56 protein-coding genes (2 of these 56 running past the window's edge) are annotated in these 55,159 nt (G+C 70.6%); 37 read left to right on the top strand and 19 right to left on the bottom strand.

Going from position 1 to position 55,159, the window contains the following annotated elements; all coding sequences use genetic code 11:
• The 4 genes from glpX to ACTIF1_RS13730 all read left to right on the top strand — a co-directional run.
• Positions 1–999 carry the 3' portion of a class II fructose-bisphosphatase gene (gene glpX, locus ACTIF1_RS13745; protein WP_439597004.1) on the top strand. 18 nt of this gene lie to the left of the window's left edge, so 999 of the gene's 1,017 nt are visible here — the last part of the coding sequence; the start codon falls outside the window, past its left edge; it ends in the stop codon at positions 997–999.
• Positions 996–2,798, top strand: a complete 1,803-nt coding sequence (gene recJ, locus ACTIF1_RS13740) for a single-stranded-DNA-specific exonuclease RecJ (RefSeq protein ID WP_439597003.1) — start codon at positions 996–998, stop codon at positions 2,796–2,798. Before glpX ends, recJ begins: the two co-directional genes overlap by 4 nt.
• Before the next feature lie 65 nt (positions 2,799–2,863).
• A complete protein-coding gene (locus ACTIF1_RS13735) occupies positions 2,864–3,163 on the top strand; it encodes a hypothetical protein (protein ID WP_439597002.1) in 300 nt (99 codons plus the stop codon).
• Positions 3,103–3,492: a hypothetical protein gene (locus ACTIF1_RS13730; RefSeq protein ID WP_439597001.1), complete on the top strand. Its 390-nt coding sequence runs from the start codon at positions 3,103–3,105 to the stop codon at positions 3,490–3,492. The genes ACTIF1_RS13735 and ACTIF1_RS13730 overlap by 61 nt, the downstream gene beginning before the upstream one ends.
• Here ACTIF1_RS13730 and ACTIF1_RS13725 read toward each other — a convergent pair whose 3' ends face one another.
• The gene (locus ACTIF1_RS13725; protein ID WP_439597000.1) at positions 3,493–4,530 is read right to left on the bottom strand and encodes an LLM class flavin-dependent oxidoreductase; all 1,038 of its coding nucleotides are present in this window, start codon (positions 4,528–4,530) and stop codon (positions 3,493–3,495) included.
• Between the two features lie 55 nt (positions 4,531–4,585).
• On the opposite strand from ACTIF1_RS13725, the gene ACTIF1_RS13720 reads away from it, so the two are divergent.
• Positions 4,586–5,056 carry a nucleoside deaminase gene (locus ACTIF1_RS13720; protein ID WP_439596999.1) on the top strand — a complete coding sequence of 157 codons (471 nt, stop codon included), beginning with the start codon at positions 4,586–4,588 and terminating at the stop codon, positions 5,054–5,056.
• Between the two features lie 229 nt (positions 5,057–5,285).
• On the opposite strand, the gene ACTIF1_RS13715 is transcribed toward ACTIF1_RS13720, so the two are convergent.
• A complete protein-coding gene (locus tag ACTIF1_RS13715; RefSeq protein WP_439596998.1) occupies positions 5,286–6,608 on the bottom strand; it encodes a DUF445 domain-containing protein in 1,323 nt (440 codons plus the stop codon).
• Between the two features lie 82 nt (positions 6,609–6,690).
• On the opposite strand from ACTIF1_RS13715, the gene ACTIF1_RS13710 reads away from it, so the two are divergent.
• Genes ACTIF1_RS13710 through ACTIF1_RS13700 form a run of 3 tightly spaced genes read left to right on the top strand, consistent with a single transcriptional unit; the run spans position 6,691 to position 8,445 of the window.
• The gene (locus ACTIF1_RS13710) at positions 6,691–6,825 is read left to right on the top strand and encodes a hypothetical protein (RefSeq protein ID WP_439596997.1); all 135 of its coding nucleotides are present in this window, start codon (positions 6,691–6,693) and stop codon (positions 6,823–6,825) included.
• Complete coding sequence (locus ACTIF1_RS13705) at positions 6,822–7,577, top strand: metal ABC transporter ATP-binding protein (protein ID WP_439596996.1); 756 nt, start codon at positions 6,822–6,824, stop codon at positions 7,575–7,577. The genes ACTIF1_RS13710 and ACTIF1_RS13705 overlap by 4 nt, the downstream gene beginning before the upstream one ends.
• 4 nt (positions 7,578–7,581) lie before the next feature.
• Complete coding sequence (locus ACTIF1_RS13700; RefSeq protein WP_439596995.1) at positions 7,582–8,445, top strand: metal ABC transporter permease; 864 nt, start codon at positions 7,582–7,584, stop codon at positions 8,443–8,445.
• Positions 8,446–8,449: 4 nt separating this feature from the next.
• On the opposite strand, the gene ACTIF1_RS13695 is transcribed toward ACTIF1_RS13700, so the two are convergent.
• Positions 8,450–8,659 carry a hypothetical protein gene (locus ACTIF1_RS13695; RefSeq protein WP_439596994.1) on the bottom strand — a complete coding sequence of 70 codons (210 nt, stop codon included), beginning with the start codon at positions 8,657–8,659 and terminating at the stop codon, positions 8,450–8,452.
• Positions 8,660–8,701: 42 nt separating this feature from the next.
• A complete protein-coding gene (locus ACTIF1_RS13690) occupies positions 8,702–9,202 on the bottom strand; it encodes a YqhA family protein (RefSeq protein WP_439596993.1) in 501 nt (166 codons plus the stop codon).
• Between the two features lie 51 nt (positions 9,203–9,253).
• Between ACTIF1_RS13690 and ACTIF1_RS13685 the strand changes: the two genes are divergently transcribed.
• The 6 genes from ACTIF1_RS13685 to ACTIF1_RS13660 all read left to right on the top strand — a co-directional run bounded on the left by ACTIF1_RS13685 (position 9,254) and on the right by ACTIF1_RS13660 (position 17,524).
• Positions 9,254–9,607: a RidA family protein gene (locus ACTIF1_RS13685; RefSeq protein ID WP_439596992.1), complete on the top strand. Its 354-nt coding sequence runs from the start codon at positions 9,254–9,256 to the stop codon at positions 9,605–9,607.
• Positions 9,608–9,725: 118 nt separating this feature from the next.
• Positions 9,726–10,787, top strand: coding sequence for a dTDP-glucose 4,6-dehydratase (rfbB, locus tag ACTIF1_RS13680; RefSeq protein WP_439596991.1), 1,062 nt, complete (start codon positions 9,726–9,728; stop codon positions 10,785–10,787).
• A gap of 67 nt (positions 10,788–10,854) precedes the next feature.
• The gene (locus ACTIF1_RS13675; protein WP_439596990.1) at positions 10,855–11,841 is read left to right on the top strand and encodes an NAD-dependent epimerase/dehydratase family protein; all 987 of its coding nucleotides are present in this window, start codon (positions 10,855–10,857) and stop codon (positions 11,839–11,841) included.
• 24 nt (positions 11,842–11,865) lie between these two features.
• The gene (locus ACTIF1_RS13670; RefSeq protein WP_439596989.1) at positions 11,866–12,996 is read left to right on the top strand and encodes a DegT/DnrJ/EryC1/StrS family aminotransferase; all 1,131 of its coding nucleotides are present in this window, start codon (positions 11,866–11,868) and stop codon (positions 12,994–12,996) included.
• A gap of 291 nt (positions 12,997–13,287) precedes the next feature.
• Positions 13,288–16,119, top strand: a complete 2,832-nt coding sequence (locus ACTIF1_RS13665) for a phosphoenolpyruvate carboxylase (protein ID WP_439596988.1) — start codon at positions 13,288–13,290, stop codon at positions 16,117–16,119.
• Between the two features lie 232 nt (positions 16,120–16,351).
• Positions 16,352–17,524 carry a hypothetical protein gene (locus ACTIF1_RS13660; protein ID WP_439596987.1) on the top strand — a complete coding sequence of 391 codons (1,173 nt, stop codon included), beginning with the start codon at positions 16,352–16,354 and terminating at the stop codon, positions 17,522–17,524.
• Between the two features lie 6 nt (positions 17,525–17,530).
• Here the strand turns inward: ACTIF1_RS13660 and ACTIF1_RS13655 are convergent, their stop codons facing one another.
• The 6 genes from ACTIF1_RS13655 to ACTIF1_RS13630 are packed head-to-tail and all read right to left on the bottom strand — an operon-like array spanning position 17,531 to position 21,617.
• Positions 17,531–17,911, bottom strand: coding sequence for a rhodanese-like domain-containing protein (locus ACTIF1_RS13655; RefSeq protein ID WP_439596986.1), 381 nt, complete (start codon positions 17,909–17,911; stop codon positions 17,531–17,533).
• 25 nt (positions 17,912–17,936) lie between these two features.
• Positions 17,937–18,335, bottom strand: a complete 399-nt coding sequence (locus ACTIF1_RS13650; RefSeq protein ID WP_439596985.1) for a DUF3574 domain-containing protein — start codon at positions 18,333–18,335, stop codon at positions 17,937–17,939.
• A gap of 10 nt (positions 18,336–18,345) precedes the next feature.
• Complete coding sequence (locus ACTIF1_RS13645) at positions 18,346–19,491, bottom strand: MFS transporter (RefSeq protein ID WP_439596984.1); 1,146 nt, start codon at positions 19,489–19,491, stop codon at positions 18,346–18,348.
• Between the two features lie 2 nt (positions 19,492–19,493).
• Positions 19,494–19,844: a DMT family transporter gene (locus ACTIF1_RS13640; protein WP_439596983.1), complete on the bottom strand. Its 351-nt coding sequence runs from the start codon at positions 19,842–19,844 to the stop codon at positions 19,494–19,496.
• Positions 19,841–20,866, bottom strand: coding sequence for a glycosyltransferase family 2 protein (locus ACTIF1_RS13635; RefSeq protein ID WP_439596982.1), 1,026 nt, complete (start codon positions 20,864–20,866; stop codon positions 19,841–19,843). The genes ACTIF1_RS13640 and ACTIF1_RS13635 overlap by 4 nt, the downstream gene beginning before the upstream one ends.
• Before the next feature lie 13 nt (positions 20,867–20,879).
• Positions 20,880–21,617 carry a class I SAM-dependent methyltransferase gene (locus tag ACTIF1_RS13630; protein ID WP_439596981.1) on the bottom strand — a complete coding sequence of 246 codons (738 nt, stop codon included), beginning with the start codon at positions 21,615–21,617 and terminating at the stop codon, positions 20,880–20,882.
• 124 nt (positions 21,618–21,741) lie between these two features.
• Between ACTIF1_RS13630 and ACTIF1_RS13625 the strand changes: the two genes are divergently transcribed.
• The 5 genes from ACTIF1_RS13625 (at position 21,742) to ACTIF1_RS13605 (ending at position 26,899) form a co-directional block, all read left to right on the top strand.
• Entirely contained in the window at positions 21,742–23,358 is a 1,617-nt protein-coding gene (locus tag ACTIF1_RS13625) for a hypothetical protein (protein WP_439596980.1), read from the top strand.
• A 71-nt stretch (positions 23,359–23,429) separates the two neighbouring features.
• Positions 23,430–24,191 carry an FAS1-like dehydratase domain-containing protein gene (locus tag ACTIF1_RS13620; RefSeq protein WP_439596979.1) on the top strand — a complete coding sequence of 254 codons (762 nt, stop codon included), beginning with the start codon at positions 23,430–23,432 and terminating at the stop codon, positions 24,189–24,191.
• The gene (locus tag ACTIF1_RS13615) at positions 24,184–25,119 is read left to right on the top strand and encodes a DMT family transporter (RefSeq protein WP_439596978.1); all 936 of its coding nucleotides are present in this window, start codon (positions 24,184–24,186) and stop codon (positions 25,117–25,119) included. Before ACTIF1_RS13620 ends, ACTIF1_RS13615 begins: the two co-directional genes overlap by 8 nt.
• Positions 25,119–26,030: a DMT family transporter gene (locus tag ACTIF1_RS13610; protein ID WP_439596977.1), complete on the top strand. Its 912-nt coding sequence runs from the start codon at positions 25,119–25,121 to the stop codon at positions 26,028–26,030. Before ACTIF1_RS13615 ends, ACTIF1_RS13610 begins: the two co-directional genes overlap by 1 nt.
• Entirely contained in the window at positions 26,027–26,899 is an 873-nt protein-coding gene (locus ACTIF1_RS13605; RefSeq protein WP_439596976.1) for an MBL fold metallo-hydrolase, read from the top strand. Before ACTIF1_RS13610 ends, ACTIF1_RS13605 begins: the two co-directional genes overlap by 4 nt.
• A 3-nt stretch (positions 26,900–26,902) precedes the next feature.
• Here ACTIF1_RS13605 and ACTIF1_RS13600 read toward each other — a convergent pair whose 3' ends face one another.
• The 7 genes from ACTIF1_RS13600 to ACTIF1_RS13570 all read right to left on the bottom strand — a co-directional run bounded on the left by ACTIF1_RS13600 (position 26,903) and on the right by ACTIF1_RS13570 (position 33,953).
• Positions 26,903–27,694 carry a hypothetical protein gene (locus tag ACTIF1_RS13600; RefSeq protein WP_439596975.1) on the bottom strand — a complete coding sequence of 264 codons (792 nt, stop codon included), beginning with the start codon at positions 27,692–27,694 and terminating at the stop codon, positions 26,903–26,905.
• Positions 27,695–27,745: 51 nt separating this feature from the next.
• Positions 27,746–28,273 carry a hypothetical protein gene (locus ACTIF1_RS13595; RefSeq protein ID WP_439596974.1) on the bottom strand — a complete coding sequence of 176 codons (528 nt, stop codon included), beginning with the start codon at positions 28,271–28,273 and terminating at the stop codon, positions 27,746–27,748.
• 73 nt (positions 28,274–28,346) lie between these two features.
• Entirely contained in the window at positions 28,347–29,024 is a 678-nt protein-coding gene (locus tag ACTIF1_RS13590) for an NUDIX hydrolase (RefSeq protein ID WP_439596973.1), read from the bottom strand.
• Entirely contained in the window at positions 29,017–29,829 is an 813-nt protein-coding gene (locus ACTIF1_RS13585; RefSeq protein WP_439596972.1) for a nitroreductase family protein, read from the bottom strand. The genes ACTIF1_RS13590 and ACTIF1_RS13585 overlap by 8 nt, the downstream gene beginning before the upstream one ends.
• 22 nt (positions 29,830–29,851) lie before the next feature.
• Positions 29,852–31,894, bottom strand: coding sequence for an acetate--CoA ligase family protein (locus ACTIF1_RS13580; protein ID WP_439596971.1), 2,043 nt, complete (start codon positions 31,892–31,894; stop codon positions 29,852–29,854).
• Positions 31,891–33,042: an acyl-CoA dehydrogenase family protein gene (locus tag ACTIF1_RS13575; RefSeq protein WP_439596970.1), complete on the bottom strand. Its 1,152-nt coding sequence runs from the start codon at positions 33,040–33,042 to the stop codon at positions 31,891–31,893. Before ACTIF1_RS13575 ends, ACTIF1_RS13580 begins: the two co-directional genes overlap by 4 nt.
• A complete protein-coding gene (locus ACTIF1_RS13570) occupies positions 33,042–33,953 on the bottom strand; it encodes an SDR family NAD(P)-dependent oxidoreductase (protein WP_439596969.1) in 912 nt (303 codons plus the stop codon). Before ACTIF1_RS13570 ends, ACTIF1_RS13575 begins: the two co-directional genes overlap by 1 nt.
• Before the next feature lie 113 nt (positions 33,954–34,066).
• Between ACTIF1_RS13570 and ACTIF1_RS13565 the strand changes: the two genes are divergently transcribed.
• From ACTIF1_RS13565 to ACTIF1_RS13555, 3 genes are read left to right on the top strand one after another with little or no spacing between them, the layout of a single operon-like run.
• Positions 34,067–34,837 carry an ABC transporter ATP-binding protein gene (locus ACTIF1_RS13565; protein ID WP_439596968.1) on the top strand — a complete coding sequence of 257 codons (771 nt, stop codon included), beginning with the start codon at positions 34,067–34,069 and terminating at the stop codon, positions 34,835–34,837.
• Complete coding sequence (locus ACTIF1_RS13560; protein ID WP_439596967.1) at positions 34,830–35,591, top strand: ABC transporter permease; 762 nt, start codon at positions 34,830–34,832, stop codon at positions 35,589–35,591. Before ACTIF1_RS13565 ends, ACTIF1_RS13560 begins: the two co-directional genes overlap by 8 nt.
• 20 nt (positions 35,592–35,611) lie before the next feature.
• Entirely contained in the window at positions 35,612–36,565 is a 954-nt protein-coding gene (locus ACTIF1_RS13555; RefSeq protein ID WP_439596966.1) for an ABC transporter substrate-binding protein, read from the top strand.
• Between the two features lie 6 nt (positions 36,566–36,571).
• Here ACTIF1_RS13555 and ACTIF1_RS13550 read toward each other — a convergent pair whose 3' ends face one another.
• Positions 36,572–38,524: a PAS domain-containing protein gene (locus tag ACTIF1_RS13550; protein ID WP_439596965.1), complete on the bottom strand. Its 1,953-nt coding sequence runs from the start codon at positions 38,522–38,524 to the stop codon at positions 36,572–36,574.
• A gap of 117 nt (positions 38,525–38,641) precedes the next feature.
• On the opposite strand from ACTIF1_RS13550, the gene ACTIF1_RS13545 reads away from it, so the two are divergent.
• Together ACTIF1_RS13545 and ACTIF1_RS13540 are read left to right on the top strand one after the other, a co-directional pair.
• A complete protein-coding gene (locus ACTIF1_RS13545) occupies positions 38,642–39,403 on the top strand; it encodes a histidine phosphatase family protein (protein WP_439596964.1) in 762 nt (253 codons plus the stop codon).
• Complete coding sequence (locus tag ACTIF1_RS13540; RefSeq protein WP_439596963.1) at positions 39,400–40,299, top strand: NAD(P)H-hydrate dehydratase; 900 nt, start codon at positions 39,400–39,402, stop codon at positions 40,297–40,299. Before ACTIF1_RS13545 ends, ACTIF1_RS13540 begins: the two co-directional genes overlap by 4 nt.
• Here the strand turns inward: ACTIF1_RS13540 and ACTIF1_RS13535 are convergent.
• On the bottom strand, positions 40,274–41,275 hold the full coding sequence (locus ACTIF1_RS13535) for a LysR family transcriptional regulator (RefSeq protein ID WP_439596962.1): 1,002 nt from the start codon (positions 41,273–41,275) through the stop codon (positions 40,274–40,276). The genes ACTIF1_RS13540 and ACTIF1_RS13535 overlap by 26 nt on opposite strands.
• Before the next feature lie 152 nt (positions 41,276–41,427).
• On the opposite strand from ACTIF1_RS13535, the gene ACTIF1_RS13530 reads away from it, so the two are divergent.
• The 13 genes from ACTIF1_RS13530 to ACTIF1_RS13470 all read left to right on the top strand — a co-directional run.
• Entirely contained in the window at positions 41,428–42,402 is a 975-nt protein-coding gene (locus tag ACTIF1_RS13530; RefSeq protein WP_439596961.1) for a LysR family transcriptional regulator, read from the top strand.
• A gap of 85 nt (positions 42,403–42,487) precedes the next feature.
• Positions 42,488–43,660, top strand: coding sequence for a ring-opening amidohydrolase (locus ACTIF1_RS13525; protein WP_439596960.1), 1,173 nt, complete (start codon positions 42,488–42,490; stop codon positions 43,658–43,660).
• Positions 43,657–44,427: an ABC transporter permease gene (locus ACTIF1_RS13520; protein ID WP_439596959.1), complete on the top strand. Its 771-nt coding sequence runs from the start codon at positions 43,657–43,659 to the stop codon at positions 44,425–44,427. The genes ACTIF1_RS13525 and ACTIF1_RS13520 overlap by 4 nt, the downstream gene beginning before the upstream one ends.
• Positions 44,428–44,486: 59 nt before the next feature.
• Positions 44,487–45,530 carry an ABC transporter substrate-binding protein gene (locus tag ACTIF1_RS13515; protein WP_439596958.1) on the top strand — a complete coding sequence of 348 codons (1,044 nt, stop codon included), beginning with the start codon at positions 44,487–44,489 and terminating at the stop codon, positions 45,528–45,530.
• A 3-nt stretch (positions 45,531–45,533) separates the two neighbouring features.
• Positions 45,534–46,346, top strand: a complete 813-nt coding sequence (locus tag ACTIF1_RS13510; protein WP_439596957.1) for an ABC transporter ATP-binding protein — start codon at positions 45,534–45,536, stop codon at positions 46,344–46,346.
• Positions 46,343–47,170, top strand: a complete 828-nt coding sequence (locus ACTIF1_RS13505) for an ABC transporter permease (RefSeq protein WP_439596956.1) — start codon at positions 46,343–46,345, stop codon at positions 47,168–47,170. Before ACTIF1_RS13510 ends, ACTIF1_RS13505 begins: the two co-directional genes overlap by 4 nt.
• A gap of 18 nt (positions 47,171–47,188) precedes the next feature.
• Positions 47,189–48,670 (top strand): amidase, encoded by a 1,482-nt coding sequence (locus ACTIF1_RS13500; protein ID WP_439596955.1) that lies wholly within the window; start codon positions 47,189–47,191, stop codon positions 48,668–48,670.
• A gap of 31 nt (positions 48,671–48,701) precedes the next feature.
• Positions 48,702–50,063 carry an LLM class flavin-dependent oxidoreductase gene (locus ACTIF1_RS13495; RefSeq protein ID WP_439596954.1) on the top strand — a complete coding sequence of 454 codons (1,362 nt, stop codon included), beginning with the start codon at positions 48,702–48,704 and terminating at the stop codon, positions 50,061–50,063.
• Positions 50,064–50,070: 7 nt separating this feature from the next.
• Positions 50,071–50,772, top strand: coding sequence for a biuret amidohydrolase (biuH, locus tag ACTIF1_RS13490; RefSeq protein WP_439596953.1), 702 nt, complete (start codon positions 50,071–50,073; stop codon positions 50,770–50,772).
• Positions 50,769–52,106 (top strand): NtaA/DmoA family FMN-dependent monooxygenase, encoded by a 1,338-nt coding sequence (locus ACTIF1_RS13485; protein ID WP_439596952.1) that lies wholly within the window; start codon positions 50,769–50,771, stop codon positions 52,104–52,106. Before biuH ends, ACTIF1_RS13485 begins: the two co-directional genes overlap by 4 nt.
• Before the next feature lie 20 nt (positions 52,107–52,126).
• A complete protein-coding gene (locus tag ACTIF1_RS13480; RefSeq protein WP_439596951.1) occupies positions 52,127–53,716 on the top strand; it encodes an ABC transporter substrate-binding protein in 1,590 nt (529 codons plus the stop codon).
• Complete coding sequence (locus tag ACTIF1_RS13475; protein ID WP_439596950.1) at positions 53,717–54,694, top strand: ABC transporter permease; 978 nt, start codon at positions 53,717–53,719, stop codon at positions 54,692–54,694.
• A gap of 3 nt (positions 54,695–54,697) precedes the next feature.
• Positions 54,698–55,159, top strand: the 5' portion of a protein-coding gene (locus tag ACTIF1_RS13470) for an ABC transporter permease (protein WP_439596949.1). The gene runs 372 nt beyond the window's last position; 462 of the gene's 834 nt are visible here — the first part of the coding sequence; its start codon is at positions 54,698–54,700; the stop codon falls past the right edge of the window.

Raw genomic sequence — 55,159 nt, 5'->3', positions numbered from 1 at the left:
CATCTGGAACGCCAGGTGCATGTCGACCGCAACCTGGCCCTTGAACTGGTCCGGGTGACGGAGGCCGCGGGCCTGGCCGCCAGCCGCTGGATGGGCCGCGGCGACAAGAACGCCGCCGATGGCGCCGCCGTGGAAGCCATGCGCCGCGCCTTCGACACCGTCGCCATCTCCGGCACCGTGGTGATCGGCGAGGGCGAGATGGACGAGGCGCCGATGCTCTATATCGGCGAGAAGGTCGGCCTCTATGCCAAGGCCGGTGGCGGGCCCGAGGTCGATATCGCGGTCGATCCGCTGGAAGGCACCACCATCACGGCGAAGGGCGGGCCCAACGCCATGGCCTGCGTGGCGCTGGCCCAGAAGGGCGGCTTCCTGCACGCGCCGGACGTCTACATGGACAAGATCGCGGTCGGCCCCGGCCTGCCTGCCGGCGTGGTCCACCTGGATGCCTCGGTGGAGGAGAACCTGGCGAACCTGGCCAAGGCCAAGGGCCGCAGCATCAACGACCTGGTCGTCTGCCTGCTGGACCGCGACCGGCACAAGGAGATCGTCAAGCGCTGCCGCGCCGCCGGCGCCCGCATCATGATGATCCCGGATGGCGACGTCTCCGGCGTGGTGGCGGTGTCGCAGCTCGACACGGGCGTGGACATCTACCTCGGCAGCGGCGGGGCGCCGGAAGGCGTGCTGGCGGCCGCCGCGCTGCGCTGCATCGGCGGCCAGATGCAGGGGCGCCTGATCTTCGAGAGCGAGGACCAGATCCTGCGCGCCAAGGAGATGGGCATCACCGATGCCAACCGCGTCTATTCCATGGAGGATATGGCGCGCGGCGACGTGATGTTCGCCGCCACCGGCGTCACCACCGGCCCGATGCTGCGCGGCGTGCGCGACTTCGGGAAGGGGGCGATCACCCATTCGATCGTCATGCGCTCGAAGTCCGGCACCGTCCGCTATGTGGAGGGCCACCACAACTTCGCGCTGAAGCCCGCGGCCTTCGCCGGTTGAACGACGCGGCCGCCACGCTTCTGGGTGCGCCGGGCGCGGAGGTGGCGCTGGGCGTGGCGCGCAGCGCGCTCGGGCGGCGCTGGATCTGGCGGCAGGGCGATGCCCGCACCGGCCTCGGCATCGCCCAGCGCCTGGGCCTGCCGGAGCTGGTGGGACGGCTGCTGGCGTCCCGCAATGTGGGGGTGGAAGCGGCGGCCGACTTCCTGGAGCCGACTCTGCGCGCCCTGATGCCCGACCCCTCCACCCTGCGGGACATGGATGCGGCGGCGGCGCGCCTGGCCGATGCGGCGCAGGCCGGCGAACAGGTGGTGGTCTTCGGCGACTATGACGTGGATGGCGCCTGCTCCGGCGCGCTCACCGTCCGCTTCCTGCGCGAGCTCGGCGCGCGGGTGGTGCACTACGTGCCGGACCGGATCGCGGAGGGCTATGGGCCGAATGCCAGGGCCATCGCCAGCCTCTGCGACCGCGGCGCGACGCTGATCGTCACGGTGGATTGCGGCATCGCGGCGGAGGTGGCGCTGGAGGCGGCGCGGGGCCGCGCCGATGTGGTGATCCTGGACCACCACAAGGCGGAAGGCCCGGTGCCGCGGGTGCGGGCGGCGGTGAACCCGAACCGGCTGGACTGCACCAGCGGCCTCGGCATGCTCTGTGCCGCCGGCGTCGCCTTCCTGGCCGCGGTCGCCACGGTGCGGGAGCTGCGCCGGCGCGGCGCCTTTGCCGCGCGGCCGGAACCGAAGCTGCTCGAACTGCTGGACCTGGTGGCGCTGGCCACCGTCTGCGACGTGATGCCGCTGACCGGGCTGAACCGCGCGCTGGTCGCGCAGGGGTTGAAGGTGATGGCCCGCCGCGGCCGGGCGGGCATCGCCGCGCTGCTGGAGGTGGCGCTGGCCAAGGACATGCCCACCGCCCATACGCTGGGCTTCCTGCTCGGCCCGCGCATCAATGCCTCCGGCCGCATCGACGAAAGCGACCTCGGCCTGCGCCTGCTGCTGGAGGATGACCCGCTGGAGGCCCGCGCCATGGCGGAGCGCCTGGATGCGGTGAACAAGCGGCGGCAGGAGGTGGAGGCCGATGTGCTGGCCGCCGCCATGGCCGAGGCCGAACGCCAGGCGCAGCACGGCCATCCCGTGCTGCTGGTGGTGGGGGAGGGCTGGCATCCCGGCGTGGTGGGCATCGTCGCCGGCCGGATGAAGGAGAAATACAACCGCCCGGCCTGCGTCGCCGGCCTGTCCGATGGGCTGGCCAAGGGCTCCGGCCGGTCCGTCTCCGGGGTGGACCTTGGCGCGGCCATCATCGCCGCGCGCCAGGCCGGGCTGCTGCAGACCGGCGGTGGCCATGCCATGGCGGCCGGCTTTTCCTTCCTGGCGGCGCGGGAGGGGGAGTTTCATGCCTTCCTCGATGAGCGGCTGGCCCATGCGGCGGATCTGCCGGGGGCGGCGGACCTGCCGGTGGAGGGGTCGCTCGCCGTCTCCGGCGCCACGGTGGAGGTGGCCAGCCAGATCGCCCGCCTCGCCCCCTTCGGCGCGGGGAATGAGGAGCCGATCTTCGTGCTGTCGCGTGCCCGGGTGGTGCGCGCCGATCGCGTGGGGAAGGAGGGCGGCACGATCCGCGCCTTCCTGGAGGGGGAGGGCGGCAGCGGCCGGCTGAAGGCCATCTGCTTCCGCGCCAAGGAGGGGCCGCTGGCCAGCGCGCTGCTGGGCGGCGGCACGCTGCACCTGGCCGGGCATCTGCGGGCGGAAAGCTGGAATGACAGCGTGACGGCCAGCTTCCATGTGGTGGATGCTGCGGCCATCCCCTGAACCGTCACAGGCCGTAACAGGCCCCGCCCTTGAAGCCGGCGGCCCGGCGGGCAACATGACGGATCATGGAACCGCATCGCCCCCCGCCTGTCATCGACATGACGCCTGACGGGCAGTTCACGCAGCCGCCGACCCCGCCGCGTCCGGGCATGCTGGACCGCATCCTCGCCCGCGTCGGGGGCGTGGCCCTGCTGGTCGCGCTGGTCGCCGGCGGGCTGGTGCTGGCCTCGCTGGCCGTGCTCTTCGTCGGGCTGATCCTGCCGGTGCTGATCGTGGCCGGGCTGATCGGCGCGGGCTCCCTCTGGTGGCGCCTGCGCCGCGCGCGGCAGCAGGGGCGGCCCGTCTTCGTCGTCATGCGGCGCTGAGCCAGCCGCCCTTCCGGATCGATCCGGGAAGGCTCTACGAGGTTTCCCGCAGCGGCGCCGCCTGGACCGAGGGTGACCCGGCCGAGGCCGCGGCCCGGCTGCGCCGCATGCGCTGGCTTTTCGGCATCGGCCTGGCGGTGAATGCCGTCACCTGGACCGCCTCCGGCCTCGCCTTGGTGCTGGGCGGCGCGCGCTGGGGCGCGGGGTTCGGGCTGCTGGCAGTGCTGACCGCGCCCCTGCTGGGACTGCCCGCCCTGGCCGAGGCCGCCAGCCGGCACCGGGCACGGCGCCGGCACCGCAGCCGGTCGCAGGATTTCTCGCGCGGCTGATCAGGCGGCCGCGGGAAGGCTGACGGAGGCCACCGCCTCCGCCAGCAGCCGAAAACTGTCCTGCCGGGCCTGGGGATCGTGGCAGGGGGTCAGCACCGCCACCTCCTCCACACCATGCGCCGCAGCCAGCGCCGCCAGCCGCGCGGCCACCTGTTCCGGCGCGCCGACCAGGGCGCGGGCGCGCATCCGCTCGATCTTGGCAAGCTCCTCCGGCGCGTAGTCGTAGGCCTCGGCCTCCTCGGCGCTGGGCAAAGGCGGGTAGATGCCGCGGTCGCGGGACAGGCGCCAAAGGGCGCGGGACTGGAAGTGCCGGAAGGCCTCGGCCTCGGTCGAGGCGGTCAGGGCATAGACGGCCACCACCCCCTGCGGTCTGTCGAGGCGCCCGGGGACCCCGGGATGCGGCCGGAAGCCCTCGCGGTAGAGGCCCATTGCCTCCTCGCTGCCGCGCCCATCGGTGATGAAGTGGGCAAAGCAATAGGACAGGCCGAAATAGGCGGCGAGCTGGGCGCCGAAATCCGAACTGCCGAGGATCCACACCTCGGGCCGGGTCGGGATGGCCGGGTTGGCGGTGACCATGCGGAAGGGGTGACTCTCGGGCAGCCCGTCGCCCAGCCAGCCCATCAGGTCCTGCACCTGCTGCGGGAAGCGGTCCGCCGCGGCCGCCGCATCCGGGTTCAGCGCATAGGCGGTGCGGCCATCGGAGCCCGGGGCGCGGCCGACGCCGAGGTCGATGCGGCCGGGCGCGATCGCCTCCAGCACCCGGAACTGCTCGGCCACCTTCAGCGCCGAATAATGCGGCAGCATGATGCCGGCGGTGCCGATGCGGATGCGCTGCGTGGTGGCCGCGATGGCGGCCACCAGGATCTCCGGCGCCGTCCCGGCGTGGGAGGCGCTGTTGTGATGCTCCGCCAGCCAGTAGCGGCGATAGCCCCATTGGTCCGCCAGCCGGGCCAGCGCCAGCGTCTCCCGGATCGCCGCATCGGCGCCGCGGCCGGAGGCGATGGTCGATTGATCGAGAATGGACAGCGCAAGCGGCATCGGGGACCCTCCACCCGCAAGGTGGGGCCTGGGGCCCGCCGCGTCGAGGTGGCCGATGACGGACGAGGACTTCATGCGCCAGGCCATCGCCCTGTCGCGCCGCGGCATGGCGGAAGGCGCGGGCGGCCCCTTCGGCGCCGTGGTGGTGCTGGACGGCCGGGTGGTGGCGGAGGGGTGGAACCAGGTCACCTCCACCAACGACCCCACGGCGCATGCCGAGATCGTCGCGCTGCGCCGCGCCTGCGCCGCCCTTGGCCGCTTCGAGCTGCGCGGTGCGACGGTCTTCACCAGCTGCGAGCCCTGCCCGATGTGCCTGGCCGCGCTCTACTGGGCGCGCTGCGACCGGGTGGTCTATGCGAATGACCGGCAGCAGGCGGCGGCGATCGGCTTCGACGATGAATTCCTCTATCGCGAAGTGGCGAAGCCGATCGAGGCGCGAAGCCTGCCCATGCAGCGGCTTCTGGGGGCGGAGGCGCTGGAAGTCTTCGCGGCCTGGACGGAGAAGCCCGACCGCACCCCCTATTGACCGCTGCGCGCGCTTCAGCGGGGCGGCGACGAAAGCGCCTGCCGCGCCGCGAGGTACATGGCATCCAGCAGGGCCAGCAGCGGGTCGCGGCTGAGGATCGGGGCGGAGGCGGGGCGGCTGGCGGACATGGGGGCATTCCCTGGACTGGTTGGAAGCCCAGCCTGGGCCGCAAGACGTACCAAAAACTTAAACTGAACACGTTTTCATGAGGTGCGTCCCGCCGGGTGGCTTACCCCGCCACCCGCCCGAAGATCGCCGTCAGCAGCGCATAGAGCCCCCCGCCGACCAGGAAGCCCACCAGCGTCCCGTTCATCCGCACATATTGCAGGTCGCGCCCGACCCGCAGCTCGATCTTCTCCGTCACCGTCGCCGTGTCCCAATTCCGCACCACGCCGGCGATGAAATCCGAAAGCTGGCTGCGGGCGCGCGGCAGCAGGGCGATCAGGGCGCGCTCGGCGGCCTTGTTCAGCCGCTCCCGCGCCGCCGCATCCTCGGCCAGCATGGTGCCGAGATTGGCCAGCGCGCCCTGCAGCGCCTGCACGGTGCGGCCGTTCGGGTTGCGTGCATCGTCCTCCAGCGCCAGGCGCAGGCGGGTCCAGATATCGCCGAGCCAGGCGGCGACGGCCGGATGGGCCAGCGCCTCCCGCAGCGCGCGGCCGACCGCGGCGGCGCGCTCCGGGTCGGTCTCCAGCCGGGTGATCTCGGCGCGGATCCAGGCCTCGAAGGCGGCGCGCAGGTCGGAATCGCCGGGCTGCACGCGGTCCAGCTCCGCATTCAGGGCGGAGAGCACGCGCCGCGCGATGCCGGCGCCGGCGATCCAGCCCACCAGCGCGCCGCCCTCCGCCCGCACCCTGGCGGCGATGGCGGTCTGCAGCTGATCCTCCTTCGCCACCAGCACGGCCTTGAGCTGGCCGATGGCCAGGTCGAAGACCTCCTGGTGCCGCCCGCCCTCGATCAGCGCGGTCAGCGCCCGGGCCAGCACGCGGGCGGCGCCGGGGCCGCCTGCGATGCGCGGCAGCAGCCGGCCCAGCAGGCGCCGCGCCCGGCCATCCTCCAGGCTGGCCAGGATGCGCGGCAGGGCCTTGGACAGCGCATTGGCGGCCGGCTGCACCGCGGCGGGGTCGGAGAAGAAGTCCCCCAGCACCCGCGCCAGATCCACCTTGGAGAGAACCCGGGCGACTTCGGCTTCCGTGAAGACATGGTTCGCCACGAAGCGGCCGAGCCCGGCGCCGAGCCTTTCCTTCTGCCGCGGGATGATCGCGGTATGCGGGATGGGCAGGCCCAGCGGGTGGCGGAACAGCGCGGTGACCGCGAACCAGTCCGCGATGCCGCCGACCACGCCGGCCTTGGCGGCAGCCTGCAGCAGGTCCGTGGCATAGCTGGGGGGCATCGCATAGCTGCCGAGGAGCAGCCCGCCCATGCCGGCCAGCAGGCCGGTGGCGGCGGCGCGGTGGCGCTTGAGGCCACGGCGCAGCGCGGCCTCCGGGTCCTCGGCGGGGGGAGGAAGGGGGGCGGGGGTGGGGTTGGCGAAAGGCTGGGGTCTGTCCTGCATCGCCTGCGCAGGTAGTCCACCCGAAACCCTTTTCCCAGGCGTGGCTTGAAGGCTATAGGGGGCGCGACGTTATAAGGTAACCATGCGCCAGCGCCTGCCCAGCTTCCTCGCCGCCGATCCGCTCGCCCTCTCCTCGGGGGCCGGGGCGCGAATGCTGCTGGCGCTCGCGGTGCTGGCGGGGCTTTGGGCGGCGGTGATTTGGGCCTTGGCGGCATGAGCGGGCCGCAGGCGGCCCGGCGCGGGCCGGCGGTGGAGATCGCAAACCTCACCGCCACGCATCAGCGGCATCCGGCGGTGCATCACGTCTCCGCGCGCTTCGGCGCGGGGGCGCTGGCGGCGATCGTCGGGCCGAATGGCGCGGGCAAGACCACGCTGCTGCGGGCCATCGCCGGGTTGCACAAGGTGGATGAGGGGTGGGTGACGCTGACCGGCAACCGGCCGCGCGTGGCGCTGCTGCCGCAGCAATCCGGCATGGACCGGGCCTTTCCGATCCTCTGCCTGGATGTGGTGCTGCAGGGGCTGTGGTCGCGCCTGGGTGCCTTTCGTGGCACCAGCGCGGCGGATCGGGACCGGGCGCAGCATGCGCTGGAGGCGGTGGGCCTGGGCGGCTTCGGCCGGCGCCCGGTCGGCGCCATGTCCGCCGGCCAGTTCCAGCGGCTGCTCTTCGCCCGGCTGCTGGTGCAGGATGCCGATCTGATCCTGCTGGACGAGCCCTTCAACGCCGTCGATGCCCGCACCGCCGCGGACCTTCTGGCCGTTCTGCGCCGCTGGCATGGCGAGGGCCGCACCGTGCTGGCCGTGCTGCACGACCTCGACCTGGTCGAGCGCGAATTCCCCGACTGCCTGCTGCTGGCCCGCGAGGCCATCGCCTGCGGCCCGACGGCGGAGGTGCTGACCGCCCGCAACCGCCTGCGCGCCCGGATGATGGCCGAGGCCTGGGACGAGACCGCGCCGGCCTGCGCGGCCTAACGCCGTGGATTGGCTCTTCGGCCCCTTCCTGGAATTCGGCTTCATGCGCCGCGCGCTGGTGGGCTGCCTGGCGCTGGCCGTGGCGGCGCCGCTGCTCGGCGTGTTCCTGATGCTGCGGCGGACCTCGCTGACGGCGGAGGTGCTGGCGCATGGCGTGACGCCCGGCATCGCGGCCGGCTTCCTGATCGCGGGGCTTTCGGTGCCGGCCATGTCCCTGGGCGGGCTGGTGGCGGGGCTGCTGGTGGCGGTGGGCGCCGGGGCGCTGTCCCGCGCCACGGGGGGGCGGGAGGATGCGGCGCTGACGGCGCTGTACCTGATCGCCCTGGCGCTCGGCGTCACGCTGGTCTCGCTGCGCGGGGATACCTCGGACCTGACGCATCTTCTTTTCGGCCAGGTGCTGGGGGTGGACGACCCGGCGCTGCTGCTGATGGCGGGCGTCGCGACGCTGACCCTGCCGCTGCTGGCGCTCGCCTGGCGGCCGCTGGCGCTGGAATGCTTCGACCCGGGCTTCGCCCAGGCCGAGGGGGTGCGCGGCGGGCTGTGGCACGCGCTGTTCCTGGTGCTGGTGGTGCTGAACGTGCTGGCCGCCTTCCAGGCCATGGGCACGCTGATGGCGGTGGGGCTGATGATGCTGCCCGCCGTCGCCTCCCGCCACTGGGCGCGGGAATTGTCGGGCCTGGCCTATGCGGCGGTGGGGCTGGCGGTGCTCTCCGCCGTCTGCGGCCTGCTGGCCAGCTACCACTTGGACCTGCCCTCCGGCCCCGCCATCGTGCTGATGGCGGGCGGGCTGTGGGCCGTCTCCGTCATCGCCGGGCCGGTGGACGGGCTATGGGCGCGCTGGGTGCGGCGGCCGCATCTGGCGGGGTGAGACGTCAGTCCCCGCCCGGCGCATCGCGCAGCAGGTCCTCCCGCTGCTGCCGGAGATAGTCCTGCATCAGCTCCGCGACGGAGGGCGAGGGTCCGTAGCCGTAGCGGTCGCGCACGTCCTGCACCGGGTCATGCAGCCAGCCATAGCCGCCGGTCACGGCGGCCAGATCGGCCTCATCCAGCGGCTGGGGGGCGGAATGGGGATTTTCGGACACGTCGCTTCTCCTGAGATCCGGGCTCAGGATGCGATGTGAGGATTAAGCCTTCGTCTTCTTCCCCGCGAGCCGGTCCAGCACCCCCAGCGCCACCGCGCCGGCCACGAACATGCCGTGGATCGCCAGGCCCCACATCACCGTCCGGTCGTCGTAGCTCGCGACCTCCATGAAGATCTGCAGCAGGTGGATGGAGGAGATGGCGATGAGTGCGGAGGCCAGCTTGATCTTGAGATTGCCGGGATCGACGTTGGCCACCCAGCTCACCCCCTCCGCATCCTCATGCTTGTCCAGCCGGGAGACCAGGCTGTCGTAGGAGGAGATGATGACGGTGACGACCAGCGAGGCAACCAGCGCCGAATCCAGCAGGTGCAGCAGGTCCAGCAGCTGGCGATTGTCGGCGCCGTTCAGCGCATTGCCGGCGAATTTCCACAGCTTGGCCAGGAAGCCCAGCGCATAGATCGCCAGCGCCACGGCCAGGCCGAGCAGGAAGACCGCCAGCAGATGACGGCTGGCGAGGACGGCTTTGTCGATCAAGGCCTGCATGGCACCCTCCGGCTGATGCTGATTTGCCCCGTTACGGGGCCGGAGGGAAGCATGACGATACGCCGCATCGCGGAGGAGCAGCGCCTGTCGGGCGCCGTGGTGGGGGGCGGCCTGGTCTGGCTGGCCGGCCAGGTGGCCGATGACCCGAGCCTGGATGCGGAAGGCCAGACCAGGGACATCCTGGCGCAGATCGACGCGCTGCTGGCCGAGGCCGGCACCGACAAGCGCGCGCTGGTCAGCGTGACCATCGTGCTGGCGGATATCCGCGACGCGCCGGCGATGAACCGCGCCTGGGATGCCTGGCTCGATGCCAGCGCCAAGCCGGCCCGCATGACCATCGAGGCGGCGCTGGTCGATCCGCGCTGGAAGGTTGAGATCACCGGGGTCGCGCTCGCGCCCGCGTGAGGCCCCCTCGACCGGCGGCGCCAGGACGGGCAATTTGCATGCGGCCATGGCGCCGCCCGGGCGTGGCCGCGGCGCCGCCGCAATCCGCAGGCTTAGATGGGCCGACCGAGGAGTATCCATGAATATCCTGCTGACCGGCGGCCTGGGCTTCATCGGCTCCGCCGTCGTCCGCCGCCTGATCGCCACCACCGACCATGTGGTGGTGAATGTCGACAAGGAGACCTATGCGGCGAGCCACGAGGCGCTGGGCGCCGTCCGCGGCCATGCGCGCCATGTGCATCTTAAGCATGACATATGCGACGCCGAGGCGATGGCCGCCACCCTGGCGCAGTGGCAGCCGCAGGTGGTGATGCACCTGGCGGCCGAGAGCCATGTCGATCGCAGCATCGACGGCCCGGCCGAGTTCATCCGCACCAATGTGGTGGGCACCCAGGTGCTGCTGGAGGCGGCGCGGGCCTATTGGGCCGGGCTGGACGCCCCGCGCAAATCCGCCTTCCGCTTCCACCACATCAGCACCGACGAGGTCTTCGGCAGCCTGGAGACGCTGGATGCCAAGCCTTTCGACGAGCACACGCCCTATGATCCGCGCAGCCCCTACAGCGCATCCAAGGCGGCCTCGGACCACCTGGTGCGCGCCTGGCATCACACCTATGGGTTTCCGGCCTTCGTCTCCAATACGACGAACAACTACGGCCCCTGGCAGTTTCCGGAAAAGCTGATCCCGCTGGTCTCGCTGAACGCGCTGGAGGGGCGGCCGCTGCCGGTCTATGGCGACGGCGCCAATATCCGCGACTGGATCCATGTGGAGGACCATGCGGAGGCGCTCTGCCTGGCGGCGCTGGGCGCCGGCCAGCCCGGCGGCACCTATTGCATCGGGCCACGGCAGGAACGCAGCAACCTGGCGGTGGTGAAGACCATCTGCGCCGTGCTGGACCGGCTGCGCCCGGATCCGGTGGGGCCGCGGGAGCGGCTGATCACCTTCGTGAAGGACCGCCCGGGCCACGATTTCCGCTATGCGATGGATCCTTCGGGGGCGGAGAAGGTGCTGGGCTGGACCGCGAAATACGATTTCGAGACCGGGCTGGAGCAGACGCTGCGCTGGTATCTCGATCATGAGGCCTGGTGGCGGCCGATCCGCGCCGCCCGCTATGCCGGGCAGCGGCTGGGCCAGGCTGGTTAGGGATTGAGCCCTCTCCCCCATAAGCGGGGGAGAGGGCTTCACAGGCGACTTGAAGGGACTGGCAAACATGGACGGCTGGCGCGGCAAGCGCGTTTTGGTGACGGGCGGAGCAGGGTTTCTCGGCAGCGGGCTCTGCCATGCCCTGGCGGCCGAAGGCGCCCGCGTCGTCGCTCTCGACGCCATGGAGCCCGAGGGCGGCGCCAATCCGCTGAACCTCGAGGGCAGCAACGTCATGCTGGTGCGCGGCGACATCCGCGACGCGGAGCTGCACAGCCTCTGCAACGGCATCGACGTGCTGTTCAACATGGCCGCCCAGACGAGCCACATGGGCGGCCAGCGCGACCCGGTCTCCGACATCGCGATCAACGCCGTGGCCCAGGTGCGCCTGATCGGCGTGATGCGGGAGGCGGCGCCCAAGGCCACCGTGGTGCATGCCTCCACCCGCCAGTTCTACGGCCGCCCGCAATACCTGCCGGTGGATGAGAAGCACACGGTGAACCCGCCGGATGCCAATGGCGTCTCCAAATGGGCCGGCGAGCAGTACTGGCTGCTGGAGAACCGCGTCCACGGCCGCCCCGTGGTCTCCCTCCGCCTGACCAACTGCTACGGCCCGCGGCTCCGCATCAAGGACGCAAAGCAGACCTTCCTGGGGATCTGGATCCGCCGCGTGCTGGAAGGCGAGCCCTTCGAGGTCTGGGGCGGCGAGCAGTTGCGCGACCTGACCTATCTCGACGACGTCACCGACGCCTTCCTGCGCGCCGGCCTGCAGGCCACCAGGCCCGAGGTGAACGGCAAGGTCTTCAACATCGGCGGCCCGCCGCCACTTTCGCTGCACGAGCTGGCCGAGCGCCTGATCGCGGCCAATGGCGGCCAGGGCAGCTTCGTCACGAAAACCTTCCCGGCCGATCGGGCGCAGATCGACATCGGCAGCTACGCCGCCGACGACCGCGCCTTCCGCGCCGCCACCGGCTGGTGGCCGCGCATCGACGTGGATGAAGGGCTGCGCCGCTCGCTCGAATGGTACCGGCCGCGCCTGGCCGACTACACCGCCTGATCTCCCATTGCAGGGAACGCCACCATGAACGCCCCGCTCCTCACCGTGCCGCAGGCCGACCCCGGCGCCGGCTACCGCGCCCATAAGGCCGAGATCGACGCCGCGGCCCTCCGCGCCCTCGGCTCCGGCTGGTACATCCTCGGCGCCGAAGGCGCCGCCTTCGAGAAGGAATTCGCCGCCTGGCAGGGCGCCGCCCGCGCCGTCGGCTGCGCCAATGGCACCGACGCGCTGATGCTGACGCTGCGCGGCATGGGCATCGGGGCCGGCTGCACCGTGGTCACCGTCTCCCACACCGCGGTCGCCACCGTCGCCGCCATCGAGATGACGGGCGCCACGCCCCTCCTCGTCGACATCGACCCGGACACCTTCACCATGGACGCCGACGAACTGGTCGCCGTCCTGAACGACCCGCCGCCCGGCCTGCCGCCGATCCGCGCCATCATCCCCGTCCACCTCTACGGCCAGGCCTGCGACCTCGACCCCATGCTCGCCGCCTGCCGCGAACACGGCGTGATGGTGATCGAGGACTGCTCCCAGGCGCACGGCGCGACGCTCTCCGGCCGCAAGGTCGGCACCATGGGCGACGCCGCCTGCTTCTCCCTCTACCCCACCAAGAACCTCGGCGCCCTCGGCGACGGCGGCATCCTCTCCACCAACGACGAAGCCCTCGCCGATCGCATCGGCGCCATCCGCCAATACGGATGGAAGGAGCGCTACATCAGCGACAGCATCGGCGTGAACAGCCGGCTCGACGAAATCCAGGCCGCCATCCTGCGCACCCGCCTGCCGCACCTCGACGCCGGCAACGCCCGCCGCGCCGAAATCGCCGCGCGCTACGACGAAGCCCTGGCTAACACCCCCTATACCCCGCCCGCCCGGCGCCCCAACGCCGGCCACGTCTTCCACCAATACGTCCTCCGCGTGCCGAACCGCACCGCCCTCATGGCCCGCCTCCGCGCCGAAGGCGTCGCCACCGCCATCCACTACCCGGCCCCCGTTCACCTCCAGCCCGCCTACCGCGGCCGCACCCCCCTGGGCCCCGCCGGCTGCGCCGAAACCGCCCGCGCCGCCAGCGAAGTCATGAGCCTGCCCATGTTCCCGGAACTGACCGAGGCACAGATCGACCACGTCTGCGGGGTGTTGCGCGGGTTGTGAGGGTGCGCTTGCAGGGGGCGCTGCCCCCTGCACCCCCGCCAAAGGGACAGTGGTCCCTTTGGAAACCCGTTAAGGGGTAGGTGGAGGGAGGGGCAAGACGGGACCGCCCGTCCGGAGCGCCCTCCAGCCCCTCCCTCCACCTACCCCTCATCCCTGGGTTCGAAGGGGCCACTGCCCCTTCGTGGGGGAGCGCGAGGGGGCAAAGCCCTCTCGCAGGCCCGCCCTCCCAATCTGCGCATCACTCGCAAAACGTGCTGGCGTCCGGGGCCTTCGCAGGTGCAGCATCGGGGCATGGAGCAGAGCCCTGGGGCGCTTGTCGCCGAGCCTCGTCTGGATGGTGTGTCACCGGCCGTGGATGCGGTGGGTGAGGCCATTGGTGATTTGCTGGCCCGGTTGCGGGAGGCGCGGCAGGCGGCGGCGACGGATCCTTTCGGGGATCCGGTCTTGCTGATTGCGCTGGCGATCAGTCGGCGGTTGGATGATGGGCGGCTGGATGGGGCCGCGGTGGGCGCCTTGATTGCGCGGCTGTCGGACCAGGCGGCGGCGGAGCGGGCGCGGCGTCTGGCGGGGTATGTCGGGCTGGAGCGGGGGGCGGCGACGCTGGATGTGCTGGCGGCGCGGCTGGTGCGGCCGGATCCGGAGGACAGCCCGGTGCCCTTCGCGGCCTATCGGGAGGTGGTGGAACGGCCGCGTTTCGCGGCGGTGTTCACCGCGCATCCGACCTTCTCCTTGCCGCCCAATACGGGCGCGGCGGTGGCGGCGGCGGCGGGTGGCGGGGCGATGCCGGCGGGCCTGTCGCACCGGCCGGCGGCGCCGACGCTGACCGAGGAATTCGTGCAGGCGGTGGCGGCGATCCAGCGCGGGCGGGATGCGCTGGATGCGCTGAATGGGGCGCTGTTGCGGGCGGCGCGGGGGGTCTGGGGGGATCGGTGGCAGGCGCTGGTGCCGGCGCCGGTGCTGCTGGCCTCCTGGGTCGGCTATGACACGGATGGGCGGACCGATATCGGCTGGTGGGACACCATCGGCTTGCGCCTGACGATGAAGCGGTTGCAGCTGCAGCGCCTGGCGGCGCAATTGGCGCCGCTGGGGGCTTGCGCGGAGGGTCTTTCCGCGCGCGTGGCGATGGCGGAGGCGGCGGTTTCGCGGCAATTGGCGGCGCTGCCGCAGACCCCGGTGCCGGAGGCGGTGCAGCGGTTTGCCGCCGTGCTGATCGGGGAGCGGGAGGCGGCGCTGACCGATCCCGGTCCGCTGGTCGGCCTCTTCCCGGCGGCGCTGGCGGCCGCGCCGGATGAGGCGACGCGGCTGGCCTTGGTGGTGGCGCGGGCGGGGCTGGTCGCGCATGGGCTGGCGCTGGCGCATACCCATACGCGGCTGAATGCCAGCCAGATCCACAATGCGCTGCGCCAGCGGCTGGGGCTGACGGCCAGCCCGGACGACATGGCCAGCCGGCGCGGCCTGTTGGCGCAGGTGAATGCGGCGCTGGGCGAGGTGGAGGCGCAGCCGGTGGATTTCGGCGCGCTGATCGCGGAGCAGGCCTCCGCCGTGCGCCTGATGATGACGGTGGCGCAGATCACCAAGCATGTGGATGCGTCCCAGCCCGTGCGCTTCCTGATCGCGGAGACGGAAAGCGGCTATACGCTGCTCGGCGCGCTCTGGCTGGCCAGGCGCCTGGGCATCGAGCGGCATGTCGAGATCTCCCCGCTGTTCGAGACGGCGGAGGCGCTGGAGCGGGGCGACAAGGTGGTGGAGGAGGCGCTGCGCAGCCCCTTCTTCCGCGACTATCTGCGGGCCCATGGCCGGCTGTGCCTGCAATTCGGCTATTCGGATTCCGGCCGCTATGTCGGGCAGCTGCCGGCGAGCTATCTCGCGGAACGGCTGAAGCTGCGGCTGGCGGACCAGCTGCGCCGGCATGGCCTCTTCGAGATCGAGCTGGTCCTGTTCGACACCCATGGCGAGAGCATCGGCCGCGGCGGGCATCCGGACAGCCTAGCGGATCGGCTGGACTACCTTTCGCCGCCCCAGGCGCGGGCGGCGCTGGCCCGGGCGGGGCTGAAGCTGCGGGAGGAGAGCAGCTTCCAGGGGGGTGACGGCTATCTGCTGTTCGGCACGCCGGCCCTGGCGACGGCGACGATTGCGCGGATCGCGGAACATGCCTTCGCGCCACCGGCGGCAGAGCCCGATCCGATCTACGCCGAGAGCGACTACGGCGCGGATTTCTTCGCGACGATCCGGCGGGAGATGCAGATCCTGGTGGAGGATCCCGGCTATGCGGCGCTGCTCGGCGCCTTCGGGCCGGGGCTGCTGGACCGCACCGGGTCGCGCCCCGCGGCGCGGCAATCCGACATGGGTGGGCCGGCGCGGATCACGCATCCCTCCCAGCTTCGCGCCATTCCGAACAACGCGATCCTGCACCAGATGGGGTGGCTGGCGAATACGCTGCACGGCATGGGCGCGGCGGTCGCCGCCAATCCCGACAGCTTTGCCGATATGCTGGCGCGCAGCCCGCGTTTCGCGCGGGCGGTCGCCATGGCGGCGCGGGCGGCGGCCTGTTCGGATCTCGGCGTGCTGCGGGCGGGGGTGGATACGCTGGACCCCGGCCCCTGGCTCGACCGCGCCGGCGCCACAAGGCGGCCGGGGCGGCGGGAGGAGCTGATGCATGTGGCCGCGGCGCTGGAGCGGCTGGGCCTGTCATCCGACGTGCGGCGGATGTTTCGCCGCCTGCAGGCGGACCACCTGGCGTTGCGTGCCGCCTGGCCGGAGCTGCCGCGCATGCCGGACCGGCTGGTGCTGCTGCATGCGCTGCGCCTCGCGCTGATCCATCGCATCTGGCTGCTGGCGGTGCAGATTCCCGAATTCAGCCCGCGCCATGGCGCGACGCGGGAGGCGCTGATCCGCGGCATCCTGCAGCTGGATGTGGAACGCGCGCTGTCCCTTTTGGCGGAGGTGTTTCCCGCACGGCCCGACCCGGCCAGCAGCCTCGATTTCCATGAGAAGGCGCCGGGCCGCGGCGGGGCTTCCTATGCCGCGGAACATGCGGCGTTGTTCACGCCGATGGCGGCGCTCTTTGCCCAGGTGCGGGAATGTTCGGCGGCGATCGCGCATGAAGTGGGCGCCTTCGGCTGAGGCAGACAAGGAGGGCAATGAATTCGAGCAGTACGAAAGAATACCGCGCTTTGAAGTAACAAATATATCTTGCTGAAAAGGAACGAAATCCCGGAATCTTGATGGCCGAAACAAGCCATTCGGCCGTCCCAATTCTTGTGAGGATCGCGCAATATCTCCCCAGGGAAACGGAGGGGAGAATGGCGCGCCAGACAGGGTCGAGGGGCCAGTTCGCGCGGCACGGCTGCGCCGGATGATTCTGCGCCCGGGCCCCGTCGCCGTGGTGGAGCTGTCCAACCGCCATGGCCGCCATGCCCCCTTCAACGCCGCCTTCCTGCGGACCATCGCGCTCGGCTTTCCGGGCCGGCAGGTCGGCTTCTGGGCGGATCCCACGCATCTGGACGCGGTCCGCAAGCTGCTGGACAGCGAGGCCGGGCTGACCTTCCACCCGCTCGCGCTTTGCGAGGACGGTGCCGCCGTCACCCATTCCTCCTTCCCGCGCATCCGCCACAGCCTGGCCGCGCTGCGCCAGGTGCATGCGGCGCAGGCGGGGCGGACCGCCGCCATGGTGGTCTCTTCCAGCACGCCCGCCGCCATCTTCGCCGCCTGGCTGCTGCAGCGCATGGGCGGCCCGCCGGTGCAGCTGCCGCTGCATGGGGAGGTGAATGCCCTGCGGGAGGGCTGGCGGTCGCGCAATCCGCTGGTCCGCTGCATCGACCTGCACGCCGCGCTGCGCCGCTGCCCAGGGCCGCAGCTGCGCCTGCTGGCGCTGGAGCATCATGTGGCGGAGGCGCTGGTGGAGCTGGCCCCCTGGCTGGCGGGCCGGGTGGATGTCATGCCGCACCCGGCCGGCGCGGCGCTGGCGGAGGTGCCGCTGCCGGCGCGGCCGCTGCGCATCGGCACGCTGGGCATCGCGACCCGCGGCCGGGGCTTCGATCTCTGGCTGCGGCTGGCGGCGGAGCTGGCGGGCCTGCCGGGCCTCAGCCTGCACCATGTGGGGCCGCTGCATCGCGACTTCGCCGGCCATCCGATGGACGGCCTGGCCGATCCGCCGGACGAGCGGCATCTGGCGCGGGAGGATTATCTCGCCCGGCTGCAGGCGCTGCATTACGTCTGCATCCCGGCGCAGGGCGGCTATTACGACCTGGCGGCCAGCGGCACGCTGCTGGATGCGGTGGCGGCGGGCAAGCCGGTGGTCGCGCTGCGCCATCGCAGCCTGGAGCGCTTCTTCGAGGGTGCGGGCGATATCGGCTTCCTCTGCCGGGACGAGGCCGAGCTGGGCCAATTGCTGCGCGCCCTGGCCGAGGACTTCGACCCGGCGCGCCATACCCGGCAGGCCGCCAATATGCGGCGCCTGCAGCGGCAGCGCACCCCGGAGGCCCTGGCCGAGGGCTATGCCCGCAGCCTTGCGGCCCTGGTCCGGTAGGGCCGCTCAGGCGTTCTCCACCTCGCCGCCGCCCTCGACCCAGTCCTTGAAGCCGCCGAGGTTGCGGACATCGGCATAGCCCATGTCCTTCAGGGTCTTGCCCGCGAGGGCGGAGCGGCCGCCGGAGGCGCAGTAGACGATGATGGTCTTCGCCCGGTCGAAGGCCGCGTCATGCAGCGGGCTCTCGGGATCGGCGCGGAATTCCAGCAGGCCGCGGGAGACGGCGAGCGCGCCCTTGGCCTTGCCGCTGGCCTTCACCTCCGCCGCGTCGCGCACATCCAGCAGCACGGTCTGCGGTTCGGCGGCCAGCGCCCGGGCTTCGGCGGCGGAGATGCGCGGCACCGCGGCATTGGCGGCGGCGAGCATGTCTTTCACGGTGGTGGGCATGGCGGTTCCTTCCCTCGTACGAGGCTCAGAACCTCACACAGGCCTCGGCGGTCGTCACCATCACGCTTTCCTGTGCGAAGCGGCCGCGAAAGGCGGCGATGACGGGGGCCAGCCGCGCCGCGGCCTCGGCCGGGGTCGCGCCCGGGGCCAGCACCACCAGCACCTTGCTGCGCTCCCGCGCGAGGCGGCCGCTGGTGCCGCGCCACTGGCCGGCGCCGTCCAGCACGGTCAGGCCATCGGGGAAGGCGGGGGTCACCACCTCATCCATGAAGCGGGTCCAGGCGGCGTCATCCACCACCTCCGCGCCCTGGGCGTTGCGGCCGAAATAGCCTTCCAGCCGGGTCGCCGCCGTGCTGCCGGGCGGGCAGGGCGGCGGGGTGGCGGCGCAGGCGGCGAGCAGGGGCAGCAGGAGGAGGCTTCGCATGGCGCGCAGCCTACCGCGTCCGGGCCGCGACTCGCAGCAGGGCAAAGCCGCCCAGCATCGCCACCGCCGCCACGGCCAGCGCCGCCTGGGCGCCGAGTGAGGCCAGCAGCGGCGCGAAGAGGCCGGGCGCGATGGCCATGGCCCCCGTCACCGGCGCCATCACCCGCCCGGCCACGGTGGCATAGCCTTCCGTGCCATGCAGCTCGATCACGCAGGCCGGGCGCATGACGGACATGATGCCGGAGGCGAGGCCATAGGTCAGCACGAAGACCGGCGCGGCCACCGCGATGCTCAGCGGCGCCACCAGCGGCAGCAGCAGGGCCAGCGGAATCAGCAGCAGCGCGGCGGAGGCGGTGGTCACGGCGCTGAAGCGCGACCCGCCCAGCACATCCAGCGCCCGGGCCGCCACCTGCGCCGGCCCGACGAGGGCCGCCCACCAGATGGCGCTGGCGCGGTCCATGCCGAGTGCCTGCACCAGCAGCACCATATTCGCCAGGATGGCGCTGCCGACCAGCGTCTGCACCGTGAAGGCGGCGGAGAGCCAGCGCAGCCGGGCCGGCAGCCGCCCGCCGGGCAGTTTCGCCGGCCGGGCGCCGCGCGGTGCGGCGGGGATGCAGAGCGCATGCAGCGGCAGCGCCAGCAGCAGATGCGCCGCGGCCGAGGCCAGCACCGCGCCGCGCCAGCCGAAGCTGGCTTCCAGGGCCGCCAGCGCCGGCCAGGTGACGGCGGAGGAGAGGCCGGAGGCCAGCGCCAGCAGGCCGAGCCGCCGCCGCGCCCCCTCCGCCCCCAGCGTCGCCAGCGCGGCATTGGCCGCCTCGGTCAGGGCCAGGGCGCCCGCCAGGCCCATCACCAGGCAGGCCGCGATGGCCAGCACCGGCCCCTGCGCCAGGGACAGCAGGACGAGGCCGGCGGCGAAGGCCAGCGAGCCACAGGCCATGGCCGCGCGCGGTCCGTGCCGGTCGATGCCCCGCCCCACCATGGGTGAGAGGAAGCCGGCCAGGCCCAGCAGGATGGCGATGCCCAAAAAGGCGCCGCCGGCGGGCAGGCCGAGGTCCCGCTCCATCGCCGGCCCCAGCACGCCGGGCAGGAAATAGGCGGTGCCCCAGCCGAGGATCTGCGTGACGCCGAGCGCGGCCAGGACCAGGCCGGGGGACACCTTCAGGCGGTCGTGGCCAGCAGCACCACGCCGGCCGAGATCAGGCCGATCGCCAGCACCTTGGCCAGGCCCAGGCTCTCGCCGAACATGCCCCAGCCGATCAGCGCGATGACCACGTAGCTGGCCGCCGTGCAGGGCAGCGCGACCGACATGGGAATCTTTCGCAAGGCAATGATGTACAGAAGCGCAGCCCCGCCGTAGCAGCCGAGGCCCAGGATGGTCTGCCAGCGGAAGAGCTGGTCCAGGAAACCGGCCTCCGCGGCGACGGAGCCCGAGGCGCCGGCCTTCAGCAGGATCTGCCCGATGAGGGAGGTGGTGATGGCGGCGGCCAGCGTCGCCCAGGCGGCGATCACCGCCCCGCCCCCCCACCAGCCTGTTCCCCGCCCCGCACCACGTCCCGCACCACGCCCTGCGGCTTGCCATTGGCCGAGAGGAAGGCGCGGCCGACATATTCGCCGAGCACGCCGAGGATCAGGAACTGCACGCCGGCGACCAGCAGCGTCACCGTCATCATCGAGGCCCAGCCCGAGGGCGTCTCCCCGCTCAGCCCCTCGAAGATCACGATGGCGGCGGCGATCAGCCCCAGCACGCCCATGGCGGCGCCGGCCAGGATCGCCATGCGCAGCGGCAGGACGGAGAAATTGGTGGCGAGGTTCAGCCAGAGCAGCACCAGCCGCTTCAGCGTATAGTTGGACCGGCCCTCGGCGCGGGGCAGGTGCTTCACCTCGATACTGTCCAGCCGCTGCGTCACCTGCATCAGCAGCCCGTCCACATAGGGGTAGGGGCCGCTGTATTTCGCGACCTCCCGCACCGCCATCGCGCTCATGCAGCGGAAGGAGGAGAGGTAGAGGCCGCGGGGCTTGTCGAGCAGCATATCCGCCACGCCATTGGCGAAGCGGCTGCCGAGGTTGCGCCAGCCCTCATGTTCCTTCTTGGCGTAGCGCGTATAGACCACGTCCCAGCCGCCGAGCCGGGCATGGTCGTAGAGCCGCACCACCTCCTCCGGCGGGTTCTGCAGGTCGTCGTCCATGGTGATGACGAAGGCGCCGCGGGCCTGGCGCAGGCCGGACATGACGGCGTTGTGCTCGCCGAAGTTGCGGGCGTGCTCGACATAGACCAGCGGCACGGTGGCGCTTTCGGCCAGCGCGCGGCAGACCTCGCCGGAATTGTCCGGGCTGCCGTCGTTCACCAGGATGATCTCAAGGCCCCCCGCCGGGCGGAGGGCGGAGAGCGCCTCGACCAGCGCGCCCACCGTGGCGGCGCCGCGATAGACCGGCACGACGATGGACAGGCCGATGGGTGCGACGCCGGAGGACAGGCCCGCCTCCAGATCGGCTTCGAAAGCCCCCATGGGTGGGGCGAGGATCTCAGTCACGTCGCATTCTCCGTCAGGGCCGCGTGCCGATGACAAGGACGGATCCGCCGCCGGGCATCGGGATGCCGGCGCCGCCGATCCGCCGCTCGATCTCCGAGACGGCGTGCAGGGTCTTGTCGATCCAGGGGGGGAAATGGGTCACGTCGCTCGGCGCATCCTCCCGCGCCTGCAGGACCTTGCGTTGCAGGGCCATCAGCGGCAGCAGCAGGCCGTTCCAGTAGCGGGTGGAGATCCGGGTGAAGCCGGCCGCCTGCAACAGGGCGCGGGCGCTGCCGGCGGTGTAGCGGCGCGCGGTATGCACGCGGGCATCATGCGCGCTGCGCAGCCATTCATAGGCCGGCAGGTTCAGCACCACGGTGCCGCCGGGCCGCAGCACCCGGTGCAGCTCAGACATGCCGCGCGCCGGGTCCACGCCGGCATGGCAGATCACGTCGATGGAGACGGCGGCGCCGAAGCTGGCATCGGCGAAGGGCAGGGCATTGGCGTCGCCCGCGGTGACCGGGCGGCCCGATTTCTGCAGCGCGCGGCGCGCCGCATCGGCCATGTATTCCAGGCCGATCGCCGGCCGGTCCGGCAGCTGCTGCGCCAGGCGCAGCAGGAAGCCGCCCGTGCCGCAGCCGGCATCGAGCACGGGCCCGGCGGCGCCGGGGCGGGTGCGCAGCGCATCGAGGACCCGGGCATGGGCGGCCCGGAACCACCACATGCCGTCCTCGGCCGCGTCCATCAATTCGTATTCAGCGGGTTCCACCACGCTCTTGTGACGCCGCACCGGGGCGACCGCAAGGCGTCCCGGCGGCGGCCGCGGGGCAGCCCTGCCGCATGCGCGCCGCAATGAGGTTGCACCTTAACCGAAGCCCGCCGAGGATGCGGCCGCCGTGAGCCTTCCCGTGACCCCGAAGCCCCGCCCCAAGCAGGCGCTGCCCCTGGCCGAGGCGGCGCCCACGCCGCGCCTGTTCAGCCCCGCGGAGCCGGCGACCCGGGCGCGGCTGCTGCGCGCGCTGGCCCTGCTGCCGGCGCTGGCCTTCTTCCTGATGGTGCTGACGCCGCCGCTGAACCACGACGTCGCCGCCATCCTGAACTTCGCCGAACGCTGGGTGGCGGGCGAGAGCCTGTTCCGCGACCTGATCGACGTGAACCCGCCGCTGATCTTCGTCCTGACCGCCATCCCGGCGCTGATCGACCGGTTCAGCCCGCTCGACATCGTCCAGTCCTGGCTGCTCTGCGTCATCGGCTGCTGCGCGCTGTCCTGGCGGCTGTGCCTGCGGCTGCGCCAGCGGGACCAGGAGGGCCCGGTGGAAGGGGCGGCGCTGGATGCGCTGATCCCGCTGGTGATCGTCGTGGCGGCCTATGATGTGGGGCAGCGGGAACACCTGATGGCGCTTTTCGCGCTGCCCTATGCGCTGCTGGCGGCCCGCCGGGCGCAGGGCATCGCCACGCCGCGCGGCCTGGCCCTGACGGTGACCATCGCCGCCGCCCTGGGCTTCGCGCTGAAGCCGCATTTCCTGGCGATCCCGGCCCTGGTGGAGGCGCTGGTGCTGGTCCATCGCGGTGCCGCCACGGCGCTGCGGGACAGGCTGCCCTGGCTGATGGCGGCGATCTGGGCGCTGTACCTGGCCAGCCTGCCGGTCTTCTTCCCGGACTATCTCGGCTTCGTCGTGCCGCTGGTGATGGATTTCTACCTCTCCAATGGCGGCATCGGCCTGTTCAACGTGATCTTCACGGACAAGCTGGGGGCCGCGCTGCTGGCGCTGCTGGCGGCCCTGTCGTTGCTGGCCTGGCGCGGCGCCGGCATCCCGGCGCGGATGCTGGCGGCGATGGGCATCGGCGGCTTCCTCTCCGCCTGGGTGCAGCACAAGGGCTGGTCCTACCATGTGGTGCCGATGGCCATGGCCACCGCGCTGCTGGCCGGCTGGGTGGTGGCCCGCTGGTTCGACCGCGCCCTGCCCGCCGGCCGCGCGCAGCAGGCCGCGCCGATGCTCGCTTTGGCCCTGGTTGTCGCGGTCGCCGCCGTGCATGTGCGGGGCGAAAGCCCCTGGCGGCAGATCTGGTACGCCAGCCTGGCGGAGGGCCAGCTGACTGCGACCCTGAAGCGGGAGGTGGCGGGCGAGCGCCTGCTGGTGCTCTCGCCCGATGTCTACCCGGTCTATCCGGCCCTGAACTATGCCCGCGCGCGGTCCACCCTGCGCACCATGAACCTCTGGCTGCTGATCGGTGCCTATCCCGATTGCCCCGAGGGCGCGCCGCGCTACCGCGAGCCCTGGGAAATGTCCCGCCCCGAATTCTTGGTGTACCGCACCGTTGCCGAGGATTTCGCTCGGGCGCCCCCCGGTGCGGTGCTGGTGGCGAAGAATTCGGGCATTCCGCGCTGCGGGGCGGAGGATTTCGACCCCATCGCCTATTTCTCCCGCCACCCCGCCTTCGCCGAGACCTGGCGGCACTACACGCGGGTGGTGCACATGAACAACTACCTTCTCTACCTGCGTGAGGATTGATGTCGTACCAGGATTTCATCGGCCGGACGGAAACGCGCGAGGACCGGCTGGACCCCCGCCTATTGCGGGGCATGGCCGCGACCTTGGGCCGGCCGGTGCCGGAGGTGCTGCCGCCGCTCTGGCACTGGATGTTCTTCCAGGACTGGGTGATGCCGGAGGGGATCGGCCCGGACGGCCACCCGAAGCGCGGCGGCTTCCTGCCGCCGGTGCACGACCTGCCGCGCCGCATGTGGGCGGGCGGGCGGCTGCGCTTCCACCCCGTGCCGCTGCATGCGGATGACGTGGTGACCCGCACCAGCACCATCCTGAAGGTCGAGGAGAAATCGGGCGGCTCCGGCCGGCTGGTCTTCGTCACAGTCGGCCATCTGCTGCACGGCCCCGCCGGCCTGGCGCTGGAGGAGGAGCAGGACATCGTCTATCGCGGTGCCGAGGGCGCCGCGGTGAAGCCCGGCGCGGCCGCGCCCGATTGGCCCGGTGCCGCCACCGCCACCGTGCTGCCGGACCCGGTGATGCTGTTCCGCTACTCCGCGCTGACCGGGAATGGCCACCGCATCCACTACGACCACCCCTATGTGACCGGGGAGGAAGGCTATCCCGGCCTGGTGGTGCACGGGCCGCTGCAGGCGACGCTGATGGCGCAGCACGCGCTGGACCATGCGCCCGGCCAACGCCTGCACAGCTTCGCCTTCCGCGGCCGCCGCCCGGCCTTCGATGGGCGGGCGCTGACCATCCTGGGCAAGGTCGAGGGCGAGGAGGTGAAGCTGGAGACGCGGGACGAAACCGGCGCCACCTGCATGCAGGCCGAAGCGGTACTGGCCCCGGCTATTGGCTGACCGACAAACCGGCACGGCGGCGTCGCGCCCGCGGCTGCCGCTGACCCAGAATACGCTGCGCGGCATCGCCATCATCGTCGCCGGCTATACCGTGATCTCCGCCGCCGATGCGGCGGTGAAATGGGCGCTGCCGGAAGTGGGCGTGGCGGTGGCCATGATCTGGCGCGGCGTCTTCGGCATGCTGGCCATCGCCCTGCTGTCGCGCGGGCGCGGCCTGGCGCCGGTGCGCAAGCCGCTGCTGGCGCTGCGGTCCTGCCTGCATTGCGTGGTGACGGTGGCCTTCTATCTCGCCTGGTTCAACGCCTTCCCGCTCGGCGCCTCCTATGCCGTGAATGCGGCGGCGCCGCTCATCATGACGCTGCTGGCGATTCCCCTGCTGGGGGAGAAGGTGGGCTGGCGGCGCTGGACCAGCACCTGCCTGGGCTTCGCGGGCGTGATGATCATCCTCCAGCCCGGCGGCGAGCTGTGGCGGTGGGAGGCGGCGATGCTGCTGGCGGGTGCCGCGACGCTCGGCCTGACGCGGATCTGGACGCGCGTGCTGGCCGCCACCGATACGCCGCAGGCCATCGCCTTCTGGCTGCTGGCGGCGCATGTGCCGATCGGCTTCCTGCTGCTGCCGGTCTTCCCGCCGCTCGGCCCGCTGGTGCCGCGCTGGGACATCGTGCTGTGCCTGGGTTTCCTCGGCATGGCGAATGGCTGCGCGCATCTGCTGTTCTCCCGCGCCTTCGCCATCGCGCCGGTCTCCGCACTCGCGCCCTATGAATACACCACGCTGCTCTGGGGCGGGGTGCTGGGCTTCCTGATCTGGTCGGAAGTGCCGGCCTGGAACACGCTGGCGGGCGCCGTCGTCGTCATCGCCGCGGGCCTCTACAACCTGCATCGGGAGCAGGTGCGCCGGCGCGAAGACCGTGCCGCGGGGGCGCGCTGATGGCGCTCCGTCATGACCCCAAGCGCGGCGTGATCTTCATGCTGCTGGCCTGCGCCCTGTTCGCGGGGATGAGCGTGCTGGTGAAGGACCTGGCCGGCCGCGTGCATTTCCTGGAGCAGATGTTCTTCCGCAGCGCCTTCGCCCTGCCGGTGGTGGTGCTGATCGTGGTGCGCCGCATCGGCCTGCGCGGCGACCTGGCGGGCGCGCTGCGCACGCGGCGCTTTCCCGGCCATGTGCTGCGCGCGATGACGGGCACGGCGGCGCAGGCCTGTTCCTTCTTCGCGCTGGCGCATCTGCCGCTGGCCGAGCACACGGCGCTGACCAATACCACGCCGCTTTTCGTCACCCTGCTGTCCATCCCGCTGCTGGGCGAGAAGGTGGGCATCCATCGTGCCAGCGCGGTGCTGGCCGGCTTCCTCGGCATTGTCGTGATCGCGCTGGGGCAGGGGGCCTTCACCGGGGATTTCGGCGGCGCGGCGCGCTGGGGCATCATCGCGGCGCTGGCGCATGGGATGTTCTCCGCCGGCACCACCATGCTGGTGCGGACGCTGTCGGCCACCGAATCCTCCGGCACCATCGTGCTGTGGCAGTCGCTGCTGATGACCTTCTTCAGCCTGTTCTGGCTGCCCTTCGTCTGGGTGACGCCGAGCGCCATGGACCTGCTGATGCTGGTCGCCATCGGGCTGATCGGCGGCGCGGCGCAGACCCTGCTGACGGAGGCCTGGGCCAGCGCGCAGGTGTCCTTCCTGGCGCCCTATTCCTATTCGGCGCTGCTCTGGGCCGTGCTCTTCGGCTGGATCGTCTTCGGCGATGTGCCGGGCCTCTCGACGCTCGCCGGCGCCTTGGCCATCGTGCTGGCCAGCCTCTACATCATGCACCGCGAGATCGTCGTGCGAGGACGGAAACGATGAGCATCCCCTTCCTGCGCGAGGATCCGCTGCCGCCCGGCCTGGCGGCGGAGGTGGCGCCCGGTGTGCGCCGCCTGCTCTGCGACAATCCCGGCCCCTTCACCTGGCGCGGCACCAATACCTACCTCATCGGCCGCGGGCGCGTGGCGGTGCTGGATCCGGGGCCGGCGGATGCGGCGCAGCTCGCGGCCATCCTGCGCGCGACGCAGGGCGAGACCATCACGCATATCCTGGTCAGCCATACGCATCGGGACCATTCGCCGGGGGTCGCGGCCCTGCAGGCGGCCACGGGAGCCCGCAGCTACGGTTTCGGGCCCCACCTGACGCCGCCCGAACAGGGCGGGGAGGGCGGCGACCACGATTTCCGGCCCGATGTCACGCTGGCCGATGGCGAGGTGGTTGAGGGCGACGAATTACGGCTGACCGCCATCCACACGCCCGGCCATTGCGCCAACCACCTGTGCTTCGCGGGCGAGGATGGCGTGGTGTTTTCCGCCGACCATGTGATGAGCTGGTCCACCACGGTGGTCAGCCCGCCGGATGGCGACATGGCGGCCTATATGGCGTCGCTGGCGAAACTGGCGGCGCGGGAGGCGGGCCTCTACCTGCCCGGCCACGGCCCGCCCCTGCCGAACCCGGCGCCCTTCGTCGCGGCGCTGGCGGCGCATCGGCTGGAGCGGGAGGCGAAGGTGTTTCACGCCCTGCGCCATGCCGGCCGCGCCACGGCGCTGGAGCTGGTGCCGCCCGTCTATGGCCCGGTGCTGGATGTGAAGCTGGTGCCGGCGGCGGCGCGCAGCCTGCTGGCGCATCTCTTGAAACTCGTGGCCGAAGGGCAGGCCGCGCAGGATGGCCAGCACTTCGAACCGCGTTGACGGCTACAGCACCGTCACCGTCTGGATCGCGCCGGAGGCGGCATAGAGGATGCTGTAGCTGGTCCAGTCATGCTGGTTCAGCAGGTCGTAGTCGGTGACACGCATCCGGCCATCGGCCAGGCGTTCCACCGCATAGTCCAGCCGGCCCTGGCTGTCATAGTCCTGGTCGAGGCTGCTGCCATCCGTGCCGATGGTGCGCCGGTAGTCCAGCACGCCATTGGCGGCGTTGTAGTCCTCGCTGACGGTGCCGCCATTGGCCTGCTGGATGAAGACATAGTCGCGCTGGCCGGTGGCGACGTCGTAGTCGATGGACTCGCGGGTGCCATCCAGGCCGAGCGTGGAGACGAAGTCCGTGCGCCCGCTGGCGGGATCATAGACGATGCTCTGCTGGCGGAAGTCGAAGACATCCTCGATGGGCGGGCCGATCGGCGGGGTGAGGTTGGTCTGGTCGACGGAGAGGGTACGGCCCTGCGCATCCTTCACCGTATAGGTCTCGCTGCCCCGGGCAGTAACGTCGAGGTCGAGGTTGAAGTACTCGATGTCGAGCCGGACGCTGCGGCCATCATCCATCGCCGCGTCGACGCGCCGCAGCAGCGGACTATCAACCGTGCCAATGTCGATGATGGCGTTCTCGACCGCATAGCTGGCCCAGGAATGCTGGCCGGAAAGATCGTAATCCGTGGCGCGGATGCCGCCATCGGCCGAGCGTTCCACCAGGTAGTCCAGCTGCCCCTGCGCATCGTTGATCTCTTCGCGCGTGCTGCCATCCGGGGCGGTCACACGGCGACTCGTCACGATGCCCGTGCCAGCCTCTCCCGCACCGCCCTGCCCACCGCCGGGCGGCTGCTAGTCCTTCAGATAGTAGAGGAATTCCCGCTGGCCGCTGGCCGGGTCGTATTCGATGAATTCGACCCGGCCATCATGGTGGAGGATGCTGACGGAGACGATGTTTCCCGTCTCCACATCATACCGGACTGTCTGCTCGCGGAAGGCGAAGAGGTTCTCGAAAGGCGTGCCGTCAAAGGGTGCGCTCGTATTGATCCGCTCGACCGACTCAACGCGACCCTGCGCGTCATACACCGTTTCCTGTTCGCTGTTCGAGACCGATTGCCGGAATCCGATGTAGTCAAACTCCTGCAGGATGCGGCCGCCGTCATCCATCGTGATGTCGAAGGAGGAGGGCAGGGCGACGTCCGCGACGGAATTTTCGCGATAGATCAAATTGGTGGTGCGAAAGATCGCCCAGTCATGCTCGTCCCAGAGATCGTAATCGATCGACGAGAGGATCAGCGTCTGGCCATCGTGAACCTCGGTCACCGACTCGAAGTCGATCTCCCCGGTATCCGGGTCACGGATGATGATCGTCTCAGCCATCGGGACGCTCCTGGATGCAGGGCGGTCAAGTCGATGGCCCAATCTTGCGCAATAATTGCGAAGGTGTAAACGATCAGCCGTCGCTCATCCGGTTGTCCTGCCCGCGGAAGACGATCCGCGGCCGCGCCGCCCGCTGATCCGCCGGCACGTCCAGCCATTCGGCGAATTCGGTCAGGATCTTGGCCGTGATATCCGCCAGCTTCGCGGCCCGCGCCTGGCTCAGCGGATACCAGCCCAGCCCCTCCAGCTCGCCGGACCCGCCGATCTCGCCGCGCACGGCCCCTGCCGGCGCGATCAGGAAGCGGGCGTTGAAGCGCATGCTACGCGTGGTCGGCGTGACGGCGCGGCAGAGGTAGTCGAGAGGGGCGAGATCGGCGAGCAGCCGCGTGCCACGCAGCTCGCCCAGCAGCAGCCCGGTCTCCTCGTAGAGCTCGCGCACGGCGGCCACGCCCAGCGCACGCGCCAGCGACGGCTTCGCCCGATGTGCCAACAGCGCAAAAGTCTCGGGCTTCATCTCCGAAAGTGCCTTCACGCCATGGTCGCCGCGATCCACCCGGCCGCCCGGGAAGACCAGGATGCTGGGCATGAACTTGTGCTTGGCGTGGCGCATGCCCATCAGGATCTCGGGCTCGCCGCGCCCCTGCCGCCAGACGATGAGGCTCGCCGCATGGCGCGGCACCACGGTGCGCTTGCGCGGCGCGGAAACCAGGTCCCCGGTGCCGCCGGGATTGTCGGCCGTTGCGTCAGCCAAGGTTGATTCCCCTCGTCGCCAGCCATGCGCGGAAATTCGCGCGTTCGGGCACGGACAATTGCCGCGCCGCATTCTCGGACCAGCTGCAGCCTTCCGGCTTCGGGCCATGCACCTCCGGATAGCGCGGCTTGCCGGGCGGGCGGAGCGCATCGTAGCCAGGCAGGGCGGAGGCCAGGTTCTGGTCGTCATAGACCTCGCGATGCACCACCACGGAAGGCGGCAGGCGCGGGGAGGTTGCGTTGCGCGCGGCGGGAAAACCCAGCGTCAGGCCCGCCAGCGGGAACACGCCCTCCGGCAGGCCGAACAGCTTCTGCACCAGCGCCAGGTTGTTGCGGACATAGGAAATCGGGCAGGTGCCGAGTCCCGCCGCCTCCGCCGCCATCACGCAGAAGCCCAGCGCCAAAGCCGCATCCGCGCTGGCATTCAGAAAAGTGTCGATGCTGTCATTGGCATGCGCGCGGCCGTGTTCCGCGCAGACCTGGCGGCCGCGCCGGATATCGCCGCAGAACAGCAGCAGCACCGGCGCCTGCTTGATCCAGGGCATGGTGCCGATCGCATCCGCCACCTGCGCAATCTTGGCCGCATCGCGCGTGACCAGGATGGAATACTGCTGCAGGTCGGATTTCGCGGGCGCCGACTGCGCGCCGGCCAGCACCAGGTCCAGCAGCGCATCCGGCACCGCATCCGGCCGATAGCTACGCGTCACCCGTCGGTCCAGCAGCAGCGCGAGGCCGGCGGGAATTTCGGCGGGCGGGGCGAAGGGCAGGGCGCCGTAGCGGGCGCGGATCAGGGCTTCGGCATCCATGATCCGCAGCCTGCCATGACAGCTACCGCAGCACCACCCAGGCATCCGCCACGGTCACACCCTCGCCGGGCCGGCCTACCATCAGCGGGTTGATCTCCGCCTCCGCCACCTGCTGCACCGCGGCGAGGCGGGAGGCGGCGACCACGGCCTGGGCCAGCGCCTCCAGGTCGCCCTTCGGCAGGTTGCGCCAGCCGGAGAGCGGCTTCAGCGCCCGCACCTCCGCGATCATCTCCTGCGCCGTTTCCAGATCCACCGGCGCCAGCCGCAGGGCGATGTCGCGATGCAGTTCCGACAGCACGCCACCGGCGCCGAGCAGCACCACCGGCCCCACCTCCGGGTCCCGCCGGAAGCCGAGGATGACCTCCGCCAGGCCCTTGCGCATGGTCTGCACCAGCAGCCCGGTGATGCGCGCTTGCGGCGCCGCGGCGGCGACGCGGGCCCGCATCACGGCAGCCGCCTCGCGCAGCGCATCGGCATCGCCGATGTTCAGCATGACGCCGCCGACCTCCGTCTTATGCGCGATATCCGGCGAGAGGATCTTGAGCGCCACCGGATAACCCATGGCGGCGGGCGGCGCGTCCTGCATGACGGCGAAGGGGGAGGCCAGGCCGAGCTCCGCGAAGACGCGGCGCGCATCCGCCTCATCCGGCTGCGCGGGCAGCGCGATGGCGGGTGCGGCGACCGCGGGGGCTGGGCGCGGCGCCTGCCAGGCGCAATAGGCGCTGATGCAATCCGCGGCACTTTCGGCGGTGCGGAAGGCGGCGATGCCGGCCTCCGCCAGCAGGCGGAGCGAGGCTTCGGCCTGCGGCGCGAGGAAGGCGGCCACCGGCTTGCCCGGAACCTTGGTGCCCTCGACGATGCCGGCCACCGCATCCTTCGGGCGGAACTGGGCGGAGCTGCCGATGACGGCGAGCACGAGGTCCGTATCCTCCGCCGTGCGCAGCGCATCGAGCGCCGCCATGACGCGATCCGGCCGCGCGCCGGCCAGCGTCAGGTCCAACAGCCGCGCATGGCTGTTGAACTTCGCCGATTCCAGCTTCGCCGCGGCCTTTGCATCGGGCTTGCGCGCCTCGATGCCCAGCACGCCGAGCGCATCCACGGCCAGCGCGCCGCCGCCGCCCGTCGTCGTCATGACGCTGACCGCGCGATGGCTATGCGAGGGAGCACGACGCCCGGCGACCAGCAGCGGCAGTTCCAGCAGCGATTCCAGCATGGAAACGCGGAGAATGCCGTGGGCGCGGAAGAAGGCATCCGCTGCCGCATCGCTGCCGGCGAGCGCCCCGGTATGGCTTGTGGCGAGCTCCGCGCCAAAGGGGCTGCGGCCGAGCTTCAGCGCGACGATCGGCTTGCCCAGCACCTGCGCCTTGGCGGCGGCGGCGGCCATCTGCTCCGGCGCGCGGATCGATTCGAGAAACAGCGCGACGACATCGACATCGGGGTCGTCCAGCAGCAGGGAGGCGATCTCGCCGGCTGTCAGATCCGCCTCGTTGCCCGTGCCGATCAGGTGGGAGAAGCCCAGCCCCCGCGCCGCGCCGCGCGAGAGAAGCGCGCCCATCATGGAGCCGGATTGGGAGACCAGCGCGACGCGGCCCGCCGGCAGTTCCTCCGCCTCCAGCGCCGCATTGGTGGTCAGCGCGGTGCGCGCGTTCAGGTTGACGATGCCCATGGAATTCGGGCCGAGCAGCCGCATGCCGCCCGCCTGCGCCGCGGCCAGCACGCGCGCCTGCAGGGCCGCGCCCTGCGGTCCCGATTCCGCAAAGCCATCGGCCAGCACACAGGCCACGGGAATACCCCGGGCGGCGCAGGCCACGACCTGCGCTTCGACATTTTCGGTGCCGAGCAAGATATAGGCGAAATCGATCTCGCCGGGGATGTCGGCGAGGGAGGCATAGGCGCGCTCACCCAGCACCGTCTCCGCCCGCGGATTCACGGGGAAGAGCCCCCCCGCAAAACCGTGGCGGCGCAGATAGCGCTGCGGCCGCGCCGTCAGCCGCTGTTCGTCGGCCGATGCACCGATCAGCGCGACGCGGCGCGGATTGAGAAGCGCCTGCGCCAGAGTGGTCACTTCGGCGGCCTTTGCGAAAAGCTGCGCCCGAAAACGCCCTCGGCGATGCGGTTCTTCATCATCTCCAGGCTGCCGCCGGCGATCATCCAGCCGCGCGTCTTGCGCACGCAGTATTCGATCAGCAGGTCCTGGCTATAGCCCGTGCCGCCCATGACCTGCATGGATTCGTTGGCGCACATCCAGCCCGCCTGGTTGCAGGCATATTTTGCGAGTGCGACATCCTGCGGATCGGGCAGCCCGCCCTTGGCGCGGACCGCGGCGCGGTAGAGCAGCAGCTGCGCGCTATCCAGCGCCACCCGCATTTCTGCAAACTTCCATTGCAGCCCTTGGAATTCCATCAGGGCGCGCCCGAACTGCTTGCGCTGTTCGGCATGCGCCTTGGCCTGCCGGAAGCAGTATTCGCCGAGCGCCAGCGCGCGCGTGGTATTGCCGGCACGCTCGACGTTGAAGCCCGAGATCTGCTTGCGGAAGCCGCCTTCGCCCAGCAGCAGGTTCTCATCCGGCACGAAGACATTGTCGAAATACAGCGCGCACCAGGTCTCGCCATTCATGTAGCGGCTGGGCTGGCCGAGCCGGAAACCTTCCATGCCGCGTTCCAGCAGGACGGAGCCGATGCCGTTCACGCCCGGGGCGAAGCGGCAATAGATGACGAAGACGCCGGCATCCTCGGTGTTGGAGGTGAAGACCTTGCCGCCGTTCAGCCGGTAGCCGCCCTCGACCTTCGTCGCGGTGGTCTTCAGGTCGGTCAGCGCCGATCCCGCATCCGGCTCCGTCATGCCGACCGCCGCGATGGTCTCGCCGCGCAGCAGCGGCTCGAAATACCGCTTCTTCTGGTCCGGCGTGGCGTATTCCGCGAAGGTGCGGAACGCCCCGAAGTTGCCGGCCTGCAGCACGTCGGCGCTGCGCGGGCAGACATAGGCGATCTGCTCCATGGCCAGGATCGCATCGAACAGCGTGCCGCCCTGGCCGCCGTCTTCTTCCGGCACCATGATGCCGAAGAGCCCGTTCTCGGCCATCAGCTTCGCGACATCCCAGGGGAAGCGCTCGTCATGCGCGCGCGCCAGCGCGTCCTTGGCCAGGTGCTGTTCGGCGAAGCGGCGGACGGAATCCTGGAACGCGACCTGTTCCTCGGTGAGCGAAAAATCCATCAGACGGGGTCCCAGGAAAACACGTCGCCGGAGCGATCGAGCGGCAGGAAATGGCTGCGAAGGGCGGGCAGGGCGGTCTCGGCGATCGACTCGGGCGTCCAGCCACCGGCGCTGTGGGTGCTGCGGATCGGCCGCGGCTGGCTGAACAGGAACAGCTCATTATGGCGCGCGGCAAAGATCTGGCCGGTCACATCCTTCGCGGCGTCGCTGGCCAGGAAGACCGCCAGCGGCGCGTTCTTGTCCGGCGTCATCTGCTGCAGGCGGGCGACGCGCGCCTTCTCCGCCTCGGTGGAGGAGGGGATGGAGCTGGTCATGCGCGACCAGGCGAAGGGCGCGATGCAGTTGGACCGCACGCCGAAACGCTGCATGTCCAGCGCGATCGACTTCGATAGCGCCGCGACACCCAGCTTGGCCGCGGAGTAGTTCGCCTGCCCGAAATTGCCGATGAGGCCGGAGGTCGAGGTCATGTGCACATAGGCGCCGCTGCCCTGCTTGCGGAAATGCTCGGCGGCGGCGCGGCTGACGAAGAAGCTGCCGTTCAGATGCACATTGATGACCGCCAGCCATTCCTCGGGCGACATCTTGTGGAAGATCTGGTCCCGCAGGATGCCGGCATTGTTCACCACGATGTCGATGCGCCCGAAGGCGTCCAGCGCCTGGGCCACGATCCGCTGCGCGCTGCCCCATTCGGAGACGCTGTCGGTATTGGCCACCGCCTGGCCGCCGCGCTGGTGGATGATGGCCACCGTCTGCTCGCCGGGGGTGGCGGAGGTCGGACCCTCGCCGGTCAGGCTGGCGCCGATATCGTTCACCACCACGGAAGCGCCGGCCAGCGCCATGGCGAGGGCGATCTCCCGCCCGATCCCGCCGCCCGCCCCGGTGACGACCGCCACCTTGCCTTCGAGCATCATTCGTTGCCTCCTATCCGTGCAGCCCGCTTCTATTCCCGGGCAGAAGGGGTGTGAAGCCGGCTTGCCGCATCACGGGGGTGCCCTAAACTCAAGCCTGGATACAAGTGGGGGACATGGTGGGCTTCGTGGAGCTGGATGGGGTCGGCATGACCTTCCGAGGGCGCACCGGCGCCTATGAGGCCGTGCGGGATTTCAACCTGCAGTTGGCCGAAGGCGAGTTCTTCTGCCTTCTGGGCACCTCCGGCTGCGGCAAGACCACGGTGATGAACATGCTGGCCGGCTTCGATACGCCGACCAGCGGCCAGATCCGGCTGGAGGGCAAGCCGGTGCGCGGCCCCGGCGCGGATCGCGGCGTGGTCTTCCAGGGGCATGACAGCCTCTATGACTGGCTGACGGCGCGGGACAATATCGCCTTCGGCCTGCGCCTGCGCGGCATGGGCCGTAGCGAGCGGCGTGCCGTGGCGGACCGCTTCCTCAATATGGTCGGGCTGACCGGGCAGGGCGAAAAGCACCCCTCCGAGCTTTCGGGCGGCATGAAGCAGCGCATCCAGATCGCGCGCGCCCTGGCGAACGATCCGCGCATGCTGCTGATGGACGAGCCCTTCGGCGCGCTGGATGCGATGACGCGCGCGGTGCTGCAGGGCGAACTCTCGCGCATCTGGTCGGAGAACCGGAAGACCGTGCTGTTCATCACGCATGACATCGAGGAGGCCTGCGCGCTGGCCACCCGCGTCGGCGTGATGAAGCGCGGCCCGGGCGGCACGCTGAAGGCCGTGGTGCCGATCGACCTGCCCTTCCCGCGCGAACGCACCTCCGATGCCTTCATGGCCAGCTTCCGCCAGGTGCATGAGCTGATCCATGCGGAGATCCATCCCCATGCATAGCCGCACCGCCACCTTCGCCGGCTATGTGCTGGGCTTCGCGCTGCTGTTTGCCATCTGGCACCTGGCCTCGGTCTTCATCGTGCGCTCGGTGCTGTTTCCCTCGCCCTTCCCGGTCTTCGAGCGGGGCTGGGTGCTGATCGCGGATGGCCTGTTGCAGGAATCCGTCTGGGCCTCGATGCGCCGCATCATCCAGGGGTTTCTCCTGGGCTCCGCCATCGGCATCCCGATCGGCCTGGCCATCGGCAGTTTCCGGCCGGTGCGGCTGCTGCTGGAACCCTGGACGGAATTCTTTCGCTTCATTCCGGCGGTCGCCATGATCACGGTCGCGGTGATCTGGTTCGGCATCGGCGAGGAGAGCAAGATCTTCCTGATTGCCTATACCACCGTCTTCGTGGTGGTGATCGCGACGGCGGCCGGTGTCGGCGCGGTGGGGCGGGACAAGATCCGCGCGGCGCAATGCCTGGGCGCCAACAAGTTCCAGGTCTTCGCGCTCGTCGCCCTGCCGGCGACGGTGCCCTATATCCTCACCGGCATGCGGCTGGCGATGGCGAATGCCTTCGTCACCATCGTGGCGGCGGAGCTGGTGGCCAGCAATGACGGCCTCGGCAAGATGCTGTGGGATGCCCGCCTGTTCATGCAGGTGGAGGATATCTTCGTGGCGCTGATTTCGCTCGGCCTGCTGGGCTTCGCGACGGACCGCGTCTTCCGCCTTCTGATCCGTGCCTTCGCGGGACGCTTCAACCCGACCATGTGACAAACAGGGAGAACAAGAACATGCTTCGCCGTACCCTTCTCGCCGCCGGTGGTGCCGCGCTCGCGGCCCCTGCCTTTGCCCAGAACGCGCCGATCCGGATGACCATCGCCACTGGCGTGGATCCCTCCTTCGCGCCCTATTACGTCGCCCGCGAAGGCGGCTTCTTCCAGCGCAACGGGCTGGACGTGACGGTCAATACCGGCCCCTCCGGCTCCGCCATGATCGCCTTCCTGATCGGCAACCAGATCAATTCGGCCTATGGCGCCGAGCAGGCCGGCGTCTCCGCGCATCTGGTGGACCCGAATGTGGTGGCCGTCGCCGAAGGCACGGCGCTGCTGCGCTGGATCAGCGTGCTCGGCCGCAATGTGGAGAATATGGAGGCGCTGAAGGGCAAGCGCGTCGGCGTTGCCCGCGGCACCGGCAGCGAGACCTTCTGGCTGTCCGTCGTCGCCAAGCTCAATCTCAACCCGGCCGACTATACCATCGTTAATGTCGAGGCGCCGGAGATGGTGGCGGCGCTGGAGCGCGGCAATATCGACGCCTTCGCGGTCTGGGAGCCCTGGCCGACGCGTGCCATGCGCGCCATCCCGAACACGAAGATCCTCGTCTCCAACGAGCAGATCCAGATCGTCCGCAACTTCGTCTACATGAACAAGGGCTGGGCGCAGTCCAATATGGAGGCGACGACGCGGATGATGCGCGCGCTGATCCAGGCGCAGGAATTCATCGCGGCGAACCCGACCGAGGCCGCCGCCCAGGTGGCCCGCTTCCTGCGCCAGGACCGCGCCTTCGTGGCGGAGCTGATGACCAAGGTCGAGTACAAGATGAACCTGACGCCCGACAGCGTCGGCAATATCCAGCTCGCCATCGACCAGCTGCGCGGCATGAACCGGCTGAGCAAGGAGGTCACGCCGGCCGAGGTGATCTGGAAGGATCCGCTGGCCGCCGCGGCGGCCGGGCGCGTGATGATCTGAGGTGATTCAGCGCGGCTGCGTCACCCGGCGCAGCACGCGCGAAAGCTCCTCCGCCGCATAGGGCTTCTGGATCAGCTCGAAGCCATGCCGCCCCTCGGCGGCCAGGATATGGCTGTAGCCTGAGGTGAGCACCACCGGCAGCTTCGGGTCGCGGCGGCGGATCTCCAGCCCCAGCTCGATGCCGCTGACCCCGGGCATCACCACGTCGGAGAAGACCGCATCGAAGCGGTCCTCCGCCAGCAGCTGCAGTGCCTCCTCCGCATTTGCGGCCCAGCGCGTTTCGTAGCCCAGGTCCTGCAGCAGCTGGGTGGAGAAGGCGCCGACCTCCGCATTGTCCTCCACCACCAGCACGCGGCAGCCGCGCCCATCGGCGATCGGCCCGCCCGCCACATCGGCCAGGGTCGCCTGCGCCCGCTCCTCCACCCGCGGCAGGTACAGGGTGAAGGTCGTGCCCTGGCCCGGCGTGCTTTCCACCGCCACGTCGCCGCCGGACTGCTTGGCGAAGCCATAGACCTGCGACAGGCCCAGGCCCGTGCCGTGGCCCACCGGCTTGGTGGTGAAGAAGGGCTCGAAGATCTGCGTCAGGCTTTCGGGCGAGATGCCGACGCCCGTATCGCTGATGGCGATCGCGACAAAGGCGCCGAGGCTGCCCAGATGCCCGCGGATGGAGGGCATGGCCGCCAGCGGCCGCAGCCGCAGCACCAGCGTGCCTTCGCCATTCATCGCGTCGCGGGCATTGACCATCATGTTCACCAGCGCCGTCTCGAACTGGCTGGCATCCGCCTCCACGAAACAGGGATCGGGCGCGAGGTCCGTGAGGATGCGCACCCGCGCGCCCACCACCGTGCGCATCATCTCGGCGATGGTGCGGATCCGCTCGGCCGGGTCGAAGACCTCGGGCTTCAGCGCCTGGCGGCGCGCGAAGGCGAGCAGCTGGCCGGTCAGCCGCGCGGCGCGGTCCACCGTCTCCGCGATGGCGGCGATGTACCGGCTGCGGCGTTCCTCCGACAGGTTCGGCCGGCGCAGCAGGTCGACCGAGGAACGGATGATGGTCAGCAGGTTGTTGAAGTCATGCGCCACGCCGCCGGTCAGCTGGCCCACCACTTCCAGCTTCTGCGCCTGGCGCAGCTGGGCCTCGGCCTGTTGCAGCGCGTCCCGCTGCGCCTTCTCCGCGGTGATGTCGCGGCCATAGGCATAGACCAGATCGGATTCATGCGAGGTGTTCCAGGAAATCCAGCGCGGCTGGCCGTCCCGGTGCCGGTAGCGGTTCTCGAAGCCGGTCAGGTCCTGGCGGGCGGAGGCCTGGTGCAGCGCGCGCCGGGTGGGCTCCTCATCCTCCGGCCAGATGAAATCGCGATAGTGGCGACCGACCACCTCCTCCGGCGCATGGCCGAGAATGCGCAGCCAGGCGGGATTGACGGCGCGGAACACGCCATCGGCGCCGATGATGGCGAGCAGGTCGCGCGAATTGCGCCAGGCGCGGTCGCGTTCCGCGGTGCGCTCGGCCACCTGGGCCTCCAGCGTCGCATTCAGGTCGCGCAGCGCGGCCTCGGCCCGCTTGGTGCCGGAAACGTCCTGCACCAGGGAATAGAGGCCGATGACGCGGCCTTCCGAATCGCGCCGCGGCACGTATTCCACCTGGATGGTGCGATGCCGGCCCTCCGCATAGGGCATGAACTGCTCGAAGGAGACGCGCTGCCCTGCGAAGGCCTGCTCCACATAGCCCTGCACTCGCGCATAGGCGGCCTCACCCACCACATCGCGCACCAGGCGGCCCTGGATCTCGGCCCTTCGGGCGGGGAACCAGCTTTCGTAGAGCTGGTTCACGAAGACATAGCGCGGGCCTTCCTCCGTTCGTTCCAGATAGGCGACAAGCACCGGCAGTGAATCGACGAGGGGGCGCAACTCCTCGCTGATATCGGCAAAGCTGGTGGCGGGTGGGTCGGAAGGGGCCGGCATGGCCCCGCCGTTCCATGCCGCCAGGCGCCTGTCAAACCAAATGCGCCTGTGCGGAGGCGCCGGCCGCAAACATCGGCGCCGCATCGCGTTACCCGCTGCAGGTGAGGGGGATGCAGCATGCAGCGATGGCCAGACCGGCTCTGGGTGGTCCGCCACGGGGAAAGCAGCGGCAATGTCGCGCGCGATGCCGCGCAGCTGGCCGGCCATACGCATATCGATATCGGCTTCCGCGACGTGGATGTGCCGCTGAGCCCGCTGGGGGAGGACCAGTCCCGCGCGTTGGGCCATTGGTTCGCAGGGCTGCCGGAGGCGGAGCGCCCTGATGTGGTCCTGACCTCCCCCTATCGCCGCGCCTGCCAGACCGCGACGCTGATCCGCGAGGCCGGGCGGCTCGCCCTCGCGCCCGAGGCCTTCCTGCAGGATGAGCGGCTGCGCGAGAAGGAATTCGGCATCCTGGACCGGCTGACCCGCCAGGGCATCGCGCGGCACCATCCGGAGCAGGCGGAAATGCGCCGGCTGATGGGCAAGTTCTACCACCGCGCGCCGGGCGGGGAGAGCTGGTGCGACGTGATCCTGCGCCTGCGCAGCGCGCTGGATACCATCGCGCTGCATCATGGCGGGGCGCGGGTGCTGGTGGTGGCGCACCAGGTCGTCGTGCTCTGCCTGCGCTACCTGCTGGAGAACCTGTCGGAGGCCGAGATCCTGGCGATCGACCGGCAGGCCGACGTGGCCAATTGCGGGGTGACTGAATATGCCTTCGATGCCGCCCAGGGCCGGCAGGGGGCGCTGGTGCTGCGGCGCTACAACTTCGTGGCGCCGCTGCAGCGCGAGGGCACGCCGGTGACGGCCGAGCCCGATGCGCCGGTCGGCGCCCGGTGAGCGCGCTGAAGGATCGCACCACGGCGGTGACGGCGGATCTGCTGCGCGGCATGCCGCTGCCGCGCCATGCCGATGGCGAGGACAAGGACCAGCGCGGCCGCGTGCTGGTGGTGGGCGGCAGCCTGGAGGTGCCGGGCGGCGCGCTGCTGGCCGGCCTCGCGGCGCTGCGCGCCGGCGCCGGCAAGCTGCAGATCGCCACCAGCCGCAGCGTGGCGCCTGCGCTGGCCGTGGCGATTCCGGAAGCCCGCGTGCTGGGGCTGCGGGAAACGCCGGACGGCGCCATCGCGGCGGAAGCCGCCGCCCAGCTCGCCGCGCGCTGCGGCGCCTGCGACGCCATGGTGATCGGCCCCGGCATGATGGACCCCGAAGCCGCTTCAGGCCTGGTGCAGGGCGTGCTGGAGGGGAGCGCGGCCAGCGCCTTCGTGCTGGATGCCGCCGCCTTGCACGCGCTGGATGCCTGCACGCCGCTCGGCCGCCATGCCGGCCGCGTGGTGCTGACGCCGCATGCGGGGGAGATGGCGCGGCTGCTGGGCGTGGCGCGGGAGGCGGTGCAGGCGGATCCGCTGGAGGCTGCGCGGCAGGCGGCGCGCCGGCTCCAGGTGGTGGTCGCGATGAAGGGCGGCAGCACCCATGTGGTGACGCCGCAGGGGCATGCCTGGCGCTGCGACCTCGGCCAGGTGGGCCTGGCGACCTCCGGCTCCGGCGATACGCTGGCGGGCCTCATCGGCGGCCTGCTGGCGCGCGGCGCACCGCCGCTGGCGGCGACGCTCTGGGGCGTCTTCCTGCATGCGGAGGCGGGCGCCGCCCTGGCCAGCCGCCGCGGCCGCATCGGTTTCCTGGCGCGGGAGTTGCTGGCGGAGATCCCGCCGATCATGCAGCGGATGGAGGTGGGGTAGGGGGCGCTTCCTCCGCCCCCAGCATCGGCGTGGTGCGGCGGGCGTCCAGCGCCCGCGCCAGATGCTCGGCGAAGGCGGCCGCCGCCACCGGCAGCGCGCGGCCGCGCAGCTGCGCCAGCACCAGCGGGCCATGCGCCAGGTCCTGGTCATCGACCGGCACCGCGACCAACCCGGCGCCGCCTTCCGGCAGGGCGCCGATCTCGATCTGGAAGGTCACCGCGCTGGTGTCGCGGACATAATGGCGCAGCAGCTCGAAGGAATTGGATTCCAGCACCATCTGCAGAGGAACGGCACTGCGCGCCGCCCAGGCCTCCACGATGCGCCGCGCGCCGAAATCCTGGGTCGGCAGCGCCAGCGGATGGGCCGCGCAATCGCGCAGGCGCAGCCGCGGCCGCGCCGCCAGCGGATGCCCCGCCGCCATCACGGCACAGAGGCGCTGGCCGATCGAGAGCAGCGGCATGATCTCCGGCCGCGGGACCAGGCCGAAGGCCAGCACGAGGTCCGCGCTGCCATCCATCAGCCGCTCCGTCGCGCCGCTGTGGTCGACCAGCGGGCAGGCGAAGCTGATCATCGGGTAGCGGGCCTGGAAGGCCGCGATCTGGCGCGGCAGGAAATCACTGGCCACGGCCTGGCTGGCCGCGACACGCACATGGCCGCGCCGCAGCCCGCGCAGCGCCGCCATCTGCTGGCGCGCCCGCTCCAGATCCGTGCAGAGGCGATGCACCCAGCCCAGGAAGATCTCGCCGGCGGAAGTCGGCCGCATCCCGGCCGGGGAGCGTTCGAAGAGCGCGAAGCCAAGATCCAGCTCCACATCGCGCAGCCGGCGCTGCAGGGCGGAAGGCGCGATGTTCAGCCGCTCCGCCGCCTGGCGGATGGAGCCCGACTGCTCGATGGCCAGCAGGTAGGTCCAGACGCGCATGTGGCGCAGGGCGGCGGCGCCCGGATCGGGGCGCCAGGGGGCGGCGGGGACGGGCATCGGCGGCCTCCGGCTGCGGGCGACCACTTTCCGGCGCCGCCCCGGGGCCAGATTAGCACTATCCGGCAACACCCATAGTTGGTTGCCTGCCTCCAGCGCCGCCCTGGCCCCGCGGCCCGGCGCGGCCCAGCTCCGCCCCAGGAGGTCCGGACATGTCCGCAACCCGTGCCGAGGCGAACCCGCCGCCATCCCGCCCCCTGCCGCGCCTGGCGCGCGAGAACCCGGTGCAGCCCATGCTGCCCCGGGCATTGCACTATATCGACGTGATCGCGCGGGCCGGCTCCGTCCGCAAAGCCTCGGAGCGGCTGAACGTCGCCGCATCCGCCGTGAACCGTCAGCTGATCGAGATGGAGGAGGAACTCGGCCTCACCCTTTTCGAACGGCTGCCGCGCGGCATGCGCGCGACCGCGGCGGGCGAGCTTCTGCTGGCGCATATCCGCCGCCAGCGCGGCGAGACGGAAACACTGCGCCGCCAGTTGCAGGAATTGCGCGGCGCGCGGCGCGGCGAGGTCAGCCTGGGCCTGGTGGAGGCGGCGGCGCGTGGCCTGATGGCGGAGCTGCTGCTGAGCTTCCATCGCCGCCATCCCGGCATCCTCTGTGGCGTTTCCGTCTGCGGCAGCGCGCGGCTGGCGGAGGAGGTGCTGGCGGAATCGCTGGAGCTCGCGCTGCTCTACAACCCGCCGGCGCTGCCGGAGCTGCGCGTGCTGGCGGAATGCGCCGCGCCGCTGCAGGCGGTGGTGGCACCGGGACATCCGCTGGCCGGACGCGCCGAGCTGCGGCTGGCCGAATGCCTGGACTTTCCCGTGGCCCTGCCGGCGCAGGAGACGGGCGGCCGGGCCCTGATCGAGGCCGCGCTGGCCGGCTCCTCCCGCCGTCTGGAGCCGGTTCTGGAGGCGGACAGCCTGGAACTTCTCGCCAGCTTCGCCAGCAGCTGCGGCGGCGTCACCTTCCAGAGCGCGCTGGGCATCGCGAAGGAGCTGGCGCGCGGGGAGCTGGTGGCGGTGCCGCTGCGCGACCCGCCGCTGCTGCGAGCCAAGCTGGCCCTGGTGGCCCGGCGCGGCCGGCGCCTTTCCCCCGCCGCCACGAATCTCGCGGAGCATCTGGCGGTGGCGCTGCGCCGGGCCTGATCCGCCGCCGCGCCGGAGCGTGCGGAAAAGCCGCACGCCCCGCACGGAATTCAGCGGTCGTCAGCCCATGCTGCCCCGCGTCACGATGCTTCCAGCAGCCGCAAGGATCGCGCATTGGCACGCATTCTCCTCCTCCTGCCGCGATGTGCCCACCATGCATGAGGCGCGGGTGGTGACGGTGCCGATGGCGGCGCCCGAGGATGTCTCCGGCGTGGCGCAACTGCTCGATGCGGGCCTGGTGGAGGCCGGCGAGGTGGTGGCGCTGATCGCGCAGACCGAGGGCGATGGCCATGCTCGCGGCTATGCCGCGCTGGCGCTGCAACTGCTTTTCGCCGAACGACTCGGCCTGACGCGGGAGGCGGTCTTCGAACGCATCCCCATGCTGATGATCGGCGGCACGGCGGGGCTGATGAGCCCGCATATCACCCTGTTCCTGAAGCGGCCAGGCGCGGCGATGGCTGGCGGCGACAAGCGCCTGGCGATCGGCGTGGCCAGCACCCGCGCCTTGCTGGCGGAGGAATACGGCACGCCGGTGCAGGCGCAGCTGGTGGCGGAGGCCGTGCGCAGCGCGATGCGGGACGCCGGCATCACGGAGATCGATGACGTCGCCTGCGTCGAGATGAAATGCCCGCAGATGACGGCGGCCCGCGCGGCGGAGGCCGCGGCGCGCGGCCAGGCGCCGGTGCATCCGCATGCCGGCACCGCCTCCGCCTTCAGCCGCGGCGCCTCCGCGCTCGGTTGTGCCATCGCGCTGGGCGAGGTGCCGGAGGAGGCGGTGACGCAGGCGGCCATCGCCGCCGGGCCGGAGCTGTTCACCACGCGCGGCTCCGCCTCCTCCGGCAATGAGCAGGTGGCGGTGCGCGTCGTGGTCATCGGCAATGCAGTTGGCGCGCCCGGCGGATTCCGCGCGGGGCGCAGCGTGATGGCGCATCAACTGGATCTGGCGGGCGCGCGCGCCGCCTTCCGCGACGCCGGGTTGCGGCTGGAGGAAGGCGTGGTGGTGCCGGCGGACCGACCCCGCGTCGCCGCCGTCTTCGTCAATGCCGGCGCCGATGCGCGGCCGGACTGGGAAGGCCGCCGGCACACGCTGCTCTCCGACCTGCTGGCCGGGTATTCGGGCCATGTGGCCAAGGCGGTGGCGCATGCCGCCATCGCCGCCATCGCGCAGGAAACGCGCGTGCTGGCCAATGCGGGCGCGGAGCACCAGGGCGCGCCCGGTTCGAACCTGGTCTGCGTCATCGCGGGACCCGCGGCATGAGCGCCGCGACGCGCCGCCGGCTGCGCGAGGCGCTGAGCCCGCTGCTGTTCGTGCTGGCGCTGCTGCTGGCCTGGGAGGCCGCGACGCGGACCTTGGGCATCTCCAAGTTCGTCGTGCCCAAGCCGTCCGAGATCCTACCCATCCTCACGGACCGCGGCGCGGAGATCTGGCCGCATGCGTTGCAGACGCTGGCGACGACGCTCTCCGGCTTCGCCGTCGGTGTCACGTTGGGATTCGTGCTCGGCGTCGCGCTCGGTGCCTCCCGCCGCTTCTACGGCATGGTCTTCCCGACGCTGATCGGGGTGAACAGCATCCCCAAGGTCGCCATCGTGCCGCTGCTGGTGCTGTGGTCGGGGATCGGCACGGTGCCGGCCGTCATCACCTCCGCCGTCATCGTGGTCTTTCCCATCGCCGTCATCGTCTCCGCCAGCATCGCGGCGATGGATGCGGAGCTGGCCGATGTGCTGCGCTCGCTCGGCGCCAGCCGGCTTCTGGCGCTGGCGAAGGTGGGCATTCCGCAGGCCATGCCGGCCTTCTTCGGCGCGCTGAAGGTCGCCATCACGCTGTCCTTCATCGGGTCCATCCTGGCGGAGTCGGTCGCTGCCAATCGCGGCCTTGGCTACATGATGAACCGCGCCGCCTCCGACTTCGATGTCGAGATGGTCTTCGGCGGGCTGCTGACGCTGGCCGCCATGGGCATCGCGCTCTACCTCGCCTCGCTGCTTCTGGAACGGCGCCTGGTCGGCTGGGCCGACCGGCGCGGATGACGGCCATGCCCCCTGCTTCGCCCCCCTCTGCTTCGCCCCGATCCGAGGAGCCTCCCCCCATGCAGATCACCCGTGCCACGCTGCTGCGCGGCGCCGCCGCCGCGCTCGCCGGCCTCGCCGCCCCGCGCATCGCGACGGCGCAGCCGCTGGAACGCCTGCCGCTGACGCTGAACTGGAAGCTGCAGGGCCTGCACGGCGCCTTCTTCCTCGCCGTCGATCGCGGCTTCTTCCGCGCGGAGGGGCTGAACCCGGATATCGTGGCCGGCGATGGCAGCGCCAATGTCGTGAACCGCCTGGCCGGCGGCGCCTGGCAGATCGGGCTCGGCGACATCGCCTCCCTCGTGCGCTTCAACATGCAGAATCCCGAGAAGCGGGTGAAGGCGATCTACAACCAGACGCCGGCGGATCTCGCGGTGGTGGCGCTGCGCGGACGTGGCATCACCAGGCCCGAGGATCTGCGCGGCAAGCTGATCGGCGCCCCGGTCGGCGATACCGCCTACAAGATGTTCCCCGCCTTCAGCGCCGCCACCGGCGTGCCCGCCAGCGCGCTGCGCTGGGAACACATGGCCCCCAATATCCGCGAGGCGATGCTGATGCAGGGCCGCGTCGATGCCATCACGGCCAATGAGGGCACGGCGCTGTTCAACCTGAAGGCGGCCGGCGTGAAGGTGGAGGACATGGTCTTCCTGCGCTACGGCGATTTCGGCGTGAACATCGTCAATATCGGCATGATGGCGAACGAGTCCTTCCTGCGCGAGAAGCCGGAGACCGTGCGCCGCGTGATCCGCGCCGTGCATCGCGGCTATGCCGCCGCCATCGCGGAGCCCGCCGCCGCGCTGGACAGCCTGATGCGCCGCGACCCGCTGCTGAACCGCGCGATCGAGGCGGAGCGGTTGATGTACAGCATCGAGCGCATGGTCGATCAGCCCGATGTGCGCGAGGGTGGCCTGGGCTTCTATGCCGAGGCGAGCGTGCAGCGCTCCATCGGCGTCATCGCCGCCGCGGAATCCCTGACCGCGACGCTCGCGGCCGGCGACATGATGGACAATGCCTATCTGCCGCCGGCGTCGGAACGCCGTCTGCCTGCCGTGGGGCGCGTCTGAGGCGTGGCCGCGCCGCGCCCCTTCGTCGAGTTCGACCGCGTCAGCCTGACCTATGGCGAGGGCGAGTCGGCGACCGCCGCGCTGGACGCGACGACCCTCTCGATCGAGCAGGGCGAATTCATCGCGGTGGTGGGCCCCAGCGGCTGCGGCAAGTCCTCCCTGCTCAAGCTGGTCTCCGGCCTGCTGCGGGCCAGCGGCGGCAATGTGGTGGTGGCCGGGCAGGAAGTGACCGCGCCGATCAAGATCGTCGGCATGGCCTTCCAGAACCCCAACCTGCTGCCCTGGCGCAGCACCTTACGCAATGTGCTGCTGCCGGCCGAAATCGTGCAGCCGCACCGGGCGCAGTACCGCCGCGACAAGCGCCCCTATGTCGAACGCGCGCGCGGCCTGCTGCGCACCGTGGGGCTGGAGGGCTTCGAGGAGAAGCTGCCCTGGCAACTCTCGGGCGGCATGCAGCAACGCACCAGCCTCTGCCGCGCCCTGATGCACGAACCCGAATTGCTGCTGCTCGACGAACCCTTCGGCGCGCTGGATGCCTTCACGCGGGAGGAGCTCTGGGCGGTGCTGCAGGCGCTGTGGATGCAGCGGCGCTTTACCGTGGTGCTGGTGACGCACGACCTGCGGGAGGCGCTGTACCTCGCCGATACAATCTATGTGATGAGCGCACGGCCCGGCCGCATCCTGCTGCGCCGCCGCTTCGACCTGCCGCGTCCGCGCAGCCTGGAGTCCACCTACGATCCGCGCTTCGTCGCCGCCCTGGCCGAGCTGCGCAGCCATATCGCCGAGGCGCGGACGCCCGTGCCCGCCTTCACATGAGCGCCGTCATCGAGGCCGCGCGCGCCGCCCCGCTGCCCCGCCCGCAGCCGGCGCCACGCCGCCGGCGGCGGCGCGCGATCGGCGCCGTGCTGGTGCCGCTCGGCTTCGCCCTTTTCGTGCTAGCGCTGTGGGAGGCGGTGGTGCGGATCGCGGCGCTGCCGCCCTATATCCTGCCGGCGCCGAGCAATTTCATCGCGGTACTGGTCGCGCGGCATGCGCCGATCCTGCAGATGGCGGCACAGACCGCGAAGGCCACGCTGCTGGGCTTCGCCATCGGCGTCTCGGTCGGCCTGGTGCTGGGCGGCGTCATCGGCTCCTCCCGCGCGATATACCGCACCGTCTATCCGGCGCTGATCGGCTTCCACACCATCCCCTCCGTCGCGCTGATCCCGCTGTTCGTCGTATGGTTCGGTGCGGGGCCGCATATCGCGGTGCTGACGGCGGTGGTGGTCTGCTTCTTCCCGGTCACCGTCATCGTCGCGACCGCGATCTCCACCTCGGCGCCGGAGCTGGACGACGTGCTGCGCTCGCTGGGTGCCACGCGCAGCGACGTGCTGTTCAAGGTGGCCTTTCCGCGCGCCATGCCGCAGTTCTTCGGCTCCATCAAGCTCGCCATCACCGGCGCCTTCATCGGCACCATCGTGGCGGAGACGATCGCGGCCAATTCCGGCATCGGCTACGTGATGGTGGTCGCCACCAACAGCATGGACGGCGCGCTGGCCTTTGCCGCGCTCAGCGTGCTCGCGCTGATGGGTGTCACGCTCTACGCGCTGTCGCTGCTGATCGAGAAGCGGCTCACCGGCTGGGCCTATCGGGGACGATGATTCGGATGGAGGTGAGCGATGCGCGATGATCTCGCACTGATGCCGGCCGGCGAGCTGACCGCGCTATTCGCGGCGCGCCGCGCCTCCCCGGTCGAGCATCTCGAGGCGGTGCTGGCCAATATCGCGGCCTATAACCCGGTGCTGAACGCCTTCTGCTGGCTGGATGAGGCGGCAGCGCGGCGTGATGCGCAGGCGAGCGAAGCGCGCTGGCAGCGCGGCGCGCCCTTGAGCCCGCTGGATGGCGTGACGGCGACGGTGAAGGATCTGTCGGTGACGCGCGACTGGCCGACGCGGCGCGCCTGCCACGCCATTCCCGCGGAAGGTCCGTGGCGGGAGGACAGCCCCTCCGTTGCACGGATGCGGGAGGCCGGGGCGGTGCTGGTCGGCAAGACCACGGTGCCGGAATTCGGCGCCTCCTACATCACCAAATCCACGCTGTGCGGCGTGACGCGCAATCCCTGGAATCCCGCGATGACACCGGGCGGATCCAGCGGCGGCGCCGCGGCCGCCGTGGCTGCCGGCATGGGCACCATCGCGCTGGCCTCCGACGCCGCCGGATCGATCCGCACGCCGGCCGCCATGACCGGCGTCTTCGGCCTGAAGACCAGCTTCGGCCGCGTCGCGGATTATCCCGCCTCCTATCTCGGCACGCTGGCGGTGATCGGGCCGATCACCCGCACGGTGGAGGAGGCGGCGCTGTGCATGGATGTGATCGGCCAGCCGGATCCGCACGATTCCTACGCGCTGCCGCCAGCCTCGCACAGCTTCCTGGACGGCATCGGCCGCGGCGTGGCAGGGCTGCGCATCGCCTTCAGCCCGACGCTCGGCTTCGCGGAGGTCGATCCGGAAGTCGCCGCGATCGTCGCCGCCGCGGCCAGGACGCTGGAGGCGCTGGGCGCCGAGGTGGAGCTGGTCGAGCATGTGATGGAGGATCCGGGCCCGATGCTCGGCACGCTGATGGCGGCGGGCGTCGCCAATGCCTTCCGCGTCTTCGGCTTCGGCGCGGCCGAGAAGGCGATGATGCTGCCGCGCCTGGTCGAGACCGCCGCGCGCGGCGCCGCGACGCCGGTCCTGGACTACCTGTCGGCGCGCGAGGCGCGGGAAAAGCTCGGCGCCCGCATGCGCGCCTTCCATGCGCGCTACGACCTGCTGGTGACGCCCGCCAGCGCGATTCCCAGCTGCGACGCGGATGCCGATGCACCGCGCGACCCACGCTATGCGCGCTACGCAAATCCCATGCCCTTCGGCGCCGCATTCAACCTGACGAAGCAGCCCGCAGCCTCCGTGCCGGTCGGGCTGACGCAGGCGGGTATGCCCGTCGGCCTGCAGGTGGTGGGGCCGCCGCACGGCGATGCGCTGGTGCTGCGCGCCTGCCGGGCCATCGAGGCGGCGTTGCCGTTGCCGGGCCCAAACCTCGCCGCGCTGCGCCACGCGCCCTTCGCCGCCCACCCGCCGCAGGGCCTCGCCGGCCAATTCGCCGCGCTGGCGGTGCCCGCCTGATGTCCCACCTACCCTTGCGCAGGAGTCTGCGATGCTCAGCCTGATCACCGGCCTGCATCCCGCCGGCAACCACCCGGCCGGCTGGCGCCATCCGCGCGCCTATACCGACACGCTGATGAATCTCGAGCAGATGATCGAGATCGCGCGCACCGCGGAGCGCGGCCTCTTCGACATGCTCTTCATCTCGGACGGCAATGGCGTCGCCGGCATGGAATGGCCCGAACTCTTCGAGGCGAATGCGCTGACCGGCAAGCCCGCGGTCTTCGAGCCGGTGACGGTGCTCTCGGCCATCGCCATGCATACCCAGCGCATCGGCCTGCTCGCCACCGCGACGACGACCTATGAGGAGCCCTTCACCCTGGCGCGGAAATTCGCCTCGCTGGATCACATCAGCAAGGGCCGCGCCTGCTGGAACGTGGTCACCAGCTCCAACGCCTCGGACAGCCTGAACTTCGGTAAGGACGAGCACCTGGCGCGCTACGACCGCTACGAACGCGCGCGCGAATTCGTCGAGGTCTGCAAGGGGCTTTGGGATTCCTGGGCGGAGGATGCCTTCCCGCAGGACAAGGCCAGCGGCAAGTACATCGACCTGAAGAAGGTCCGCGTGCTGAACCATGTCGGCAAGCACTTCAAGGTGCGCGGCCCGCTGAACGCGGCGCGGCCGCCGCAGGGCTATCCGGTGCTGTTCAGCGCCGGCCAGTCGGAGCCGGGACGCGAACTGGCCGCGGCGCTCTCCGACTGCATGTTCTGCGCCACGCCAACCAAGCAGCAGGCGCTGGCCTTCTACACTGACATGAAGTCGCGCCTGCCGAAATACGGCCGCCGACCGGATGAGTTGCGGATCATGCCCGGCTGCGTCGTCTATGTCGGGCGCACGGCGGCGGAGGCGGAGGAGATGTTCCGCGAGCAGCAGGCGCTGATCGATCCCATCGTCGGCGTGCGCCACCTGTCGCATTACGTGGCCATGGACCTGACGGGCTTCGACATCGACGCGCCCTTCCCGGAGCTCACCCCCGACAGCGCCGGCGGATCCAGCCGCCGCTACGCGATCAGCGAGGTCGCTCGGCGCGAGGGGCTCACCATCCGGCAGACCTATGAGCGCTTCCTGCCCTCCTTCGGCCATATCGTGATGAAGGGCGACGGCGCGCAGGTGGCCGACATGATCGAGGACTGGTACCGCGCCGGCGCCTGCGACGGCTTCAATGTGCATGTCGGCTTCCAGCCCGACGGGCTCAGCCTCTTCGTCGATCATGTGGTGCCGGAACTGCAGCGCCGCGGGCTGTTCCGAACCTCCTATCCCGGCACCACGCTGCGCGATGTGGTGGGCCTGGGGCGGCCGGAGAGCCAGTTCTTTCCCCGCGCCGCGCTGACGCCGGCCATGGTGGCGGAGTAGAACGGCGATGAGCTGGACCGTCCCCGCCGATCCCTATCCCTGGCCCTTCGACGGTGCGCTGGAGCCCGCGAATACGGCGCTGCTCGTCATCGACATGCAGACCGATTTCTGTGGTCGCGGCGGCTATGTCGATTCCATGGGCTACGACATTTCGCTGACCCGCGCGCCGATCGAGCCGATCCGCGCGGTGCTGGCGGCCATGCGCGCCGGCGGCTTTCATATCCTGCATACGCGGGAAGGGCACCGCGCCGATCTTTCGGATCTTCCCGCGAACAAGCGCTGGCGTTCGCGCCGCATCGGCGCCGGCATCGGCGACCCCGGCCCCTGCGGCCGCATCCTTGTGCGCGGCGAGCCGGGCTGGGAGATCATCCCGGAACTCGCTCCGCTGCCCGGCGAGACCATCATCGACAAGCCGGGCAAGGGATCCTTCTGCGCGACGGATCTGGAACTGATCCTGCGCTGCCGCGGCATCCGCAACCTGATCCTCACCGGCATCACCACCGATGTCTGCGTCCATACCACGATGCGGGAAGCCAATGACCGTGGCTTCGAATGCCTGCTGCTGGAGGACTGCTGCGGCGCCACGGATCTGCAGAACCACCTGGCGGCGATCCGGATGGTGAAAATGCAGGGCGGCGTCTTCGGCACCGTCAGCGATTCCCGGCGCCTGCTGGCCGCGTTCTCGAACCTTGGGGTGCGCGCGGCATGACGGTCCGCATGCACCTCGCGCTCGACCTGTCGATGACGCATCTCGATGGGCGCTGGCGCAGCCCTGGATCCTGGGTGAACAGCCTGTATCCGGACCCGGCGGTCTTCGAGGAGATCGCCCGCATCGCGGAGCGCGGCTGCATCGACATGCTGTTCTTCGGCGATGGCACCGGCATCCCGAGCACCTGGAAGGGCTCGGAGGAGGATGCGGTGCGCTGGGGCATTGGCTGGCCGCGTCAGGATATGTCGCCCTATATCGCCCTGATGGCGCGGGCGACGCGGCATATCGGCTTCGGCCTGACCTATGCCTCCACCTTCATGCATCCCTTCTATGTCGCGCGTCTTCTGAACTCGCTGGATCACGTCACGGGCGGTCGCATCGCCTTCAACGTCATCACCTCCACCCGCCGCGCCGATGCCGCCAATTACGGCTTCGATGAGCTGATGGAGCACACTGCGCGCTACGAGCGCATGGAAGAGTTCATCGATGTCTGCAAGGCGCTGTGGCGCAGCGTGGATGCCGATGCCTTCCTCTGGGATCGCGACAGCGGGATGATGGCGGACCCCGCGAAGGTGCGGCCGATCCTGCACGATGGTCGCTTCTTCAAGGTGCGCGGCCCGCTCTCCGTTGTGCCCTCGCCGCAGATCGAGCCGGTGCTGATCCAGGCCGGCGGATCGCCGCGCGGCGTGCAGGCCTCGGCGCATTTCGCCGAGCATGTCTTCGCCGCCGGTCCGCCGCTGGCGCAGAAGCAGAAGCATCGGGCCGCGCTGGATGCGGCGCTTCTGGCGAAGGGGCGCGATCCGTCCAAGGTCGGCATCCTGTTCAGCACGCCGCTGATCGTGGCCCAGACCGAGGCGGAGGCGAAGGCGCGCAAGGAGAGCCTGCTGGAGATGATCCCGCCCGATGGGGTCGGCGCCTATCTCTCGCACAATATCGGCTGGGATTTCGCCCGCCTGCCGGCGCGCTTCCGCCCGGCCGATCTGAACCGCGAGATTGCCGCGATGGGCGCCTCGCCGGTCGGCCTGCTGCACCAGCTGGTGCTGCGCTACGGCGAGACGGCGGAGATGACGCCGGCGGAGTTCTTCGAACATGGCCTGCGCGCCGCCACCGGCTATGACCGCACCTTTGCGGGCGATGCGACGCAGGTGGCGGATTACCTGGAGGCGGAATTCGACGGCGCCGGGCAGCGCGGTGGCTTCATGGTCTCCCACCCCCAGGCGACGCCGCGGGACACGCTGAACCTCGTCGATTTCCTCGTGCCGGAATTGCAGCGGCGTGGCCGGCTGCGGCGGCGCTACGAGGGCCGCACGCTGCGCGAGAACCTGCTGACATGACCCGCCTGGAGGCAAGCCGCATGCACCCTTTCCAAATCCCTCGTCGTGCGGCGCTGCTGGGTGGCGCCGGGCTGCTGCTGGGCGCGCCGGCGATGGGGCAGGAGGCGCCGCGCCGTGGCGGCACGGTGACGGTGCTGGTCACCACCGATCCACGCTTCCTGAACCCGGCGCTGCGCGGCAATTTCTCCATCACCAACCTGGCGGCCAAGATCATCGAGCCCTTGGTGGATCTGGGTCCCGATGGCGAGCCGGAGGGCCGCCTGGCCACCGCCTGGGACTCGACGCCGGATGGTCTCGCCATCACCTTCCGGCTACGTGACGGCGTGCGCTGGCATGACGGTGCGCCCTTCACCTCCGCCGATGTCCAGTTCAGCGCCCTGGAGATGTGGCGCAAGGTGCAGAACTACGGGACCATCGTCTTCCGCAACCTGGTCGCCGTGGACACGCCGGATGCCACCACGGCGATCTTCCGCTTCTCCCGCCCCATGCCGCTGCGCCAACTGCTATTTGCGGCGACGGAGCTTTCCTACGTGGCGCCGCGGCATCTGTATGAGGGCACGGATTTCTTCGCCAATCCCGCGAACCTCGCACCGGTCGGCACCGGGCCGTTCAAGTTCGTCAGCTACAGCGCGGGCCAGCACTGCATCGTCGAGCGCAACCCCAGCTACTGGCAGCCTGGCCTGCCCTATCTGGACCGCATCATCACCCGCTTCGTGCCGGATCCGGCGGCGGCGACGGCGGCGGTGGAATCGGGTGCGGTGGATATGAGCCTGTTCTCCTCCATGCCGCGCACCGACCTCGCCCGGCTGGCGCGGGAGGGGCGCTTCCGCGTCTCCGCCAAGGGAAACGAGGCGAATTCCATCGGCAATACCCTGTGCTTCAATCATCGCAAGGCGGAGCTGCAGGATGTGCGGGTGCGCCGCGCCTTCGTGCATGCGATCGACGCCAATTTCTACGTGCGCGCCTTCCTCCAGGGCCTCGGCCGGCGGGGGCTCGGCCTGCAGCCCAGCAGCAGTGCCTTCTTCGCGCCGGACCTGCCGGACTATCCCTTCGACCCGCGCCGGGCGGAGGCGCTGCTGGACGAGGCGGGCTATCGCCGCGGCGCCGGCGGGGTGCGCATGACGCTGCGCATGACCTCAACCAATGGCGATGACGCCGTGCGCTTCACCACCTTCGTGCAGCAGTCGCTTCAGCGCATCGGTGTGCGCGTGACGCTGACCGCCTATGATAGCGCGGCCTATCTGGCCAATGTCATGCGTGACTGGAATTTTGATCTCACAGCCGAGACCATTGGTTTCCGCAACGACCCGCAGATCAGCACCACGGTCTTCCTGCGCTCCGGCCAGCCGCGCGGCGTGCCCTGGAGCAACCAGTGGGGCTGGCTCGCGCCCGAGATGGATTCGCTGATCGATACGGCGGCGGAGGAGGTGGATCCGGCGCGGCGCAAGCAACTCTATCACGACCTCGGCGCGATGGTGATGCGCGACCTGCCGCTCTGGTTCGCGGTGGAGCAGACCTACACTTCGGTCGTCGTGCCGAAGATGCGCAACGACCACAACAATGCGCGCTGGACCGGCAGCCACTGGGCCGATCTGTGGATGGCCGGCTGAATGCGCATCCTGCGGCTGGCCCTGCGGCGGCTGATGCTCAGCGTCCCCTGCCTCGCCATCATCCTGGCCGGGCTCTTCTTCCTGCTGCAGCTCGCCCCCGGCGATGCGGTGGATGCGCTGATCGGGCAGATGGGCAGCAGCGACGATACGCTCAGCCGCCTGCTGCGCAGCTACTATGGGCTGGATGGCAGCGTGATGACGCAGTTCGCCGCCTATCTCGGCCGGCTGGCGAGCTTCGATCTCGGCGTCTCCATCGCCTATGGCCGCCCGGTCCTGGCGCTGATCCTGGAGCGGCTGCCGGTGACGGTGGTGCTGATGGTCTCGGCCATGACGCTCGCCTTCGTCGGCGGCTGCGTCGTGGGCGTCGTCGCCGCGCGCTACGTGCATCGCTGGCCGGATACGCTGATCTCGGTGCTCGGCATGCTGGTCTATGCCATGCCCTCCTTCTGGTTCGGGCTGATGGCGATCATGCTCTTCGCGGTCACGCTCGGTTGGCTGCCGGCCGGCGGCCTCTCGGATCTGCGCGCGGGGCATGAGGGGCTGGCGCTGCTGCTGGACATGGCCCTGCACCTGCTGCTGCCGACGCTGACCCTCGCGCTGATCTTCTTCGCCGTCTACCTGCGCGTGATGCGCACCGCGATGCTGGAGGTGATGACGCTGGACTTCATGCGCACCGCCCGCGCCAAGGGGGTGCGGGAAGGCGCCGTTCTGTTCCGCCACGCGCTGCGCAACGCGCTGCTGCCGATGGTCACCATCGCGGGGCTGCAGGCGAGCTCCATGCTGGGCGGCGCGGTGGTGGTGGAGAGCGTCTTCTCGCTGCCCGGCCTCGGGCGCCTGGCGCAGGAGGCGGTGGTGCAGCGCGACCTCAACATGATGCTGGGCATCGTCATCATGTCCGCCGTCCTCGTGGTGGTGGTGAATCTGGTCATCGACCTGATCTATGCGCGCCTCGACCCGCGCATCGATGTGGAGGGCTGAGCGATGCAGGCCGCGTTTCGCCGCTATGCCCGTTCCATCGCCGCATTGGTGGGGCTGGTTCTGCTGCTCGGCGTGATCGGCATGGCGGCGAGTGCCGACTGGCTGTTCCCGGAGGATCCGCTCTCGCTCGCCGGCGCGCCGCTGACGCCGCCCTTCACGGAGGAAGGCCTGCCGCTCGGCACCGATTCGGTCGGGCGCGACATCGCCGCGCAGATCTTCCACGGCGCCCGCGTCTCGCTGCTGGTCGGCCTGGTGGCCACGGGCATCGCGATCGGCGTGGGCATCGTGGTCGGCGCCATCTCCGGCTATTTCGGCGGCCATGTGGATGCCGCGCTGATGCGGGTGACGGAGGCCTTCCAGACGGTGCCGAGCTTCATCCTGCTGCTGATGCTGGTGGTGATCTTCGGCTCCGAGATCACCACCCTGGCGCTGGCCATCGGCGCCGTCTCCTGGACCGCGCCGGCG

The organism is Falsiroseomonas sp., assembly GCF_051860665.1.
Classification (GTDB): Bacteria; Pseudomonadota; Alphaproteobacteria; order Acetobacterales; family Acetobacteraceae; genus Falsiroseomonas.
The sequence above is the reverse complement of the archived record's forward strand: the minus strand, read 5'-3'. Positions and strand labels throughout refer to the sequence as shown.

What these genes read in the sequence shown, in the direction of transcription:
- ACTIF1_RS13685 (WP_439596992.1), top strand. Translation starts at nt 9,254, where the DNA reads ATGACGATACGCCGCATCGCGGAGGAGCAGCGCCTGTCGGGCGCCGTG.
- ACTIF1_RS13500 (WP_439596955.1), top strand. Translation starts at nt 47,189, where the DNA reads ATGCGCGATGATCTCGCACTGATGCCGGCCGGCGAGCTGACCGCGCTA.
- rfbB (WP_439596991.1), top strand. Translation starts at nt 9,726, where the DNA reads ATGAATATCCTGCTGACCGGCGGCCTGGGCTTCATCGGCTCCGCCGTC.
- ACTIF1_RS13485 (WP_439596952.1), top strand. Translation starts at nt 50,769, where the DNA reads ATGACGGTCCGCATGCACCTCGCGCTCGACCTGTCGATGACGCATCTC.
- ACTIF1_RS13710 (WP_439596997.1), top strand. Translation starts at nt 6,691, where the DNA reads ATGCGCCAGCGCCTGCCCAGCTTCCTCGCCGCCGATCCGCTCGCCCTC.
- ACTIF1_RS13480 (WP_439596951.1), top strand. Translation starts at nt 52,127, where the DNA reads ATGCACCCTTTCCAAATCCCTCGTCGTGCGGCGCTGCTGGGTGGCGCC.
- ACTIF1_RS13620 (WP_439596979.1), top strand. Translation starts at nt 23,430, where the DNA reads ATGGCCGCGACCTTGGGCCGGCCGGTGCCGGAGGTGCTGCCGCCGCTC.
- ACTIF1_RS13520 (WP_439596959.1), top strand. Translation starts at nt 43,657, where the DNA reads ATGAGCGCCGCGACGCGCCGCCGGCTGCGCGAGGCGCTGAGCCCGCTG.
- ACTIF1_RS13475 (WP_439596950.1), top strand. Translation starts at nt 53,717, where the DNA reads ATGCGCATCCTGCGGCTGGCCCTGCGGCGGCTGATGCTCAGCGTCCCC.
- ACTIF1_RS13650 (WP_439596985.1), bottom strand. Translation starts at nt 18,335, where the DNA reads ATGCGAAGCCTCCTCCTGCTGCCCCTGCTCGCCGCCTGCGCCGCCACC.
- ACTIF1_RS13725 (WP_439597000.1), bottom strand. Translation starts at nt 4,530, where the DNA reads ATGCCGCTTGCGCTGTCCATTCTCGATCAATCGACCATCGCCTCCGGC.
- ACTIF1_RS13535 (WP_439596962.1), bottom strand. Translation starts at nt 41,275, where the DNA reads ATGCCCGTCCCCGCCGCCCCCTGGCGCCCCGATCCGGGCGCCGCCGCC.
- ACTIF1_RS13560 (WP_439596967.1), top strand. Translation starts at nt 34,830, where the DNA reads ATGCATAGCCGCACCGCCACCTTCGCCGGCTATGTGCTGGGCTTCGCG.
- ACTIF1_RS13655 (WP_439596986.1), bottom strand. Translation starts at nt 17,911, where the DNA reads ATGCCCACCACCGTGAAAGACATGCTCGCCGCCGCCAATGCCGCGGTG.
- ACTIF1_RS13735 (WP_439597002.1), top strand. Translation starts at nt 2,864, where the DNA reads ATGGAACCGCATCGCCCCCCGCCTGTCATCGACATGACGCCTGACGGG.
- ACTIF1_RS13550 (WP_439596965.1), bottom strand. Translation starts at nt 38,524, where the DNA reads ATGCCGGCCCCTTCCGACCCACCCGCCACCAGCTTTGCCGATATCAGC.
- ACTIF1_RS13595 (WP_439596974.1), bottom strand. Translation starts at nt 28,273, where the DNA reads ATGGCTGAGACGATCATCATCCGTGACCCGGATACCGGGGAGATCGAC.
- ACTIF1_RS13715 (WP_439596998.1), bottom strand. Translation starts at nt 6,608, where the DNA reads ATGCAGGACAGACCCCAGCCTTTCGCCAACCCCACCCCCGCCCCCCTT.
- ACTIF1_RS13515 (WP_439596958.1), top strand. Translation starts at nt 44,487, where the DNA reads ATGCAGATCACCCGTGCCACGCTGCTGCGCGGCGCCGCCGCCGCGCTC.
- ACTIF1_RS13555 (WP_439596966.1), top strand. Translation starts at nt 35,612, where the DNA reads ATGCTTCGCCGTACCCTTCTCGCCGCCGGTGGTGCCGCGCTCGCGGCC.
- ACTIF1_RS13675 (WP_439596990.1), top strand. Translation starts at nt 10,855, where the DNA reads ATGGACGGCTGGCGCGGCAAGCGCGTTTTGGTGACGGGCGGAGCAGGG.
- ACTIF1_RS13660 (WP_439596987.1), top strand. Translation starts at nt 16,352, where the DNA reads ATGATTCTGCGCCCGGGCCCCGTCGCCGTGGTGGAGCTGTCCAACCGC.
- ACTIF1_RS13720 (WP_439596999.1), top strand. Translation starts at nt 4,586, where the DNA reads ATGACGGACGAGGACTTCATGCGCCAGGCCATCGCCCTGTCGCGCCGC.
- ACTIF1_RS13585 (WP_439596972.1), bottom strand. Translation starts at nt 29,829, where the DNA reads ATGGATGCCGAAGCCCTGATCCGCGCCCGCTACGGCGCCCTGCCCTTC.
- ACTIF1_RS13705 (WP_439596996.1), top strand. Translation starts at nt 6,822, where the DNA reads ATGAGCGGGCCGCAGGCGGCCCGGCGCGGGCCGGCGGTGGAGATCGCA.
- ACTIF1_RS13665 (WP_439596988.1), top strand. Translation starts at nt 13,288, where the DNA reads ATGGAGCAGAGCCCTGGGGCGCTTGTCGCCGAGCCTCGTCTGGATGGT.
- ACTIF1_RS13690 (WP_439596993.1), bottom strand. Translation starts at nt 9,202, where the DNA reads ATGCAGGCCTTGATCGACAAAGCCGTCCTCGCCAGCCGTCATCTGCTG.
- ACTIF1_RS13570 (WP_439596969.1), bottom strand. Translation starts at nt 33,953, where the DNA reads ATGATGCTCGAAGGCAAGGTGGCGGTCGTCACCGGGGCGGGCGGCGGG.
- ACTIF1_RS13545 (WP_439596964.1), top strand. Translation starts at nt 38,642, where the DNA reads ATGCAGCGATGGCCAGACCGGCTCTGGGTGGTCCGCCACGGGGAAAGC.
- ACTIF1_RS13565 (WP_439596968.1), top strand. Translation starts at nt 34,067, where the DNA reads ATGGTGGGCTTCGTGGAGCTGGATGGGGTCGGCATGACCTTCCGAGGG.
- ACTIF1_RS13495 (WP_439596954.1), top strand. Translation starts at nt 48,702, where the DNA reads ATGCTCAGCCTGATCACCGGCCTGCATCCCGCCGGCAACCACCCGGCC.
- ACTIF1_RS13670 (WP_439596989.1), top strand. Translation starts at nt 11,866, where the DNA reads ATGAACGCCCCGCTCCTCACCGTGCCGCAGGCCGACCCCGGCGCCGGC.
- ACTIF1_RS13525 (WP_439596960.1), top strand. Translation starts at nt 42,488, where the DNA reads ATGCTTCCAGCAGCCGCAAGGATCGCGCATTGGCACGCATTCTCCTCC.
- ACTIF1_RS13505 (WP_439596956.1), top strand. Translation starts at nt 46,343, where the DNA reads ATGAGCGCCGTCATCGAGGCCGCGCGCGCCGCCCCGCTGCCCCGCCCG.
- ACTIF1_RS13610 (WP_439596977.1), top strand. Translation starts at nt 25,119, where the DNA reads ATGGCGCTCCGTCATGACCCCAAGCGCGGCGTGATCTTCATGCTGCTG.
- biuH (WP_439596953.1), top strand. Translation starts at nt 50,071, where the DNA reads ATGAGCTGGACCGTCCCCGCCGATCCCTATCCCTGGCCCTTCGACGGT.
- ACTIF1_RS13530 (WP_439596961.1), top strand. Translation starts at nt 41,428, where the DNA reads ATGTCCGCAACCCGTGCCGAGGCGAACCCGCCGCCATCCCGCCCCCTG.
- ACTIF1_RS13605 (WP_439596976.1), top strand. Translation starts at nt 26,027, where the DNA reads ATGAGCATCCCCTTCCTGCGCGAGGATCCGCTGCCGCCCGGCCTGGCG.
- ACTIF1_RS13575 (WP_439596970.1), bottom strand. Translation starts at nt 33,042, where the DNA reads ATGGATTTTTCGCTCACCGAGGAACAGGTCGCGTTCCAGGATTCCGTC.